The 57,671-nt window shown below is 66.7% G+C and carries 49 protein-coding genes (1 of these 49 running past the window's edge); 28 read left to right on the forward strand and 21 right to left on the reverse strand.

Annotation, left to right across the window (positions count from 1 at the left end; all coding sequences use genetic code 11):
- The coding region (locus AC1D1S_RS02380) for a YdeI/OmpD-associated family protein (protein WP_476993631.1) at nt 1–371 on the reverse strand (371 nt) is incomplete at its 3' end.
- 92 nt (nt 372–463) lie between these two features.
- Between AC1D1S_RS02380 and AC1D1S_RS02385 the strand changes: the two genes are divergently transcribed.
- The gene (locus AC1D1S_RS02385; protein WP_476993632.1) at nt 464–1,240 is read left to right on the forward strand and encodes a VOC family protein; all 777 of its coding nucleotides are present in this window, start codon (nt 464–466) and stop codon (nt 1,238–1,240) included.
- Between the two features lie 78 nt (nt 1,241–1,318).
- On the opposite strand, the gene AC1D1S_RS02390 is transcribed toward AC1D1S_RS02385, so the two are convergent.
- The 5 genes from AC1D1S_RS02390 to AC1D1S_RS02410 are packed head-to-tail and all read right to left on the reverse strand — an operon-like array spanning nt 1,319 to nt 8,770.
- Nucleotides 1,319–2,581 (reverse strand): M20 family metallo-hydrolase, encoded by a 1,263-nt coding sequence (locus AC1D1S_RS02390; protein WP_476993633.1) that lies wholly within the window; start codon nt 2,579–2,581, stop codon nt 1,319–1,321.
- Between the two features lie 9 nt (nt 2,582–2,590).
- Nucleotides 2,591–4,351, reverse strand: a complete 1,761-nt coding sequence (locus AC1D1S_RS02395; RefSeq protein ID WP_476943159.1) for an amidohydrolase — start codon at nt 4,349–4,351, stop codon at nt 2,591–2,593.
- Nucleotides 4,352–4,370: 19 nt separating this feature from the next.
- Nucleotides 4,371–5,798, reverse strand: a complete 1,428-nt coding sequence (locus tag AC1D1S_RS02400) for a gamma-aminobutyraldehyde dehydrogenase (protein ID WP_476993634.1) — start codon at nt 5,796–5,798, stop codon at nt 4,371–4,373.
- A 12-nt stretch (nt 5,799–5,810) separates the two neighbouring features.
- Nucleotides 5,811–7,436, reverse strand: coding sequence for a thiamine pyrophosphate-dependent enzyme (locus AC1D1S_RS02405; RefSeq protein WP_476993635.1), 1,626 nt, complete (start codon nt 7,434–7,436; stop codon nt 5,811–5,813).
- Nucleotides 7,433–8,770: an MFS transporter gene (locus tag AC1D1S_RS02410; protein ID WP_243181502.1), complete on the reverse strand. Its 1,338-nt coding sequence runs from the start codon at nt 8,768–8,770 to the stop codon at nt 7,433–7,435. The genes AC1D1S_RS02405 and AC1D1S_RS02410 overlap by 4 nt, the downstream gene beginning before the upstream one ends.
- A 153-nt stretch (nt 8,771–8,923) precedes the next feature.
- Here AC1D1S_RS02410 and AC1D1S_RS02415 point away from each other — a divergent pair, with 153 nt between their 5' ends.
- The 6 genes from AC1D1S_RS02415 (at nt 8,924) to AC1D1S_RS02440 (ending at nt 15,205) form a co-directional block, all read left to right on the forward strand.
- On the forward strand, nt 8,924–10,117 hold the full coding sequence (locus AC1D1S_RS02415; protein ID WP_243181501.1) for a PucR family transcriptional regulator: 1,194 nt from the start codon (nt 8,924–8,926) through the stop codon (nt 10,115–10,117).
- A 38-nt stretch (nt 10,118–10,155) separates the two neighbouring features.
- A complete protein-coding gene (locus AC1D1S_RS02420; RefSeq protein WP_079551800.1) occupies nt 10,156–10,695 on the forward strand; it encodes an NUDIX hydrolase family protein in 540 nt (179 codons plus the stop codon).
- A gap of 120 nt (nt 10,696–10,815) precedes the next feature.
- A complete protein-coding gene (locus AC1D1S_RS02425) occupies nt 10,816–11,898 on the forward strand; it encodes a DUF6707 family protein (RefSeq protein ID WP_243181500.1) in 1,083 nt (360 codons plus the stop codon).
- A 52-nt stretch (nt 11,899–11,950) separates the two neighbouring features.
- Nucleotides 11,951–12,676 (forward strand): SRPBCC family protein, encoded by a 726-nt coding sequence (locus AC1D1S_RS02430; protein ID WP_028278055.1) that lies wholly within the window; start codon nt 11,951–11,953, stop codon nt 12,674–12,676.
- A gap of 33 nt (nt 12,677–12,709) precedes the next feature.
- Nucleotides 12,710–14,008, forward strand: a complete 1,299-nt coding sequence (gene tgt / locus AC1D1S_RS02435; RefSeq protein ID WP_476993636.1) for a tRNA guanosine(34) transglycosylase Tgt — start codon at nt 12,710–12,712, stop codon at nt 14,006–14,008.
- A 258-nt stretch (nt 14,009–14,266) separates the two neighbouring features.
- Complete coding sequence (locus AC1D1S_RS02440) at nt 14,267–15,205, forward strand: type IV toxin-antitoxin system AbiEi family antitoxin domain-containing protein (RefSeq protein WP_476993637.1); 939 nt, start codon at nt 14,267–14,269, stop codon at nt 15,203–15,205.
- Between the two features lie 156 nt (nt 15,206–15,361).
- Here AC1D1S_RS02440 and AC1D1S_RS02445 read toward each other — a convergent pair whose 3' ends face one another.
- A complete protein-coding gene (locus AC1D1S_RS02445) occupies nt 15,362–16,057 on the reverse strand; it encodes a queuosine precursor transporter (RefSeq protein ID WP_476993638.1) in 696 nt (231 codons plus the stop codon).
- Nucleotides 16,058–16,415: 358 nt separating this feature from the next.
- On the opposite strand from AC1D1S_RS02445, the gene AC1D1S_RS02450 reads away from it, so the two are divergent.
- Both AC1D1S_RS02450 and AC1D1S_RS02455 read left to right on the forward strand, forming a co-directional pair.
- Nucleotides 16,416–17,240, forward strand: coding sequence for an ABC transporter ATP-binding protein (locus AC1D1S_RS02450; protein WP_476993639.1), 825 nt, complete (start codon nt 16,416–16,418; stop codon nt 17,238–17,240).
- Nucleotides 17,240–18,022: an ABC transporter permease gene (locus tag AC1D1S_RS02455; protein WP_476993640.1), complete on the forward strand. Its 783-nt coding sequence runs from the start codon at nt 17,240–17,242 to the stop codon at nt 18,020–18,022. Before AC1D1S_RS02450 ends, AC1D1S_RS02455 begins: the two co-directional genes overlap by 1 nt.
- A 138-nt stretch (nt 18,023–18,160) precedes the next feature.
- Here AC1D1S_RS02455 and AC1D1S_RS02460 read toward each other — a convergent pair whose 3' ends face one another.
- The gene (locus AC1D1S_RS02460) at nt 18,161–19,594 is read right to left on the reverse strand and encodes an MFS transporter (RefSeq protein WP_476993641.1); all 1,434 of its coding nucleotides are present in this window, start codon (nt 19,592–19,594) and stop codon (nt 18,161–18,163) included.
- Nucleotides 19,595–19,751: 157 nt separating this feature from the next.
- Here AC1D1S_RS02460 and AC1D1S_RS02465 point away from each other — a divergent pair, with 157 nt between their 5' ends.
- On the forward strand, nt 19,752–20,636 hold the full coding sequence (locus AC1D1S_RS02465; protein ID WP_476993642.1) for a hydroxymethylpyrimidine/phosphomethylpyrimidine kinase: 885 nt from the start codon (nt 19,752–19,754) through the stop codon (nt 20,634–20,636).
- 31 nt (nt 20,637–20,667) lie between these two features.
- On the forward strand, nt 20,668–21,030 hold the full coding sequence (locus AC1D1S_RS02470; protein ID WP_243181492.1) for an iron chaperone: 363 nt from the start codon (nt 20,668–20,670) through the stop codon (nt 21,028–21,030).
- Nucleotides 21,031–21,121: 91 nt separating this feature from the next.
- Here the strand turns inward: AC1D1S_RS02470 and AC1D1S_RS02475 are convergent, their stop codons facing one another.
- The 3 genes from AC1D1S_RS02475 to AC1D1S_RS02485 form a co-directional block, all read right to left on the reverse strand.
- A complete protein-coding gene (locus tag AC1D1S_RS02475) occupies nt 21,122–22,393 on the reverse strand; it encodes a serpin family protein (protein ID WP_476993643.1) in 1,272 nt (423 codons plus the stop codon).
- 103 nt (nt 22,394–22,496) lie between these two features.
- Nucleotides 22,497–24,245 (reverse strand): pyruvate dehydrogenase, encoded by a 1,749-nt coding sequence (locus AC1D1S_RS02480; protein ID WP_476993644.1) that lies wholly within the window; start codon nt 24,243–24,245, stop codon nt 22,497–22,499.
- 237 nt (nt 24,246–24,482) lie between these two features.
- On the reverse strand, nt 24,483–25,994 hold the full coding sequence (locus tag AC1D1S_RS02485) for a helix-turn-helix transcriptional regulator (protein WP_028278044.1): 1,512 nt from the start codon (nt 25,992–25,994) through the stop codon (nt 24,483–24,485).
- 142 nt (nt 25,995–26,136) lie between these two features.
- Between AC1D1S_RS02485 and aceA the strand changes: the two genes are divergently transcribed.
- Complete coding sequence (gene aceA, locus AC1D1S_RS02490) at nt 26,137–27,468, forward strand: isocitrate lyase (protein ID WP_476993645.1); 1,332 nt, start codon at nt 26,137–26,139, stop codon at nt 27,466–27,468.
- 199 nt (nt 27,469–27,667) lie between these two features.
- Nucleotides 27,668–29,332 (forward strand): malate synthase A, encoded by a 1,665-nt coding sequence (aceB, locus tag AC1D1S_RS02495; RefSeq protein ID WP_476993646.1) that lies wholly within the window; start codon nt 27,668–27,670, stop codon nt 29,330–29,332.
- Nucleotides 29,333–29,551: 219 nt separating this feature from the next.
- On the opposite strand, the gene AC1D1S_RS02500 is transcribed toward aceB, so the two are convergent.
- The 8 genes from AC1D1S_RS02500 to AC1D1S_RS02535 form a co-directional block, all read right to left on the reverse strand.
- A complete protein-coding gene (locus tag AC1D1S_RS02500; protein ID WP_243181487.1) occupies nt 29,552–30,736 on the reverse strand; it encodes an MFS transporter in 1,185 nt (394 codons plus the stop codon).
- 106 nt (nt 30,737–30,842) lie between these two features.
- Nucleotides 30,843–31,190 (reverse strand): cupin domain-containing protein, encoded by a 348-nt coding sequence (locus AC1D1S_RS02505; protein WP_476943172.1) that lies wholly within the window; start codon nt 31,188–31,190, stop codon nt 30,843–30,845.
- A 35-nt stretch (nt 31,191–31,225) separates the two neighbouring features.
- Complete coding sequence (locus tag AC1D1S_RS02510; protein WP_476993647.1) at nt 31,226–32,641, reverse strand: NAD(P)/FAD-dependent oxidoreductase; 1,416 nt, start codon at nt 32,639–32,641, stop codon at nt 31,226–31,228.
- A gap of 107 nt (nt 32,642–32,748) precedes the next feature.
- On the reverse strand, nt 32,749–34,353 hold the full coding sequence (locus AC1D1S_RS02515) for a dipeptide ABC transporter ATP-binding protein (protein ID WP_476946039.1): 1,605 nt from the start codon (nt 34,351–34,353) through the stop codon (nt 32,749–32,751).
- Nucleotides 34,350–35,207 (reverse strand): ABC transporter permease, encoded by an 858-nt coding sequence (locus tag AC1D1S_RS02520; protein ID WP_476993648.1) that lies wholly within the window; start codon nt 35,205–35,207, stop codon nt 34,350–34,352. The genes AC1D1S_RS02515 and AC1D1S_RS02520 overlap by 4 nt, the downstream gene beginning before the upstream one ends.
- Nucleotides 35,204–36,139, reverse strand: coding sequence for an ABC transporter permease (locus AC1D1S_RS02525; RefSeq protein ID WP_476993649.1), 936 nt, complete (start codon nt 36,137–36,139; stop codon nt 35,204–35,206). The genes AC1D1S_RS02520 and AC1D1S_RS02525 overlap by 4 nt, the downstream gene beginning before the upstream one ends.
- An 86-nt stretch (nt 36,140–36,225) precedes the next feature.
- Nucleotides 36,226–37,869, reverse strand: coding sequence for an ABC transporter substrate-binding protein (locus AC1D1S_RS02530; protein WP_476993650.1), 1,644 nt, complete (start codon nt 37,867–37,869; stop codon nt 36,226–36,228).
- Between the two features lie 37 nt (nt 37,870–37,906).
- Entirely contained in the window at nt 37,907–39,574 is a 1,668-nt protein-coding gene (locus AC1D1S_RS02535) for an amidohydrolase (protein ID WP_476993651.1), read from the reverse strand.
- Between the two features lie 171 nt (nt 39,575–39,745).
- Here AC1D1S_RS02535 and AC1D1S_RS02540 point away from each other — a divergent pair, with 171 nt between their 5' ends.
- Together AC1D1S_RS02540 and AC1D1S_RS02545 are read left to right on the forward strand one after the other, a co-directional pair.
- Nucleotides 39,746–40,438, forward strand: a complete 693-nt coding sequence (locus AC1D1S_RS02540; protein WP_243181480.1) for a TetR/AcrR family transcriptional regulator — start codon at nt 39,746–39,748, stop codon at nt 40,436–40,438.
- 94 nt (nt 40,439–40,532) lie between these two features.
- Nucleotides 40,533–42,011 carry a gamma-aminobutyraldehyde dehydrogenase gene (locus AC1D1S_RS02545; RefSeq protein WP_476993652.1) on the forward strand — a complete coding sequence of 493 codons (1,479 nt, stop codon included), beginning with the start codon at nt 40,533–40,535 and terminating at the stop codon, nt 42,009–42,011.
- A 26-nt stretch (nt 42,012–42,037) separates the two neighbouring features.
- On the opposite strand, the gene AC1D1S_RS02550 is transcribed toward AC1D1S_RS02545, so the two are convergent.
- On the reverse strand, nt 42,038–43,249 hold the full coding sequence (locus AC1D1S_RS02550; protein WP_476943180.1) for an ROK family transcriptional regulator: 1,212 nt from the start codon (nt 43,247–43,249) through the stop codon (nt 42,038–42,040).
- A gap of 256 nt (nt 43,250–43,505) precedes the next feature.
- On the opposite strand from AC1D1S_RS02550, the gene AC1D1S_RS02555 reads away from it, so the two are divergent.
- The 12 genes from AC1D1S_RS02555 to AC1D1S_RS02610 all read left to right on the forward strand — a co-directional run bounded on the left by AC1D1S_RS02555 (nt 43,506) and on the right by AC1D1S_RS02610 (nt 56,500).
- Nucleotides 43,506–44,261, forward strand: a complete 756-nt coding sequence (locus AC1D1S_RS02555) for a sugar phosphate isomerase/epimerase family protein (protein ID WP_243181477.1) — start codon at nt 43,506–43,508, stop codon at nt 44,259–44,261.
- Nucleotides 44,258–45,415 (forward strand): Gfo/Idh/MocA family protein, encoded by a 1,158-nt coding sequence (locus AC1D1S_RS02560; protein ID WP_476993653.1) that lies wholly within the window; start codon nt 44,258–44,260, stop codon nt 45,413–45,415. Before AC1D1S_RS02555 ends, AC1D1S_RS02560 begins: the two co-directional genes overlap by 4 nt.
- Before the next feature lie 9 nt (nt 45,416–45,424).
- Nucleotides 45,425–46,627 carry a Gfo/Idh/MocA family protein gene (locus AC1D1S_RS02565; RefSeq protein ID WP_476943182.1) on the forward strand — a complete coding sequence of 401 codons (1,203 nt, stop codon included), beginning with the start codon at nt 45,425–45,427 and terminating at the stop codon, nt 46,625–46,627.
- Between the two features lies 1 nt (nt 46,628).
- Nucleotides 46,629–47,624, forward strand: a complete 996-nt coding sequence (locus tag AC1D1S_RS02570) for a sugar phosphate isomerase/epimerase family protein (RefSeq protein ID WP_476993654.1) — start codon at nt 46,629–46,631, stop codon at nt 47,622–47,624.
- Nucleotides 47,625–47,718: 94 nt separating this feature from the next.
- The gene (locus AC1D1S_RS02575; protein WP_476993664.1) at nt 47,719–49,299 is read left to right on the forward strand and encodes a sugar ABC transporter ATP-binding protein; all 1,581 of its coding nucleotides are present in this window, start codon (nt 47,719–47,721) and stop codon (nt 49,297–49,299) included.
- Entirely contained in the window at nt 49,296–50,333 is a 1,038-nt protein-coding gene (locus AC1D1S_RS02580; RefSeq protein WP_476993655.1) for an ABC transporter permease, read from the forward strand. Before AC1D1S_RS02575 ends, AC1D1S_RS02580 begins: the two co-directional genes overlap by 4 nt.
- Nucleotides 50,330–51,439, forward strand: coding sequence for an ABC transporter permease (locus AC1D1S_RS02585; RefSeq protein ID WP_243181474.1), 1,110 nt, complete (start codon nt 50,330–50,332; stop codon nt 51,437–51,439). Before AC1D1S_RS02580 ends, AC1D1S_RS02585 begins: the two co-directional genes overlap by 4 nt.
- Complete coding sequence (locus AC1D1S_RS02590; protein WP_476993656.1) at nt 51,439–52,659, forward strand: substrate-binding domain-containing protein; 1,221 nt, start codon at nt 51,439–51,441, stop codon at nt 52,657–52,659. The genes AC1D1S_RS02585 and AC1D1S_RS02590 overlap by 1 nt, the downstream gene beginning before the upstream one ends.
- A 91-nt stretch (nt 52,660–52,750) precedes the next feature.
- Nucleotides 52,751–53,599 (forward strand): sugar phosphate isomerase/epimerase family protein, encoded by an 849-nt coding sequence (locus AC1D1S_RS02595; RefSeq protein WP_243181472.1) that lies wholly within the window; start codon nt 52,751–52,753, stop codon nt 53,597–53,599.
- A gap of 121 nt (nt 53,600–53,720) precedes the next feature.
- Nucleotides 53,721–54,257 (forward strand): GNAT family N-acetyltransferase, encoded by a 537-nt coding sequence (locus AC1D1S_RS02600; protein WP_243181471.1) that lies wholly within the window; start codon nt 53,721–53,723, stop codon nt 54,255–54,257.
- Between the two features lie 55 nt (nt 54,258–54,312).
- Nucleotides 54,313–55,047, forward strand: coding sequence for a DsbA family oxidoreductase (locus AC1D1S_RS02605; protein WP_476943184.1), 735 nt, complete (start codon nt 54,313–54,315; stop codon nt 55,045–55,047).
- A 130-nt stretch (nt 55,048–55,177) separates the two neighbouring features.
- On the forward strand, nt 55,178–56,500 hold the full coding sequence (locus tag AC1D1S_RS02610; protein WP_476993657.1) for a nicotinate phosphoribosyltransferase: 1,323 nt from the start codon (nt 55,178–55,180) through the stop codon (nt 56,498–56,500).
- A 53-nt stretch (nt 56,501–56,553) separates the two neighbouring features.
- Here AC1D1S_RS02610 and AC1D1S_RS02615 read toward each other — a convergent pair whose 3' ends face one another.
- Complete coding sequence (locus AC1D1S_RS02615) at nt 56,554–57,096, reverse strand: ArsR/SmtB family transcription factor (protein WP_476993658.1); 543 nt, start codon at nt 57,094–57,096, stop codon at nt 56,554–56,556.
- Nucleotides 57,097–57,170: 74 nt separating this feature from the next.
- On the opposite strand from AC1D1S_RS02615, the gene AC1D1S_RS02620 reads away from it, so the two are divergent.
- Nucleotides 57,171–57,671, forward strand: partial view of an MFS transporter gene (locus AC1D1S_RS02620; protein WP_476993659.1) — the 5' portion only. It continues 750 nt past the right edge of the window; only the first 501 of its 1,251 coding nucleotides appear in the window; its start codon is at nt 57,171–57,173; the stop codon falls past the right edge of the window.

Here is a 57,671-nt window from a genome sequence, read left to right on the forward strand (position 1 = left end):
CCCGAATAGGCGGCCTCCCAGCGCCCGTCCTCCTTGGCGGCGGCGACGGCCGCCTGCCCGGCGGGGGCCATCCGCCCCGCCGCCTCCAGGCGGTCAATTCGCTCCACGTTCCGGGCCGACCACACGCTCTTGGGTCCCCGCCGGGTCATCCGCTGGAATGAGCTTTCCTCGTCCCGGCGCCGCCCCTGCCCGTCGATCCAGCCGAAACACAGCGCCTCCTGCAGCGCGGCCTCGTAGTCCAGCTCCGTCACCGATCCGCCCTTTTTGTGCAGCACGAGCCACACGCCGGGACTCTGCGCGTGGTGCTGCTCCAGCCAGGCGCGCCACTCGGCGGCGTCCTTCACCAGCAGTTCCTCAAGTTCAGCAGCCATGGCCCCATTGTGCCCTGCTGTGCTGACCGGAGGGGTGCTTTGGTGGCACCATGTCAGGAGGAGCCAAAAACCGTCCCTCGCAAGGAGATCCCATGCTGCGCGTCCGCCCGATCCACTACACCYCCCGCATGGACCAGTGGGAGGGCCTGCTGTCCGCCCTCGGCATGGTGCGCACGGTCGACGACGGCGACTGGCAGGAGTTCGACGCCGGCTCGGGCCGCCTCGCGCTGCACCGGGTAGCGGCGGGTGCCGCCGGGGCTGATGCCGCTGCCGGTGCCGGTGCCGGAATGGTGCTGGATGGAAAGACTGACTTCGGCGTCGAGGTCGGGGATCTGGCGGAGTTCGCGCGCCGCACCAATCTGGCCGGCGCGGAGGACGGGACCACCCCGGCCGAGCTGGTCAGCGCCCGCCACGGCGATACCTGCCGGATCACGGGCGAGGACGGGTTCGGCTTCTTCGCGGACAAGGCCGCCCACGGCGCGCAGTGCGCGGACGCCGATCCTGCCCTCGCCGTCGTCGAAGTCTGGTTCACGCCCGACGCGGCCGCCGCCGCGCAAACCCTGCGGAACATGGGCGCCCGGCTGCGGCCGGCCCCGGACGACGACGAAACCGCGGATTTCACGGCGAAGAACGGCGGTGTGCTGATGGTCCGGCCCGTCAGCGGGGCCGCCCGGACCGGTCTGGGGTTTGAATACACCGGCGACCTCGCCGGCCTGCGGGACCGCCTCGCGGCCGCCGGCCACCGGGTCAGCCTGACGGAAGAGGCCTTCGGGCGGACCCTGCACGTGGCCAACCCGGACGCGGCTGACCTGCCTGAGAACCCCAACGGGGCGATGCTCTGGATCTCCCAGAAGACGGAAGGCGCCTGAGACGGCACTGGCCAGGCGCCTGGGGGGTTCCGCGGTGGCCGCGGAGGACCTGTGGACTTCAGCCCTTGGTGGCCGCGGTCAGTCTTCCAGCGCCCCGTTGCAGAGCCGGTTCACTACCTCGGTGAGCATCGCCAGACCAGCCACGATGTCCTCATCCGCGGTGTATTCGTGCTCGTTGTGGGAGATCCCGTCCACGCTGGGCACGAACAGCATCACCGTCGGGACAAGGTCCTTCATGTTGGTCGAATCGTGCCCGGCCAAGGTCATGACCGGCTTGTTCGCCAGGCCCAGGTCCGCCGCCACCTTGGCCGCGAGTTCCACGCCCTCTGGCTGGTAGGGGGTCACGGGCCACGTGTGGGAGTGGTTGCGCTCCACCGTGACGTTCGCCAGCTTCTCGATCCCGGCGATCCGCTTGTCCAGCAGGGCGTCCGCCTCGGCAAGGACAGCTTCGTCGGCGCTGCGCAGGTCCAGCAGCAGGCTCACCCGGGACGGCACCACCACGGGCGAGTTGGGGTAGACATTCAGCTGCCCGACGGACGTGTGCAGCACGCCGGGGTAGGTGTCGGCGAGTTCCCGGGCGGCGACCACCATCATGGACGCGCMCAGCAGCGCATCCTTCCGGTCGGCAATCACGGTGGAGCCGGTGTGGGCCTGCTCGCCGTGGACCACGAACTCGTATTTGTTGGCCGCCCAGTTGGAGTTCACCAGCCCGATGGTGATGCCTTCGCGTTCCATGCTCCGGCCCTGCTCAATGTGTATCTCGGCACAGTACGCGGCTTCGGGGCCCTCATAGCTGCCGCGGCAGCCGATCGCGTCCAGGGCCTCGCGGACCGAGACTCCGGCCGCGTCCGTGGTGGCCAGCGCGGTCTCGAGTTCGAGCTTTCCGGTGTAGACGGAGGAGCCCATCATGGACGGCTTGAAGCGGGAGCCCTCCTCGTTGAACCAGTTGACCACCGCGATGTTGAACCGGGGCTGCCCGGCTGCTCCGGCCGCGGCCCACTGCTCCACGAGCCGGAAGGCCGCGTGGGTTGCGGCGAGCACGCCGTACGCGCCGTCGTAGCGACCCGCCGTCGGCTGGGAATCCATGTGGGATCCCACCACCACGAAGGGGGCACCCGGCACGGCCTCATAGAGGCCCCACTGGTTGCCGACCCGGTCGAACCGTACGGTGAAGCCCTTGGCCTCCAGCAGGCCCGTAAGCCATTGCCGCTGCTGGCCGTCCGGCACGCTGGCGGCCTGGCGTTCCACACCGCCGTTCTCGGTAGCGCCGAATTCGCTCATGATGTGGAAGTCCCGCACGAACGCGGCGTCGCGGGTGCTGAAAGAGGTCTGAGTGGTCACGGTTTTCCCCTATGAACGATTGGTGGCTGTGCTGAAGAATGGACCGGTTGCGGCCGAATCGACCGCAACCGGGGACGTGAGGCCGGGGGTCCGGAACGTAAAGCTCCCCCCGACGGCGGTTGCCAGCACCTCGAGGTCGGCGATGCTGCCCGCGGTGAGCGGGGACCCGGACAGGACGGTGAAGTCGGCCAGCTTCCCGGTGGTCAGTGAGCCTTTGATGCCAGACGTGCCCGTGGCTGCGGCGGCTCCGGTGGTGTAGGCCGCCAGGGCCTGGAGCGGGCCCAGCCGCTCGTCCGGGTTCCCGAACACGGCCCCGGAGGCGGTGCGCCGGTCCACGAACGCCTGCATGCCGCGGAGCACGTTTCCGTCGGCCACGGGGCGGTCGGAGCTGCCGGCGAGTGTCACACCGGCGGACAGGAACGACGCCGCCCGATAGGCCCAACCGAGCCGTTCCGGGCCGAGGGACAGCGTCATGCCGTCCCCGCCGTCGGCGAAGAAGCTCGCCTGCGGGGTGACGGCGATGTCCGCGGCGGCCAGCCGTTGCAGCTGTTCCGGCCGGGTCATCGAGGCGTGTTCGATCCTGTTGGGCACGGTCCGGGGGCCGTATTTGGCGGCGCAGCCGGTGATGATGTCGATCGCGAGGTCAACGGCGCGGTCGCCGATGGCGTGCGCCGCGATCGACCAGCCGGCCGCGTAGGCGGCCTCGATCTTTGCCCGGAGCGCGTCCGGTTCGGCCTGGAAGTAGCCGGTGTTGCCGGTGTTGTCCGTCCCGCCGTGGCTGCAGTAGTCATGGCTGACCGCGGCCGTTTCGCCGAGCAGTGACCCGTCCAGGAAAACCTTCGCCGGGCCCAGGGACAGGAAGTCGCCGCCGAAGCCGCTGGCGATGCCCAGATCCAGTCCGGCCGGCGTGGTGCCCGGCGGGTGCTGCCCGCCGAGCGGGTGGAGGACATCCAGAACGGGCATCAGCTGCGCCCGGGCGTGGAGCCTGCCCGCGGAGGCCGCCCGCTGGTAGGCGGCCAGCTCCACAGGGCTGTGGCCGATCCAGCCGCCGCCGATCCCGGCCTCGGTGAAGCTCGTGATGCCCTCCGCGGCGTAGTAGCTGGTGGCCCGGTCCAGTGCGGCTTCGATCGCCTCGGACGAGTACGGCAGGATCAGCTGCTGGATCAGCTGCTGCGCGGTTTCCTGGACCAGCCCGGTGGGGCGGCCGTCGGCGTCGCGGACAATGACGCCGCCGTCGGGGTCCGGAAACGACGCCGGTTCGGCGCCGGCCAGCCGGAGCGCAGCCGTGTTGACTACGGCCATGTGCCCGGAGTTGTGCCGCATGAACAGCGGCCGGTTTCCCGTAATCCGGTCCAGGACGGTGATGTCCGGGAACTCGCCGCCGTGCTGCTGCTGGCTGAAGCCGGTGGCCAGCAGCCAGTCCGGTTCCGGCCCGGTCCCGGGCTCCGGCTCTGGCCCTGCCTCAGGCCGCGCGCTGTCTGCCGCCATGCCGGCCTCCAGCAGGGCGTAGAGCTGCGTCAGGCCGCGCGCGGCGGAGACGTCCAGTTCGCCCAGGCCGAGCCCGAACCAGGTGGTGTGGCAGTGGGCGTCGATGAAGCCGGGGGTCACGGTGGCGCCGCCGAGGTCCAGGACTTCGGCTGCGTCCAGGCCTGCCAAGTCGTCGTCGAGGCCCACAATCCGGCCCTGCCAGACTCCCAGCGAGGTGGCATGCGGGCGGCGCTCATCCATGGTGATGATGTCCGCGTTGCGCAGCAGCAGATCGAGTTTCAAGGGTTACCTACGCGGTTCTTTAGCGGTGGGAGGTGGTGACTGACTTGATGCGGGTGTAGTCCTCCAGGCCAAAGACGGAGAGGTCCTTGCCTGTCCCGGAGTGCTTGAAACCGCCGTGCGGTGCCTCGGCCGGGATCACCTGATGGCAGTTGATCCAGACGGCGCCGAAGTCCAGCTCATTGGAGACCCGGGTGACCACTCCGTGGTTGTTGGACCAGACGCTGGAGGCCAGCGCGTACTTGGTCCCGTTGGCCAGCTCCAAGGCTTCGGCCTCGTCCCGGAAGGGCTGGATGGTGACGACGGGTCCAAAGATTTCCTCGCAGACCACCTCGTCGGCCTGGAACACCCCGTCGATGACGGTGGGTTCGAAGTGGAAGCCGGCGCCCGTCCGCTTGCCTCCGGCCAGGACCCTGGCGTTCGCGGGCAACCGGGACATGAAGCCTTCTACCCGGTCAAGCTGGGCGGCGCTGTTCAGCGGGCCCAGGTCCGCGGCGTCGCCGCCCACCTGCAGCGCTGCGGCTGCCGCGGCGAGCGCGGCGCCGAACTCCTGGTGGATGGAGTCCTCGACGAGCACACGGGTCACTGCGGTGCAGTCCTGCCCGGCGTTGAAGAACGCACCGAGCGCGATCTCCCTGGCCGCCAGGTCAATGTCGGTGTCGGCGAAAACGATCGCCGGTGCCTTGCCGCCGAGTTCCAGGTGGACGTCCTTGAGGGTCTTCGACGCCGCGGACATCACCTGAGCCCCGGCCCGGGTGGAGCCGGTGATGGACACCATTTCCGGGATCTCGTGATCCACCATGGCGGCACCGGTCCCCCGGCCGCCGCAGATGACGTTGACGACGCCGGCGGGGTAGGCCTCCTGCGCCAGTTCGCCAAGCACCAGGGTGGACCAGGGCGTGGTGTCGGCCGGTTTCAGGACCAGCGTGTTGCCGGCGGCGAGCGCCGGTCCGATCTTCCAGATGGCCATCATGAACGGGTAGTTCCACGGGGTGATCTGGGCGACCACGCCGAGGGGTTCGCGCCGGACGCTGGAGGAAAAGCCGCGGACGTATTCGGTCTGGGCGGTCCCGGACACCACGCGGCAGGCGCCGGCGAAGAAGCGCAGCTGGTCGGCGCCGCGGAGGATCTCGATCTCGCGGGTGATCTGGCGCGGCTTGCCGGTGCAGGCTACCTCGGCGTCCAAGAGCCTGTCGACGTTGGCCTCGATGAGGTCGGCGAGTTTGAGCATCATGGCCTGGCGTTCGGCCGGGGTGGTCCGCTTGTAGCTCTGGAAGGCGGTGTGGGCGGCCTGGAAGGCGCGGTCTACGGTGGCGGCGTCGCTGTCCGGGGCGGTGCCGAGCTGGACTCCGGTGGCGGGGTCGAAGAACGGCAGGGTGGCCGCGTCCGAACCGTMGGCGGCACTGCCGGGGACGATCTCACCGTTGATGATGTTGTGCAGGGTGATCATGACAGGCTCCGGTCAGTTGCTGGCGGTCTTGGGCGAGCGGGTGGTGGGGTCCTGTGGGAGGTGCAGGACTGCCGGCAGCCCGGAGTCGACGGCACGGCGGAAAGCGGCGCCGAAGTCCTCTGCCTTCTCGACCCGTTCGCCGTAGCCGCCGTAGGACCGGGCCAGTGCGGCGAAGTCCGGGTTGGTCATGTGTGTGCCCGAGGGCCGGCCCGGGTAGTGGCCTTCCTGGTGCTCACGGATCGTGGCGAAGATGCCGTTGTCCACCACGAGGGCGATGAACTTCCCGCCGTGGCCCATGGCCGTGGCCATTTCCTGGCCGTTCATCATGAAGCAGCCGTCACCGGCCACGKAGATCACCTGGCGGCCGGGGTAGGCCAGGGAGGCAGCCACCGCCGCCGGGATCCCCATGCCCATGGCCCCGTTGCGGGGTGCGGCGAGTGAGTTCGCGGTGTTGTGCTTCAGGTAGCGGGCCGGCCACAGCGAGTGGTTCCCCGCCCCGTAGGTGATGACGGCGTCGTCGTCCATTTCCTGCTTGAGGATTTCCATGACGACGGCGAGGTCCACCCCCGTGCCTCCATCCGGCTGCGCCGAGGAGAATTTTTCGTAGTCGGCACGGGCCCCGGCCAGCCAGCCGGCCTCGGGATCCGCCGCGGAATCCGTGGCGGCGAGTGCGGTGGCGAAGGACGCGACGTGGGCCGGAATGTGCTGGTCCAGCCGGCCGAAGTGGCCCAGCAGATCGGCGCCGGGGTGGACGACGACGGTGACGGCATCCAGTCCGCGCTTGTAGCCGTCGGAGAGCACGTCGGCGCGGACGCAGCCGACGAAGACCAGCAGGTCGGCCTCGTCGAGGCGGCGGGCGTTGGCGTCGCTACGGGCGTAGCCGAGGTAGCCGGCGTAGGAGTCGCTGCCGTGCGGGACGGCGTCATAGGCGCGGAAATCCGCGAGCACCGGGATGCCGTGGCGGGCGGCCCAGCCGGCCAGCGCGTCGGAGGATGCCTGGTTCCAGCCTTCGCCGCCCACCACGATCAGGGGCTTCTTGGCCGCGGCCAGGCGCGTCTCGAGGCCGGCGAGATCGGCTGCTGCAGGTTCAGTCCGGGCGACGGTCCGGGGCTCCACCGTGGCCGATTCGATCGCGTGGACCAGCACGTCTTCGGGCAGGCCGATCACCACGGGTCCCGGCCGGCCGCTGAGTGCTGTGAAGATGGCGTCGTCCACCACGCGGGCGGCGGAGGCGGCGTCGTCGAGCGTCACGACTTTCTTGGCGGTGCTGCCGAACCAGGCGTTGATGTCGAATTCCTGGAACGACTCCCGGCCGCGGTCCGCGACCGGGATGAGGCCCACGAACAGGATCATCGGGGTGGCGTCCTGGTGCGCGGTGTGGATGGCGATGAAGGCGTTGGCTGCACCGGGACCACGGGTCACCATGGCCACGCCCGGAAGCTCCGTGAGCCGGCCTTCGGCTAGGGCCATGAACCCGGCGCCGCCTTCGTGGCGGGTCACCACGGTTTCAATGGAGGATCCGTGCAAGCCGTCCAGCACATCCAGGAAGCTCTCCCCGGGAACACCGTAGACGCGCTGGATACCGGCTCGTTCCAGCTGGGCAACAATCAGGTGCCCGGCGGTGGTTGTTGCACTCAATGCTTCATTCCCTTTTCTTCGATACTCAGTGCGGGGAGGAAAATGCCGGACAGCGCGGTCAATACGGACACCACCAGCAAGATGATGGCGCCGGGCCAGAATGAGTTGCCATTGGCGGCCACGAGGGCGGTGGCGATCAGCGGCACGAAGCCGGAGATGACGCCCGCGCTGTTGGAGGTGATGGCGACGCCGGTGTACCGGACCTTTGTGGCGAAGAGTGCGGTCAGGGCCGTTCCGGACACCGCGTAAGGGATGGACAGGGTGCACACGCCGATGATCATGGCGATGATGACCAGGGCGGGGTTGGCGGTGTCGATGGCCAGGAAGACCGGCACGGCGATGACGGCGGATGCGATGCCGCCCCAGAGGATGACCTTGCTGGCACCGTATTTCTCGCCCATGCGGCCAGCCCAGATCAGGGCGAAGATTTCGAAGACGGCAGCGAGGAGCGAGCCGAGAAGCAAGGTTTCGTAGGGCATCTTGAGCACCTTAGTGCCGTAGAAGACTACGAAGCTGGTGATGAGGTAGAAGCCGCCGATGCCCAGCAGCGCCGAGCACATGCCCACCAGGATCTGGCGCCAGCTCTTCGTCAGGACGCCGCGGATGGGGGCGTGCTCGGTCTCGCCAGACTCCATGAGGGCTTCGAATTCCGGGGACTCGCTGAGCTTGCTGCGGATCCACATCGAGATGGCCAGCAGCGGGATCGCCGCGATGAACGGGATGCGCCAGCCCCAGGCATCGAAGTTGGCTTGGCCCACCAGGTAGAGCATTCCGAAGAAGCCGCCGGAGGACAGGATGGTGCCGATAGGCGAGCCGAGCTGCGGGAGGGCAGCGTAGCGGGCGCGCTTGGCAACCGGGGCGTTTTCGACTGCGATGATCACCGCGCCGCTCCACTCGCCGCCGACGGCGAGGCCCTGCAGGATGCGCAGGGCAACCAGCAGGATGGGGGCCGCGACGCCGATCGTCATGTAGTTCGGGAGCAGGCCGATGAGCCCGGTCACGAGGCCGATGCCCACGATGGTGACCATCAGGATCTTCTTGCGCCCCACCTTGTCCCCCAGGGCCCCGAAGATGAAGCCGCCGATCGGGCGGGCCACGAAGCCCACGGCCAGGGTGGCAAAGGAGCTCATGGCCGAGACGAAGGGRTCCTGGGACACGAAGTACTGCGCGTTGAACACCAGCGCTGCGGCCGTCGTGAACAGGAAGAAGTCGTACCACTCCAGCGCCGTTCCGACGAGGGCCGCGAGGGCGACTTTCTTGGCCACGCTCTCATCGACAACCCGGGGCAACTGCGGACTGGCGGTGGTGGTGGCGTTGCTTGCGCTGCTTGCCATGATTACTCCAAATAATGCGGAAGGGATGGAACCGGCCGATAAGGCCGACGGGGTGTGACTGCGCTCACCCGGTTTCTCTTGTTCCATTCTGCCAGTACATTTCGTCCAAAAAACTAGCATTGCATCACGCATTTCCATGCCTAAAATGTGTGAATGCACAATTTTCATTCGCCGGGTGATTCCCTGCGCTGGGCCGAACTGGTGGAGCTGCTCCACGGGCGGCTGGACACGCTGGCCGAAACATTTACGGCGAGGGTCCGTGACATCCCCGAGTATGCCGAAAAACAGGTGGGCTCCGGCGATCTCGAAGTGACTGCGCGCGAAACATTCAGGCGCTTGGTGGACGGGCTGCGCGGACAGGAACTCCGGCAGCAGTCCACCCTTGGTCCGGCGATGGAGTCGCTCCTCGAATTTGCTGCCGATCTKGGCGCCAAACGCGCCCGGGCCGGCATCCCGCCGGAGGCGCTCATCTCGGCCGTCCGGCTGGACTTCAGCATCATCTGGGAAGGCCTGCTGCAGATCGCCGATGCCGAGGACGCCGCGCTGCTGGCATCCAGTGTGGACAGGGTCTGGCGCGTCGTGGACCAATTCGCCACGCGCACCCACACGAGCTATCTGACCGAACGCGTGCGGATGGCCCAGGAGGAGTCCAGCATCCGCCGCGAATTCATTGCCCGGCTCTTCAACCAGGCTAGCCCCACCGCGGAGACCGTCAGCCAGGTCGCCGCCGCCCTCGGCGTGGACTCGACCGCCCGCTTCGGACTCGTGGCGGCCAGTGGCGACGCAGCAGTGAGTCTCCGAACGGCCGCGACCAGCCTGGGCTCCGGGCAACAGACTCGCAGCCGGTTCTTCGTCCACGAATTCGGTGGGAACACCTACGCGTTCTGGCCGCTCCCGCCATACCGGGACGGCGCCCGGCACTCTGTTCCCGCCGCGTTGACCGACATCCCATGCGGTTATGTTCCGGGCGTCGCCGGGCTGCGGGCGCTGCCCGCGGCCGCCCGCACGGCCGGAAGCCTCGCCTCCCTGCTGCGGCCTTCCGATTCCGGGCCCCTGTCAGCGGAGGCCGCCTGGGCCCGGCTGGCCAAGCAGCAAATGCTCGACGTCGGCCTGGACCTGCTGGCCGACCTTGAGGCCGGCCTGTCCGGGTGCCGCGGCGGCGAACGGGAGCGGCTGAAAGAAACCGTCCAGCATTACTTGGAAACAGGGAGCATTACGGCGACAGCGCAGCAGCTCTTCTGCCACCGCAACACCATCCTCAACCGGATCAGCCGCTTTCAGGATCTGACAGGCGTGGACCTGGCGGTCCCGGCGCAGACGGCCCGGCTCGTCGTCGCTTGGGCGTGACGCCGGGGTTCGGGGACGGGATGGGGTAGAACTTAACCATGAATGTGCGCACCCCTGACCCGAATCCCGGCTGGCTCTCCGACGACGACCTGTTCGAAGCGCGGGGCAGGCTGCCGATGGTCTATGTCGAGGCCGTTCCGGTCCGGCTGGACCCCCTAGGGTTCGTGAACGAGGTCGGCACCCTCCTGCAGGCCGACGAGGACGGCACCATGGTCCGGTCCCTGGTGTCCGGCCGCGTTCTCTACCGCGAGACCATCCGCGCCGCCCTGCTCCGCCACATGGAGAAGGACCTGGGCCCGCTCGCCTTCCCGCAGCTTCCGGTCAGCCCGGTGCCGTTCACCGTGGCCGAGTACTTCCCGTCGCCGTCCCATACCGGCTTCACGGACGACCGCCAGCACGCCGTTGCCCTGGCGTACATCATTCCTGTGACCGGCGAATGCTCCCCACGGCAGGACGCCCTTGAGCTGACCTGGATGACCCCGCAGGAGGTCATGGGCACGGACGTGCAGCTCGAATTCAGCGGCGGCCGGGGGGCCCTGATCCGGCAGGCCCTGGCTTTCGCGGGAGTCGGCAACTAGCCGGTTCCCTTGGGCCCGGCGCCGGCCGGGGACTCTCGGGGGCTCCCCTGCGTCCCCGACTTCGTGCGGCCGATTTTGTAGACTGTTGGGCGGACCGCAAGAGAACTTTAAGGACTCCCGATGACCCACCCCCCAGCCTCCCGGAACTACAGTGAACAGCAGGCTGGATCTCTGCGGGCCGGTGACCACCTGATTCTGCCCGACGGAAACCGCTCCGCCGAGATCCATCGCGTGGATGTCGAAACCGACGACTTTGGGACTCCCGCCATGGTGTTGGCGACCCTCAGCGGTGGCGGTGTGCTGCGGATCGCGGCGGGATCACTGGTCCGCGTTACGGACGACGCCGGGGCCGGCACCCCGGCGTCCGACGGCGGCGCGACCGGCACGCCAGCTCCTTCCGATTTCGGCGCCCCCGCGCCGGACGAGGCTGAGCCGGTCGCACCTGGGCCCGACGCAGCTGAATCCGACACTGCTGGGTCCGACGCACCTGGCTCCGACGCTGCCGGGCCCGACAATACGGCGGCCGCCGCCGTCGTCGTTCCTCCCCAGCCTGTTGCGCCCCCCGCCGTGAGCGGACCCAGCGAAGCGGACCTGGCGCTCATCCCGGCACCCGACGGCACGCCGGAGTCGGTGGTGGAGGCCGCGGCCGAGGCCCATCCGGGCGCCGTCGGGGTGCTCCTGCTCAGTGAACGGCTCGCCAAGGGCATCAACACCAAGTCCGGGAGCTGCCTGAAGGATCTCAGCGACCTCGCGCACGAGCTCTTCGTCACCCTCAAGGACCCCGACAACGCCCTGGCGGTCGCGGACCTGCTCAACGTCCTGCCGTTCGACGGCAACCCCGACCGCTGGGCCTCCGTGGAGTCATCGCTGGCGCTCTCCAGCTACATCTGCCGCCAGCTGGGTCAGGACCAGCGCGCCGGGATCTACGAGAAACTGCTCCGCGCGCCGGAGGCCATGGAAACGGACCCGTTCAAGGCCAGGATCAACGCCAAGGTGCGCCAGCGCTCGCTCAACGAGCCCAACCTGTACGACAAGGAAATCTTCCGCTCGATCGACAACGCGAACCAGGATGCGGAACGCGACTGGCGCCTGCTGCGGCTCGAGGCGCTCCTGTTCCTGCGCGCGCACGGCGGCTCCGAAACGATCGGCACCGTTGAGCTGGAACGCCGGATCGCCAACGAGCTCGAATCGGTCCGCGCCTGAGGTCTAGCGTTGGGCCCTACCCGTGGCGGGCACGGAGTTGTAGATTCACCCCATGACGAACAATCTGAGCGTTGTGATCAATTCCGACGCGCAGCAAGTTTGGACCATGCTGCGCGAACCCGCCAAGATCGCCCAATGGCACGGCTGGGTGGCCGATGACCAAGAGGCCGAAATCAACGAAATCTACTTCGGCCCCAATGTGGTCGAAGGCGCCGACCACACCTCCCTGGTGGTCGACGGCGGCGACGTTTTCACCCTGAAACCTGTCCCCACGGGCACGGAGGTCAGCGTCACCCGGGCGGCAATCGACCACAATTCCGAGTGGGCGGCCTGGGACGAGGACATCACCCAGGGCTGGCTGACATTCCTCCACCAGTTGCGCTTCTCCCTGGAACGGCACCCGCACGGCAAGCGCCGGACCTTCTTCTTCTCCGTGCCCGGCTCCGGCGGTTCCGCGATAGAGAAACTGGGGCTCAATGATGTCCCGTCGCCGGGGGACCCGTATTCGCTCACCCTGCCCACGGGCGAGGAAATCTCCGGCAAAGTGTGGTTCCGCAGCAACCACCAGGTGGGCCTGACGGTCCACAACTATGCCGAGCACGGGGACGGCCTGCTGATCGTGGCGGACCAGCCCGCCATCGCCGACGTCCGGCCCGACGGCGGATCCCTCGCAATCGTCTCCACCTACGACCTCGGGGCCCACCAGCTGGAGGCGGTCCGCGACTACTGGGACAAGTGGCGGGCTGAGAACTACCCCACATCGGATCCCGTCCACTGAGTCCTGAGCTGCGTTAGCTGGCACACTTGAACCGTGCCAGCCAATCCTGACTTCGCGTCTTCGTCCCCCGCGCCCGCCCGGCAGTCCGAATTCTCCTTCCGCGTGGGCAAACGCCTGAGCGAGGCGTGCCCGCCGTCGGCCGGGCAGGTTGCCGCCAACGGCGGTGAGTTCCTGGGCCGGACCGGCACCATCGCCACCCCGCACGGGGAGATCCAGACCCCGGCGTTCATCGCCGTCGGCACCAAGGCCACGGTCAAGTCCGTGCTGCCGGAATCCATCGCCGAACTCGGCGCGCAGGCGGTGCTGGCCAACGCCTACCACCTGTACCTGCAGCCGGGCGCGGACATCCTGGACGAGGCCGGCGGCCTGGGCGCGTTCATGAACTGGCGCGGTCCCACGTTCACCGATTCCGGGGGTTTCCAGGTGATGAGCCTGGGCTCAGGGTTCAAGAAGGTCATCGACATGAAATCGGTGGACAATTCGGGCCCGGACGACGCCGTCGCCCCCGGAAAGGAACGCCTGGCCCACGTGGACGAGGAAGGCGTGTGGTTCAAGAGCCATCTCAACGGCGACCGGCACCGCTTCAGCCCCGAGATCTCCATGAACGTCCAGCACCGGATCGGCGCGGACATCATGTTCGCGTTCGACGAGCTCACCACGCTGCAGAACTCCCGCGGCTACCAGGAGGAGTCCCTGGAGCGGACCCGGCGCTGGGCCGAGCGGTGCATCACCGAGCACTTCCGGCTCACGGACGAGCGCGCCGGTAAGCCCTACCAGGCCCTGTTCGGGGTGATCCAGGGCGCCCAATACGAGGACCTGCGCCGCAAGGCCTGCCGCGACCTCGGCGCCATGAACTTCGACGGCTTCGGGATCGGCGGGGCGCTGGAGAAAGAGAACCTCGGCACGATCGTGCGCTGGTGCAACGAGGAGCTGCCGGAGAACAAGCCGCGGCACCTGCTGGGCATCTCCGAACCGGACGACATCTTCACGGCCATTGAAAACGGCGCGGACACCTTCGACTGCGTCTCCCCCACCCGGGTGGCCCGCAACTCGGCGTTCTACCACCCCACCGGCCGGTTCAACCTCTCCGGCGCGAAGTACAAGCGCGACTTCGGCCCGCTGCAGGAAGGCTGCGACTGCTACGCCTGCCTGAACTATTCGCGGGCCTACATCCATCATCTGTTCAAGGCCAAGGAGATGGTCTCGGCCACCCTGATCTCGATCCACAACGAACGCTTCGTGGTGAAGATGGTCGACGACGCCCGGCTCGCCATCGAGGCAGGCAAGTTCTTCGAGTTCAAGGCCGAGACCCTGGCGAACTACTACTCCTAGGGCGCCCCGGCGTCCAGCCGGACCTCATCGTCCGCKGCACCACCGCCCGCGTTCCCACCCGAAGCGGCCGGCCTCTCGAATTCGCGGGAAACCACCGACTTCGCCGTAACTTTGCGGCGCCCTCGCCACGTTCCGGCGAATTGGGCGGCGTCCAAAGCAGCCGTCCCCCCAAAGAAGCCAAGGTGCGGCGCTCTCGTGTTATCCACATAGCGACGGCGGGGCCTCCCGCCTGCTCCTGCAGCGGCCGAAGCTGGTGGCATGACGCATAACCCCGTGTTGGAGCTGCCGGCCGGTAACCTCTGGCGCACCGAACAGCTCCTGGATCTCGGCTTCAGCTCGCGCGCCGTCCGCTCGCTCCTCGATTCAGGCACTCTCGTCCGGCTCCGGCACGGCTGCTACATCCGCGCCAGCCTCTGGAACGCCCAGTCGCCTACTGTCCGGAGCCGGCAGCTCATCTACGCGCACGCCCACGGAACGCGTACGACGTCGACAGGAGCCTTCCACTACAGCCACACTTCCGCAGCGCGCCTCCGCCTTCTCCACCTGTGGGAAGTGGATGACGTGATCCATGTCCTCCAGAAGGTACGGCCTTCGAACGAGCGTCACGGCAGGGACGTCCGCTGTCACACGCGCCCCTTCGCCGACCACGACGTCGCCGTGGTGAACGGCCTCCGGACCACGTCCCTGGAGCGCACGACGGCCGACTGCGCCATGCTGCTGCCCTACAGGCCGGCGTTGATCCTCACCGACCACGCGCTTCGACTCGGCGCGGACCCGGGCGCCCTGCAGGCCATGGCAGATGATCTGGACGGCCGCCGGGGCATTCGGACTTTCCGCCGCGTCCTGGCCGCGGCCGATTCTCGCTCCGAATCTCCCGGTGAGACCCTGACCCGCGACCTGATCCTGCGGCTGCGGATCCGACCACCTGAGCCGCAGCTGGAGGTGTCGAGCCGCGCCGGGCGCCATCGCCTGGACTTTGCATGGAAGGAGGAAAAGGTCGCCCTCGAGTTCGACGGCAAAATCAAGTACTTCGACTACAGCCCCACGGCCGAGGTGCTCTTCGAGGAACGGCGCCGGGAGAAGGCCTTGGTTCAAGAGGGCTGGCGGTTCGTCCGCGTGGAGTGGAAGGACCTCTTTCGCGAGCAGGAATTCAAGCACCGTCTGCTTCGTGCGCTGGCCGGCCGCCGGTGCCCCTGAGCGTCGAATGCGTTGCGGCGCCCGGCACCCCGCACCCCGCAGACTCGAATTCGCCGGTAGCGCGCCACGTCGTCGGACACTTACGGCGACACCGCGGGTTTCCGGCGAATTGGGCGGCTGCTGGCTCCGAACCGGCCGGCGCACGGCGGCGGAGTCCTAGGCGCCGTAGCTCGGTTCGCGCTTCTTGACCCAGCCGATGGCGAGCGAGGTCAGCGGGACGAAGGCGAACTCCACGAGGGTCTTGTAGAGGAAGCCCACGAGGACGTAGTTCACGAACATCGCGGCGTCGGTAATTCCGATCACGGATGCGGCGATGCTGCAGAAGATCAGGGTGTCCACGAACTCACCCGCCACGGAGGAGCCCATGATGCGCGCCCACAGGGACCTTTCCCCGGTCCGTGACTTCATCTTCACCAGGATCCAGGAGTTGATGGTCTGGCCGGCGAGGAAGGCCAGCAGCGATGCCAGCACAATCTGCGGGACCGGCCCCAGTGCGCCTTCCAAGGCTGCCTGTTTGGAGGAACCGTATTCGTCGTCGAACCCCGGAAGGGCGATGATGACCCAGTAGCAGAGCGACGCGAAGACGGACAGCGCAAAGCTGGTGATGATGGCCTTGCGCGCCACTTTGAAGCCGTAGACCTCGCTGATGACATCGCCCAGGATGTACGCCAGCGGGAAGAGGAAGAAGCCGCCGTCGGTGATGACGGGGCCGATCGCCACGCCCTTGGACGCCCCGATATTGGACAGGATCAGCACCACGGCCATGACAGCGAGCATGATGCCGAAATGTGGGGAGCCGATCGAGGCGAACCTTGGTGTGGCTGACGCCGGGAAGGTCTTGGCGGAGGTCATGGGCATTCCGTTCGTAGTGGTTCGCTCGGCGGCCCACACCCGCAAAGGGAACACGCTGGGCGGCCGGCTGTATTAGCACTGGACGGCCCCGGTAACACAAGCAGCCGGAACCGCCTCCATTCTCGCACCCGACGGTTCGGGCACGGCGGTATGGGGGCGGCGGCATGGGAGTCTGGGCGGCGGCCAGGAGCCGCGAGTTCGCGGCAAGCCCTCGAGCTCGCGGTAAATGTACGGCGACCCGGCGCGCTTCCGGCGAATTCGAAGTCGCAGCGCTTCCGCACTGCCCATCCTATGAAGCTTGCCCACACCCTGCGAACGCTCCGGGCGTGGTGGCAGGATGGGGCCAAGGAGGAGCCCCATGCCTGACACCGCAGTTTCCACGCGCGCCCTCGTCAAGCGGTACCGCGACGTCACCGCCGTCGACTCGCTCAACCTCGACGTCCGCCGGGGCGAGATCTACGGGTTCCTCGGCAGGAACGGGGCGGGCAAAACGACAACCATCCGCATGATGCTCGGCCTGATCCGGCCGAGCAGCGGGGAGGTGAGCGTCCTAGGCCAGCGCATCATACCTGGCGAGACCGCCGTGTTCGCCCGCGTTGGCTTCCTCGTCGAGACCGCGACCGCCTACCCCAACCTCACCGTGCGCGAGAATCTGGACATCCAGCGCCGGCTCACCGGGTCGCCGCCGCGGTCGGTCGCCGAATCGATCACGCTGCTGCGCTTGGATCCTTATGCCGATCGGCGTGCCGGGCAACTCTCGCTCGGCAACAAACAGCGTCTCGCTCTCGCCCGCGCGCTGCTGCACTCCCCCGAACTGCTCGTGCTCGACGAGCCCGCTAACGGCCTTGATCCGGCCGGCATAGTCGAGATCCGCATGCTGCTCCGTTCGCTCGCCGACAAGCGCGGCGCCACCGTCTTCATGTCGAGCCACATCCTCGCCGAGATCGCTCACCTGGCCGACCGCATCGGTATCGTCCACGACGGCCGTCTCATCGAGGAGTCGTCGCGCGACGAACTCGCCGCGAAGGCGCGCGCGTTCGCGACTGACGCCTACACCCCGGAAGAGCGCGAGCAGGCGCTGCTCACACTGGATCTGGAGCGCTACTTCCTGGCGCGGACGGGCGATGCGCGCGGTGCCGATGGCCGGAGGAGCGGCGCTTCGTCCGAGGGCGGCGCGGTTTGATGTTCGGTCAGGTTCTTGGCACCGAGTTCGTGAAGCTCCACCGTGCCAAGGCGACGTGGGCCACGCTGGCGGTGCTCGCGATCATGCCGCTCGGTATTGCGCTTTTCATGTGGATCGTGCGCGAACCGGGGCGGGCGGCCCAGCTGGGGCTTCTGGGTACCAAAGCGAGCCTTGCCGGGCTTGAGGCGACGTGGCTCCAATACTTCTACATGCTCACGCTGGTCTTCGGTGTCGGCGGGATGCTGCTGCTGACGTTCATCGTCGCCTACCTGTTTGGCCGGGAGTACGGTGATGCCACCGCCAAGAACATGCTCGCGCTGCCCGTGGCCCGTCATTGGTTCGCCGCCGCGAAGCTGGCGGTCGCGGCCGTGTGGTGGATGGCGCTCATCGTCATAGTCCTCGTCGAGGCCATGGCGATCGGACTGGTGTTGGGGCTGCCGGGGTTCTCGGCAGAGTTGGCCGTGGCGGGAATCGCACACGTGCTCCTCGCTGCGACGATCTCGTTCCTGCTCGCGCCTGTGGTCGCCTGGATCGCTGTGTGGAGCCGAGGCGAAGTGGCCCCCATCGCTTTCTCGCTCGTTATGCTGGCCCTGGGCAATCTGTTCGGCAAGACCGGCTGGGCGGAGTGGTTCCCTTATTCGATCGTCCCGCTGCTGATCGGCATGGTGGCCGATCCTGTCGGCTCGCTTCAGCCAGGCAGCTATGTTGTGCTCGCGGGAACGTTCGTGGCGGGCACCGCCGCAACGATCCTGCAGCTGCGGTTCGCAGACAACGCCCAATAGCGTGGGCCCGGGCCGCCGTCGTTGTCGCCGTCCATTCGCGCCTTAGGCCGCGAGTTCGCCGGATACGCGCCAAGTCGCCGCGAACATACGGCGACCCGGCGCGCTTCCGGCGAATTCGAGGACGGCCTGCGGCCTGCCCTAGCGGCGCGAGGCGTCGATGAGGTCCTTGTCCTCGTCCCTGCCGCCGTCGCCCGGACCACCAGCAGCCGCCCCCGGGGCCGCGCCCGGACCAGCAGCCACCCAGGCGTGGCCCTGTTCATGATCCAGGTGCGTAGACTTCTTGTTCTTCAGGGCGAAGATGTAGACCAGCAGGGAGATGCCGATGGCCACGGTGACGTAGGTGAAGAACAGCTCTTCCTGTCCGGTCTTCTGCAGAGCAGCGCCGATGAGCGGGACGGTGCCGCCGAAGAGAGAGTTGGCGATCGCGTAGCCCAGGCCCACCCCGAGGGCACGGATGGACGCGGGGAAGAGCTCGGCCTTCACCAGGGCGTTGATGGACGTGTAGCCGCCTACGATCAGCAGGCCGCCCATCATGAGCAGGAACGCGGTGATCGGATCCTTGGTCCCGGCGAGAGCGGACAGGAGCGGCCAGGTGAACAGGACGCCGGTGATGCCGAACCACAGCAGCAGCGGTTTGCGGCCGACCTTGTCCGAGATGATGCCGTAGACCGGCTGGAGCAGCATGAAGATGAACAGTGCCCAGAAGTTGATGACCGACGTGTCCGTCTTGGCGATGCCGGAGGTATCGTTCATGAACTTCAGGATGAAGTTGGTGTACGTGTAGAACGCCACCGTGCCGCCAAGGGTGATTCCGATGCAGATCATGAGCGGCTTCCAGTAGCTGGTGAACAGCAGCTTCATGGTTCCGGGCTGCGCCTGGCCTCCCACGGCAGGGGCCTTTGCGGCCTCGAGCTGTTCGGCCGAGACGGTTTCCTCCATGGAGCGCCGCAGCCACAGGACCACCAGCGCGGCCACGCCGCCCACCGCGAACGGGATGCGCCAGCCCCACTCGGTCAGCTCGGCCTTGGGCATGGCGTTCTGCAGGACCACAAGGACCAGCAGTGCCAGCATCTGGCCGCCGACCAGGGTGACGTACTGGAAGCTGGAGAAGAAGCCGCGGCGCTTGGAGGTGGCAGCCTCGGACATGTACGTGGCGCTGGTGCCGTACTCACCGCCCACGGAGAAGCCCTGGATCACGCGGATGAGGACCAGCAGGATCAGGGCCCACAGGCCGATCACGTCCTGGGTGGGCAGCACCGCGATCGCGAAAGAGCCGGCGGACATCATGGTCACGCTCAGTGTCAGCGCGGCTTTGCGGCCCTTGCGGTCGGCGTAACGGCCAAAGAACCAGGCACCGATCGGGCGCATCAGGAAGGACGTCGAGAAGACGGCCATCGCCTCGAGGCCGGCCTGGAGCTCGTCCTTGGAGTTGAAGAAGTGCGCCTGGAAGTAGGCCGCGAACACGGTGTAGACGTAGAGGTCGTACCACTCGACAAGGTTGCCGGCCGAGCCTTTGAGGATGTTGCCGACGGCTTTCCGGGTCTGGGCCGCTTCGGTCAGTTGGGTGCTCATCAATGAACCTTCCTGGATCCGGCGCCGCCGGTAAGCAACACCGTCCGCCACCCTAGCCCGCGTGATCCGGAACACTCAGGTTTTGTTCATACTGTTCATGGAATGTTTGTTCATGAGCACAATGCTGGCGGATTTGGCGGGATGGCAGGATGGGACCATGACTTCTACCGCATTCGATTCCGCCGTCTTGACTGCTTCCGATACAGCTACCGGGCCCGCCTCCTCCCCCGCCGTCGCGCTGACCATCGCAGGCTCCGAAGCGACCGGCGGCGCCGGCGCGCAGGCTGACCTGAAGACGTTCCAGGAACTCGGCGTCTTCGGGATCGCGAACCTGACCTGCATCGTGTCCTTCGACCCCAAGGACAACTGGAACCACCGCTTTGTCCCGGTGGACCAGCAGGTCATCGCGGACCAGCTGGAAGCGACGACGGCGGCTTACGGTGCCGCGTCCGGCGCACCGGCCGTGCTGGACACCGTCAAGATCGGCATGCTGGGCAGCCCGGCGACGATTTCGACCGTGGCCGCGGCGCTGGCGGCCGGGCAGTTCGCCAACGTGGTGCTGGATCCGGTGCTGATCTGCAAGGGCCAGGAGCCGGGCCACGCCCTGGACACCGACCAGGCGCTCAAGTCCCACATCCTGCCGCTGGCCACCTTCGTCACCCCCAACCATTTCGAGGCCGAGTCGCTCTCCGGGCTGGAGATCACCGACGTCGAGTCCCTCAAGGCCGCCGCGGTCCGCATCCATGAGCTCAGCGGCGCCGCGGTGCTCGCCAAGGGCGGCGTGCGGCTCGAAGGCCCCGACGCCGTCGACGTCTACTATGACGGCGAAACCCTGGAAGTCCTGTCCGCCCCGAAGGTGGGCGAGGTGGCAGTCTCCGGCGCCGGGTGCTCATTGGCCGCGGCGGTGACGGCCGAGCTCGCCAAGGGCGCGACGCCGCTGGCCGCCGCCCGGACGGCGAAGGCGTTTGTGACCGCCGGCATCCGGAACCGCGTGGCCTCGGGCGCCCCGTTCGATGCCTTGTGGCAGGGCGGCCCGCGCTAACTCGTTGCTGGGATCATTGGAGGAAACGGCAATGGCACAGCACTTTGAGTCCGTGGAGGAATACATCGCCTCGTTTCCTGCTGACGTGCAGGAGGCGCTGCAGGAGATCCGGCGGCACTGCCATGCCGCGGTACCAGGATCAGGGGAGATGATCAGTTACGGCATCCCGACGATCACGCTCGGGGGCAAATACGTCGTCTATTTCGCGGGCTGGGCGCACCACATCTCCGTCTACCCCGTGCCCGACGGCGACGAATCGCTGAGCACGGAACTCGCCCCCTACCGCGCAGCGAAGGGCAGCCTGAAGTTCCCGTTGCGGAAGCCTGTCCCGTACGAGCTGATTGGAAAAGTGGCGGCGGCCTTGGCACAAGAGCGCCGGAGCGGGACGCCCTAAGCCGCCGAGTTCGCCGGAGTCCCTCCAGTTCGCCGGAAGTTTGTGGCGAACTGGAGGGCTTCCGGCGATGTGGGTGCCGGTAGGCCACCCGTCAGCGCGGGTCCGCGACCTTCCCCATGAAGACCGGGAGCCCGGTTTCGGTGTGCACGACCTCGTAGAGGAACGGCCGGTCGAAGTCGATGGTCTGGTCCGGGAGGGGACGCACACCGGTCACGGCGCCGTTGATCTGGGTCACGGCGGCGGCCACCGTTCCCTTCTCGGCAACGGTGATGTCGGCGGCCTGGGCGGCCTGCGTAAGCGTCAGCTTCGGCTGGATGGCGTCGAAATCTTCGGTGGTGACCAGGGTCCCGGCCAGTCCCAGCGCTTCAAATACCTTCCGCAGGTCGAAGGTGCTCTTGTGGTCCCACTTGGGCAGGGAGATCAGTGCGGAGACCTCCTGGGCCGTGTCCAGGGCCGCCGCAATTGCCGCCAGCTTGGCCGCCGTGAGGGTCTCCGGCCCAACGCCTGGACCGGGCAGCACCAGCCGCATGGCAAAACCTTCTGCGTATGGCAGCTCCACCGCCCGCCAGCCAGGGCCCTCCGCATAGGCCAGCTGCAGCGAGTTGTACATGGTCGGCACGCTGATTTCCTCGCCACCTGAGGTCGTGAAAGGTCCGTCCGAGGTGTCGTTCGGGTCGAAAGGAGACTGCCACGCCGCGGCGAAGTACAGGGCATTGAGGAGGCTGAACGTGTTGTCGCGATCGTACTCCGCGGGTGCTTTCTTGATCCGGCCGCCCGTGTTCCGGTCCACCCAGGCATCYAGGGCCGGCCTCGTGGCGGCCTCATCCCGGAAATCCACGGGGTACACCCCGGTGCCGTAGTGCCGGGCAAGGGTTTCCAGGTAGTTCCTCCCGGTTGGTACATCCTTGTCCACAAACAGACCGTTGGCCGCATGCATGACCGGCTTCCGGGGCGGATCCTTTTCGTCGACCGAGCCGGGATCACCGTCATACGCCGCCAGGGACTCGAGCAGGGCGTTCATGGCCTCATCCCGGTTGCCGTCCGGGAGCCCCAGCACCTGGTCCATTTCGACGGCGGTCTCCCCGGACGCCCCTGCCCGCAGCATGGCGAGCGCGATCAGCAGGCTGCCGGGGGACGACACCACGTTCCCTTCGGCCCCGTCACCGCCGTCGGCCAGCAGCGCGGCTCCCAACGTCAGGGCGGAAGCCCGGAATGCCTGGAATTCGGCAGCGTACGCGGCGCGGTCCACCGGAACCCGTTCGACGCCGTCGGCCTTCACAAGCCCTGGTACCGGGGGCGCACAAGCCGTGAGCACCGCGATGGTTCCCGCCGCCACAATTTTCGCCACGCGGTGATCTTTCATGGCCACACCTTTCGCCTCGATGGGTGCGCAGTTCGCCGGAATGTCTCCGGTTCGCCGGACATATCCGGCGAACCGGGCAGCTTCCGGCGAACTCGCCGGGCCCCTAGCGCCGCGGGACGTTCCGCAGGTTGCTCCGTGCCATACTGACGGCCTCGCCGGCACCCCGGTTCAGGACCACTTTGGACATGGCCGTGGCGAAGCCCAGGACCTGCGCGCCCTTGATCTTCGGCGGGAGGGACAGCGCCTTGGGGTCCGTGATGAGCTCCACCAGCGACGGGCCGGGGTGGGCGAAGGCTTCCCGGTACGCAGCCTCGATGCGGGACGGATCCGTGACGCGCTCGGCGTGGAAGCCCAGGGCCCGGGCAACGTCCGCGTAGTTGGCGTCCGGGACGTCGACGCCGAAGTCCGGGAGCCCGTCCACCAGCATCTCGAGTTTCACCATGCCCAGGGTGGAGTTGTTGAAGACCACCACGTTCACGGGCAGCCGGTGCGCGGCGACCGTGATGAGCTCGCCCAGCAGCATCGACAGGCCGCCGTCGCCGGAGACCGAAACCACCTGCCGGCCGGGGTAGGCCAGCTGGGCGCCGATCGCGTGCGGCAGCGCGTTGGCCATGGACCCGTGCAGGTACGAGCCGACCAGCCGGCGGGTGCCCAGCGGGTTGATGTACCGGGCGGTCCAGACATTGCACATGCCGGTGTCCGCCGTGAAAATCGCGTCCCTCGCCGCCACCTGGTCCAGCAGGGAGGCAGCATATTCCGGGTGGATCGGCTGTTTCGTCCCGACGTTGCGGGTGTACGCCCCCACGGCCTTGTTCATGAGCCGGTCGTGCTTCTTCAGCATCGCATCCAGGAAACGGCGACTCTTCTTGGCCGTGACCAACGGCATGAGGGCGGCAAGGGTGGGGAGGACGTCGCCGTGCACTGCGACGTCGACGTCRGTCCGCCGCCCCAGTTTGTGCGCGGCCCGGTCCACCTGCGCCGTCCGGGTTCCGGGGAGGAACTGGTCGTACGGGAAGTCCGTTCCCAGCAGGATCAGCAGGTCCGCGTCCTCGATGCCCTCGGCCGCGGCGCCGTAACCCAGCAGCCCGGTCATGCCGATGTCATAGGCGTTGTCGTACTGCATGAAGTCTTTGCCGCGGAGGCTGTGGCCGATCGGCGCCGCGATCATCCCGGCGAGCGCAATCACCTCGTCGTGCGCGCCCTCGACGCCGGCACCGGCAAAGATGGCCACCTTGCCGGCGGCGTTGATGGCGTCGGCCAGTTCCTGCACACTCGCGGGGTCCGGCATCAGCGCCGCCGGCCGGAAGGTCGCCGGGGCCGGCGTTTCGGCCGTCGCCTCCAGGCCGGCGATGTCACCGGGAAGGGTCACGACGGCGACGCCCCTTAGGCCGACGGCGTGCTGGATGGCGCTGTGCATGACGCGGGGCGCCTGCTCCGCGGTGCTGATCAGCTCGGAGTAGACCGAGCACTCGTTGAAGAGCCGGTCGGGGTGGGTTTCCTGGAAGAAACTGCTGCCGATCTGCTTGCTGGGGATGTGCGAGGCGATCGCCAGCACCGGCGCCCCGGAACGGTTGGCGTCATACAGGCCGTTGATCAGGTGCAGGTTGCCGGGCCCGCAGGAGCCGGCGCACACCGCGAGCCGGCCGGTCAGTTGGGCTTCCGCCGCCGCGGCGAATGCGGCCGCCTCCTCATGCCGGACATGGATCCAATCGATACCGCCCTGTTGCGAGCCGCCGGTCTTGCGGACGGCGTCGACAATCGGGTTGAGGCTGTCCCCCACAATCCCGTAGATCCGCTGCACGCCGGCAGCCTGGAGTTGTTCGATGAGCTGGGTGGCAAGTTCCTTGGCCATGGGCGCACGCTCCCGCGAGATAGATCGATGAGCTGACACAGGCCAATATAGTCTGCCCTGCGGTCAGCCACGCCCAAGGGGTCGCTCCCTCACCTTCTGCAGCAAACTCCCGGACGCTCCCTCACCTGATGTGCGGGAGCGACGCACCGAAAGCCGCAGGAAATGAGGGAGCGACGAGCAGTAACGGGCAGGATCTGAGGGAGGGTCCAGGAGGAACCCGCAGGAACTGAGGGAGGGTCAGCTCCCCGAGTGCGCCTGCAGGAAGGAGTAGACCTCGGTCTCGTCCACGCCTGGGAAGGCGCCCGGCGGCATGGCCGCCAGCAGGTGGGAGTGGGCCCGGGCCGAGGGCCAGGCGTTCCCGGCCCATTCGGCGGTCAGCGACGCCGGCGGGCGGCGGCAGCAGCTTTCGTCCGGGCAGGTGGACTTGGACCGCTCGGTGGTGTCGCGGCCGCGGAACCACTTCACGTGCGCATACGGGACACCCACGGACAGGGAGAACTCCCCGTTCGCGGAGCGTTCCGTCCGGGCCGTGCACCAGTACGTCCCGGCCGGGGTGTCAGTGTACTGGTTGTAGGCGCTGAACTTGTCCGGGACGTCGAACACCACCCGGGACGTCCAGTTCCGGCACGAGAACTGACCCTCGATGGCGCCGGTGTGGTCCTGCGGGAACGTCACGCCGTCGTTCTCGTAGGCCTTGTAGATGATGCCGCTCTTGTGCGTCTTCTGGAAGTGCGTGCGGATGCCCAGGTGCTGGGTGGCCAGGTTTGTGAAGCGGTGCGCGGCGGTCTCGTAGGACACCGCGAAGGCATCCCGGATGTCCTCGACCGCGATTTCCTTGGCCTGCTTGGCCTCCTGCAGGAATGCCACGGTAGCCTGCTCGGGCAGCAGCAGCGCGGCGGCGAAGTAGTTCGTGGCCACGCGCTGCATCAGGAAATCGCCGTAGTTGTTCGGCGTCTGGTGGCCCAGGACGTARTGGCCCAGSGCCTGCAGCAGCACCGAACGGGGGTCGTGATCGCTGCGGGCGTTCTGCGTGAGATAAATTCGGCGGTTCTTAAGATCAGTCACCGAACGCGTGGAATGAGGGAGATCACCCACATGGTGGAGGCTGAATCCGAGATGCCCGGCGATGTCCGAAATGACGTGGTGGGACAGCGGACCGCTGGTGTGGCCCACCGAGGCCAGGACCTTCTGCGCCTCGGCCTCATACTCGGGGAAATAGTTGTTCCTCTCGCGCATCATCGCGCGCAGTTCACCGTTCGCGCGGCGGGCCTCCTCCGGCGTCGCGACCTGCTCATTGAGCCGGCGTTCAAGCTCATGCTGCAGGCCCACCATGGACTCCAGCACATCCATCGGAAGCCGCGAACTGATGCGGATCTTGGGCAGATTCAGGGACTCATAGATGGGGCTGCGCTGGTACCGTTCCAGCTCGATCTCCAGCGCCGCACGCCGGTTGGGCGGCTCCGCGCCGAGCAGTTCGTCGATGCTCACCCCGAGTGCCGCAGCAAGCTGCTGGAGCAGACCCAGCTTGGGCTCGCGTTTGCCGTTTTCCATCAGACTCAGCTGGCTGGGGGCCGTCCCGACGGCGGCACTCAGGTCGTCGAGCGTGAGCCCTGCCGCCTTGCGCAGATGCCGGACGCGCCGGCCCAAGCTGATGACATCCACCTCCGGCGCTGCGGGCGCGGACGACGCAAGGGCTTGGCGGTTCCAGCTGGTTGAGTGCATTTCTTGAGAATACGCGAAGAAGTGCATTTCTTTCCATAGCTTTGGTCTAGAAACCCCTTGGAAAGTGCAGAAAAGTAGAACTCACGGAAAGATTCACTATCCGGGAACAACCAACCAGGCTCTGCAGAGACGCAGACTGACCGGCCCCGGACCCACCAAGGAGACAAAGATGACTGCAGCATTTGAGCCCACCCAGCAGACGCCCGAACAGCAGGCCGCCGCRCTGGAGCTCGAGTGGGCCGCCAACCCGCGCTGGGAAGGTGTGACCCGGGACTACAAGGCCTCCGACGTCATCCGCCTCCGCGGCCGCGTCTCCGAAGAACACACCCTCGCCCGGCGCGGCTCCGAAAAGCTGTGGAAGCAGCTCACCGAAGAGCACAAGACCGGCGGCTACACCAACGCCCTCGGCGCCCTGACCGGCAACCAGGCCGTGCAGCAGGTCAAGGCCGGCCTCCGCGCCATCTACCTCTCCGGCTGGCAGGTCGCCGCGGACGCCAACAACTCCGGCCACACCTACCCGGACCAGTCGCTCTACCCCGCCAATTCCGTTCCCACGGTGGTCCGGCGCATCAACAACGCCCTGCTCCGCGCGKACCAGATCGAGTTCTCCGAGGGCATCCAGACCGTCGAGGACTGGATGGTCCCGATCGTGGCCGACGCCGAGGCAGGCTTCGGCGGCCCGCTGAACGCCTACGAGCTCATGAAGTCCATGATCCAGGCCGGCGCCGCGGGCGTGCACTGGGAAGACCAGCTCGCCTCGGAAAAGAAGTGCGGCCACCTCGGCGGCAAGGTCCTGATCCCCACCCAGCAGCACGTCCGGACGCTGAACGCGGCCCGGCTCGCCGCCGACGTCGCCGGTACCCCGTCGGTCATCATCGCCCGCACCGACGCCGAGGCGGCCACCCTGATCACCTCCGACGTCGACGAGCGTGACCAGGAATTCATCCTCCGCGAAGGCGGCCAGCCGGTCCGCACCCCGGAGGGCTTCTACAAGGTCCGCAACGGGATCGAACCCTGCATCGCCCGCGCCAAGGCCTACGCCCCGTACTCCGACCTCATCTGGATGGAGACGGGTACCCCGGACCTGGAACTGGCCCGCAAGTTCGCCGAATCCGTCAAGGCCGAGTTCCCGGACCAGATGCTCTCCTACAACTGCTCGCCGTCGTTCAACTGGCGCAAGCACCTCGACGACGCCACGATCGCGAAGTTCCAGCGCGAACTCGGCGCCATGGGCTTCACCTTCCAGTTCATCACCCTGGCCGGCTTCCACGCCCTGAACTACTCGATGTTCGACCTCGCCCACGGCTACGCCCGGGAAGGCATGAGCGCGTACGTCGAGCTGCAGGAGAAGGAATTCGCCTCCGAGTCCCGCGGCTACACCGCCACCAAGCACCAGCGCGAAGTCGGCACCGGCTACTTCGACGACATCGCCACCGCGCTCAACCCGAACGCATCCACCCTGGCCCTGGTGGGATCCACCGAAGAAGGCCAGTTCCACTAGACACCCGACGGCGGCGCTTCCGCCATCGGACCGAATACTCCTCCGCGTGCTATTCCCCATTGCCGCCTTCGACACTACACACGTCGACTGGGCGGCAATGGGGCCCCTTTTACGCACGCTTCCGGAGCATCCGGCCCGCCGCCTCGTGCGCACGTCGCCAACCGCCGTCGAACTTGCTTCTTCTCTAAGGAGATTTGAAATGAACAGCTTCACTGACAACTTCACTATCAACGGGATCACGTTGACCGCGCAGCCGATTTGCCGGCAGGGCGAGGTCCTCACGCCGGACGCGCTGGCGTTTGTTGCCAAGCTGCACAAGGCCACGGCAGGGCGCCGTCGGGAGCTGCTGCAGGCACGGCAGGAACGCCGCCAGCAGATCTCCAATGGCCAGGACCCGCGGTTCCTGCGCGAGACCGAGTCCGTCCGCAACGACCCGAACTGGCGCGTCGCTCCCCCGGCCCCGGGCTTGGAGGACCGCCGCGTGGAAATCACCGGGCCGGTCGACAAGAAGATGACCATCAACGCGCTGAACTCCGGCGCCAAGGTGTGGCTCGCGGACATGGAGGACTCCTCCACGCCGTCCTGGCGCAACGTGATCCAGGGCCAGCTGAACCTCACGGACGCGCTGGAACGCCGGATCGACTTCACCTCGCCGGAGGGGAAAGAGTACAAGCTGCGCCCGGCCGGGGAACTGCCCACAGTCGTGGTCCGCCCCCGCGGCTGGCACCTGCCGGAAAAGCACATGCTCATCGATGGCACGCCCATTGCCGGCGGGATCGTGGACTTTGGCCTGTACTTCTTCCACAACGCCCGCCGCCTGATCGCCCAGGGCAAAGGCCCGTACTTCTACCTGCCGAAGATCGAGAACCACCTCGAGGCCCGGCTGTGGAACGACATCTTCATCATGGCGCAGGACCTGCTGGGCATCCCGCAGGGCACCATCCGCGCGACCGTGCTGATCGAGACGATCACCGCGGCGTTCGAAATGGAGGAGATCCTCTACGAACTCCGGGACCACGCCGCGGGCCTGAACGCCGGCCGCTGGGACTACATCTTCTCCCTGATCAAGAACTTCCGCACCCGCGGCCCGCGCTTCGTGCTCCCGGACCGCGGCCAGGTCACCATGACCCAGCCGTTCATGCGCGCCTACACAGAACAGCTCGTCCGGGCCTGCCACAAGCGCGGCGCCATGGCGATCGGCGGCATGGCCGCGGCTGTCCCCAACCGCAAGGACCAGGATGCCAACGCGATCGCCTTCGAGAAGGTCCGCGCGGACAAGACCCGCGAGGCCGGCGACGGCTTCGACGGCTCCTGGGTGGCGCACCCGGACCTGGTGCCGGTCTGCCGCGAGGTGTTCGACGCCGTCCTCGGCGAGCGTCCGAACCAGCTCGAGCGCCTCCGTGAGGACGTCACCCCGGACGACCGCGCGCTCCTGGACATCTCCACGACCACCGGAACCATCACCGAACAGGGCATCCGGAACAACATCGAAGTCGGCATCCGCTACATCGAGTCGTGGCTGCGCGGCAACGGCGCCGTGGCCATCCACAACCTGATGGAGGACGCCGCCACCGCGGAAATCTCCCGCTCGCAGCTGTGGCAGTGGATCTTCGCCCGCGCCATCACCGACCACGGCGACGTGATCACCCGGGAGTGGGTGGAGGACATGCTGGACGAGGAATTCGCCAAGCTGGAGCGCTTCGAAGGAGACCGTTTCGCCGACGCGCGGGACATCTTCGAGGAAGTCACCCTCAGCACCGAGTTCCCGGCCTTCCTGACACTGCCGGCCTACGACCGCTTCCTGCACGAAGCGCGCGACGGCGCCGGCGTCGCCAGCGGGGACCCCGCACTGCTTCCGGCGTAGGACTCCGCGTCCCGGGCAACCGGGTCCGCACAGATTTCCGTTGGCTGGGCTGCCAGGCCCTTCGCAACAGGCACCCCGAAATCCGGGTGGCAGTCCAGCAACGGAAAATCCCCCCGTACTCGACAACGGCGTCGAGACGACAGGTAAGGCCCATGTTCCCCGCGAACATGGGCCTTACCTGTCGTCTCGACTGAAATCACCCCGGCGCGCGACAGCGAATCAGTGGGGCTTCGGCACCCGCCGCAGTGACAGCGAGGTGCCCAGGATGAATGCGGCCACCGAGCACAGGATCATCAGCAGCGGGCCGGTCCAGGCGCCGGTGGTCCCGTGGACGTAGCCCAGCAGGGTCGGCGCCACTGCCCCGAAGGAGTATCCCGTCCCCTGGACGACGGCGGACATCCGGGCCGCCGAGGCCTGGTCCCGCGCCAGCCGGATAATGGCCAGGAAGATTAGCGTGATGCCGCCGCCCTGGGCCACACCGCCGAAGGAACACCACAGCCACCACAGCTCCGGTGCGAGCAGCAGGCCCACGGGTACGGTGAGCCACAGCAGCCCAAGGGCGAGGCCCACCGCCGTCGTACTGGCGAACCGGGCCGCCAGCGGCACGCCTAGTCCGCCCACAATGGCCAGGATCTGGAAGAGCGAGGACCCCGCCCCGGCGGCTGCCGGCGACATGCCGAGTTCGTCAGAGAGCAGGCTTGGCAGCCAGGCGGTCACTCCGTAGTACGAGAACGCCTGCCCGGCGAACCCGAAGGTCAGCGCTGCCGTGATCCACCGCGAGGTGAGCTTGCCGGGCCGCCGCGGGTCCGCCGCGGGGATGGCAGCAGGTATGAATGCCCGCCGGCCAACCGCAATCACCCACACGGCGGCAGCCGCCACCGCGAACAGGCCACTGGCGGCAATCGCGGGCCGCCAGCCCAGCAGGTCAGCCAGCGGCGCCGACACCATGGAGGTCAGGAACGAGCCGATGTTCAGTGCCGCGGTGTAGGTGCCCATTGCCGCGCCTTGCCGGGCGGGGGTGAAGTCACGGCGGATGATCAGCGGGACCACGATGTTGCCGATCGTGATGGCGACGCCGAGGATCACCGTTCCCAGCATGACCAGGGCACCACCGCCGGCCGAGCGGACCACGACGCCGAAGAGCACGCCGAGCAGGGTCAGGGTGATGGCGAACTCGGGCCCCAGCTTGCGTCCGGCCAGCGAGGCCAGGGGCGCGGCGAGGGCAAAGCACAGCACCGGAATGCCGGTCAGGAATCCCAATTCCACCGGGGTAAACCCGAGATCGTCCTCCAGTTGGGCGATCACCGGGGCAACCGCCACCAACGGGCCGCGCATGTTCAGCGCGATCAGCCCGATCGCGAGCATGAGGAGCCAGCCGCGCGGCGCCCGGGCCACGCCGCTCATGGGGTGGGCCGTTGCCCGGCGGCCGGGCAGAAATATGCTTTCATCAGTCCCATTGCTATCACGGGCCCCTGCCGCACCCGCGGAATGTGACGTTTCCGGGGCGGGGCTATTGGCCCGCGAAATAGATCTTGCGAAGCGTCTCGGTGACGGTCCACGACGTCCGTTGACCTTGGCGCAGCCGTACGACGTCGCCAGTTGCGACGTCCAAGGTGCTTCCGTCGTCGAGGAACACGAGGCGGGCCTTCCCGCTCAGGACGACAAAGACCTCCTCGGCCTCGGTATCAGTGGCAGTGCCCGGGGTCATTTCCCATATGCCGACGCCGCATCCCGCCAGGTCCTCAAGCTCGCGAACCGCTGTGCTGGGATTGCCCAGAACAACCTTGTCGGCGGAAAGCGGCTCGTGTTTCAGGTCAAGACCGAGTGCCGCTGTGTGCTCGGCCGCTGAGTCCGTCATTGCTGGGTCTCCTCTGGTGGGGTCAATGGGGGTGTCTAGGAGTCGAAACCCAGCCCCACGGCGTCGAGCGTCTTGAGGATAAGGTTCCGCTTGCCCGCATTGTGATCGGCCCGGTCCATCGACCAGCGGGTCAGGTTGATCCCAATCGAAGCGAAGGGCTCGGGCGGGAACGGGAGCGGGCGTTTGCGCACCATCTCAAGGCGCGTCCGCTCGGTTTCCTGCCCGCCCAGCAGGTCCAGCATGACATCGGCGGCAAAGCGGGTGGATGCGACACCCAGGCCCGTGAAGCCTGCGGCATAGGCCACCCGTCCCTTTCGGGCCGTACCGAAAAAGGTGCAGAACTGGGTGCTGGAGTCAATGGCGCCTCCCCACTTGTGGCTGAACCTCAATCCCTCAAGCTGCGGAAACGTCGTGAAGAAGTGGCTGGCCAGCTTCCTGAACGTCTCCTCCCGGTCCTCGTACGCCTCCTTCACCTGGCGCCCCGCGTAATAGATGGCGTCGTAGCCGCCGAAAAGAATGCGGTTGTCCTTGCTCAAGCGGTAGTAGTGGAATTGATTGGCCATGTCGCCGATGCCTTGGCGTTCCTTCCAGCCAATGGCGGCGAGCTGTTCGTCCGTGAGCGGCTCGGTCATGAGCGCGTAGTCGTAGACCGGCACGGTCATGAAGCTGTTCCGTTTCAGGAGGGAGGGGAAGACATTGGTGGCCAGGGCTACCTGCTTGGCCCGAACGCCGCCGGATCCCGTGTGCACGCGGACGCCGTCAGGCAACTCTTCCAGCCCGCTGACGCGGGACTCTTCGAAGATTTGCACGCCGAGCTCCGTCGCCGCCCGCGCCAGTCCCGCGGCAAGTTTGGCGGGATGGATCATGGCGGCCCCGTCCTTGTGCCAACGGCCGGCGAGATAGGTTGGCGAATTCACCGACGCGCGCATCGCATCCGTGTCAAGGAAAACCCCACCCCCGCCGTCGCTCTTAAGCCATTCAACATGGTGCGGTTCCACGGCCACGTTGAACTCGCCCGTGCGCTCGAAGTCGCAATCGATCTGATAACGCTCAACGGTCTCCTGGATCCCGTCCAGGTTTTCCATGCCCAGGCGCTCCAGCTGGTCCAGTTCCTTGGGCCAGCGGTTCTTGCCGTTCTCATAGCCATGCGTCAGGCTCGCAACGCAGAACCCGCCATTGCGGCCGGACGCGGCCCAGCCGACGCGTTGCGCCTCGACGACGATTACGTCAAGTTCCGGATTGCGTTCTTTGGCCCGCAGGGCCGTCCACAGGCCTGTGTAGCCCGCGCCCACTAGAACGAGATCGGCTTGAAGCTCACTCTCAAGCTGGGGGTACCGGACTACGGCATCGCCCAGATCGTCGATCCAGAATGGTCGGTGCACGGTGTCCGCCAAAGCCTGCTCAACAATTGCCGAGCCCGGGAAGCTCCGCTCAAAAACGGTCGTATGCACTGGAATCTCTCCTATTTGTGAGTGCTTTGTGAGCACTTTGCGAGTGCCCGAGGCACCTGGGTTGGTGGCACAGGTTGGTTGTACAGGCGCCGGGCATAGAGGTCGAACTAAGCGGGCTGCTCCTCCCAGAGGGCCCTCGGCCGTGAGTCGAGGAGCGTGCGGGTGTAGTCGCTGGTGGGAGCCGACAAGATCTTCGCCGTGGGCCCTTGCTCCACGATCTGGCCTTGCTGCAGCACAAGAAGCTCCGCGCACAGCCTGGAAACCACCGCGAGATCGTGGGTCACGAAGAGAATGGTCAGGCCCAGCTGCTCCCGCACTTCCTCCACGAGCTCCAGCACTTGCGCCTGGACCGAGACGTCCAGGGCACTGGTGGCCTCGTCCAGGACCAGCAGCTTGGGCCGCGCGGCGAGAGCCTTGGCAATCGCCACCCGCTGCCGCTGTCCGCCCGAAAGCGCCCGCGGTTTGGAGTCGAACCGCTCCGGGCCGATGCCCACGCGTTCGAGAAGCTCCCGGGCACTCTGCACGGCGTCCGCCCGCCCCTGTCCCTGGTGGAGCCGGAAAACATCTGCCACAGCCTTACCCACAGCGATCCTCGGATCCAGGGAAAGATAGGGATCCTGGAAGACAATCTGCACGTCTTTGGCCAGGAGCTTGCGTTCACCCGCCCGGAGCGGACGTGGCGCCCGGACCCGGCCGTTGATCGCGAGTTCGCCCTCATCGGCCGTCTCGAGCGCGACAATCATTCGCGCCAACGTGGACTTGCCCGAACCTGACTCGCCCACCACGCCCAGGGAGCCGCCAGGGGCAAGGGTGAACGTGGCGTCGTTCAGGGCGGTCAGCATTTCCCCGCCCGGCAACTCATAGCGCCTGCCAAGGCCCTTGACCGAGAGCAGCGGCATGGTGCCGTCGACGGCGGGGGATGCCGGGATCTTGTCTATCTCGATGCGGGGCGTGGCGCCGACCAGCTGGCGGGTGTAGTCCGCCTGCGGGCTCATGAACACTTCGCGAGCCGCGCCATGCTCCACAACTTCGCCCTTGCGCAACACGTAGACGCGGTCGCACAGGGAGGCGGCGAGGTTCAGGTCGTGCGTGATGAACAGCATGCCCATGCCCCGTGCCTGTTGCTGCTCGCGCAGCAATTCGAGAATCCCGGCCTGAGTGGTGACATCAAGGGCCGTGGTCGGCTCGTCGCACAACAGTAATTCGGGCGAATCGAGCAGCGCGGCCGCAATCATGACACGCTGCAGCATGCCGCCGGACAGCTGGTGCGGGTACTGCCGCATCATTTCTTTGGTCCGCCTCAGACCCACCTGTTCCAGCTGCGTGAGGGCCCGCGCGACGGATTCCTTCCGGCTCAGCCCGCGCCATCTCACCAGCGTCTCGGTGAGGAAATCCCCCACCGTGCGTACCGGGTTGATGCCTGCGCGCGGGTCCTGGAAGATCATGGACGCATGGTTGCGGCGCAGTTGCAGCAACTTGGCCGCGGGTGCACTCGTCGTGTCCAGACCCTGTACCTTCACGGAACCGGAGAGCCGGGAGGTGTCCGGGAAAAGGCCTAGCGCGGCCCTCGTGGTGAGCGACTTCCCGGAACCGGACTCGCCCACCAGGGCGACGGCCTCGCCGTCGTCCACGTGCAGCGTAACCTCGTTCAGGAGCGGGCCGCGGCCCGGGAAGTGCAGCGAGAACTGTTCAATTTCAAGGAGCTTGCTCATGAAAGCTTGCCTCCAATCCGGTCGGAGAGTTCCTCACCGATGACGTTGATCGACACGACAATAAGTACGACGACGAGCGCAGGCAGGAGGGCCGGCAGCACATGGCCGCCGAGCAGCGCGCCCCGGGCCTCCTCGATCATGGCGCCCCAGTCGGAGGTTGGCGGCTGGATGCCGAGGCCAATAAACGACAGTGCCGCGAGATCGGCGAGCACATAACCGAAATTGAGCGTGGACTGGGCGCCAACGGTGGGGACCAGGTTTGGCATGACCCGTCCCAGCACCACCCAGGGAGTCCGGAATCCCAGTACCCGGTAGGCCTGGACATACGGTCGGCCCCGTTCGGCGACCACCAACTGCTGCGTCAAACGCGCCAAGTACGGGATGTAGCTGATGGTCATTGCCAGTATCGGCGCCATGAGGCCCTTGCCGAAGATGGCAATGGCCAGCATGGCGAGCAGCAGTGCGGGGAAGGCGAAGAGCAGGTCGAAGACGCGGGTCAGGATCCTGCTGATCCAGCCGTCCGTCCATCCGGCTGCCAGGCCCAAGAGCAGGCCCAGGACCGTGGACGCTGCCACCACAATCAACGGGCCGACGAGCGAGGTACGCCCCCCGAACATGAGGCGGCTGAGCATGTCGCGGCCCAGGGCATCGGTGCCGAGCAAGTGGGCGCTGCTTGGCCCACCCAGCACGCTGGAAAGATCGACGAAGTCCGGATCGTACGGGGCCAGGACCGGGGCGAGCAGGGAGAGAAGCACAACGACGAGCGTTACCGTCACTGCCACCCAACCCGTGACCGACAGGAGGCTTCCGTAGCGGCGGGTCCTCAGGAGGGGAAGCGTTCCTGTGAGAGTCATCGGGACTCCGTTCCTGCGGCGATCCGCGGGTCAATGAGGGGTTGGATGAGATCGACTACCGTGTTGGCCAGGACGAATGCCGTGACAATGATCATGACGATCGCCTGAACCACCGCGAAGTCGAGCCGGTCGATCGACTGGACCAGAAGCTGGCCGATCCCGGTCAGGCCGAATGTCTGTTCCACGATGGCACTGGAGACCAGAAGGCCGGCGATCAGTACACCGCTCACTGTCAGGATGGGGCCCAGGGCGTTGCGGAGCACGTGCCGGAACACCACGGAACTGCGTGTGAGGCCGCGGCTGGTGGCCACCTCCACGTGTTCGCGGGTGAGTTGTTCGTTCATTGAGGAACGCGTCACCCGGGCCATGAAGGCAATGAAGGTCACGCCCAGCGCCAGGGCAGGGAGTGTCAGTTGCCAAAGCCGGCTCGGCCCTTCATCACCGCTGCCGAAGGAAGGAAACCACCCCAACTGGACCGCGAAGAGGGCGGTCAGGGCAATCGCCGCAACGAACGGGGGTATGGCACCGGCTGCCGTGACCGTGATGAGGATGAAGCGGTCCCAGCCGCCCTTGTTCAAGCTTGCGAGCATGCCGGCAATGAGGCCCAGGCCTGTGATGAAGACGGCGGCCAGGGCCACGAGTTCCAGCGTCACGGGCAGGCGGTTGAGCAGCACATCGCTCACGCTCTGGCGGTAGGTCAGCGAGCGGCCCCAGTCAYCGTGGAGGATGCCTCCGATCCACGTGAAATACTGCTCGATCGGAGGCTTGTCCAGGCCGAACTGCTTGGTGATCTCCGCGAGGGCCTCCGGTTTGGGGCTCCGGCCGCGCAGGAGGAAGCGCGCCGGGTCGCCCGGCAGGACAAAGCGTGAGAAGAACACGATCAGTGAGGCGAAGAACAGGGTGATCAGCAGCGTTCCTACCTTGCGGAGCACCAGGGCTAATGGTGCCGCCGTCGGGCTTTTCTTCGTTGCGGGGGTCGGTGGGGCGGGTGGTGCTGCCAGTTGGGTCACAGCCACGGCTACCGGCCTCCAATCGTTGCTGCCCAGGGGTAGTACATGTAGTTGATCGACGGCGTCACGCCTGTGATGCGCTTGCCGAGCCACAGTGCGGTGACGGTCTCATAGAGCGGGGACCAGACCACGTCCTGGCTGGCGATTTTCGCCGCCTGGGCCGTGAGCCGGTTTCGCTCGGCGTCGTCTTCGGTGCCGACCGCGCTGTTGATGAGTTGGTCGTACTCGGCGTTGGACCAGCCACCGTAATTGCTGAAATCGCCGGTACGGAGCACGGAGTACATTTCAAGGGGTTCGGCGCTGGAGAGGTACCAGGACGTCTCGAAGAGATCGACACCCTTGCGGGCCTCGGGGTCGGAGAACAGCGTCGTGTACTTGTCATTGGACATGGTCTGAATCTCCGGTGCCAGGCCGATTTCCCGGGCAGCGGAAGCAACGGCACGCGAGGTGATGTCGAAGGCCGCGGTGAGGGACGCCGTCGCGTAGACGAATTTCTTGCCTGTAGCGCCGGCTTCCTTGATGAGGCGCCTGGCCTCGTCAAGGTTGTAGTCCTGTTTGTCGGGCGATTCGAAGGCCGAATTGACCGTGGAAGGCTGGGCACCCACCCACACGTTCCTGGTGGTCAGCGCATCGGTCGTCTTGCCGTAGCCCTGCTCTGCCGCCTGAAGGAGCGACTCACGGTTGATGGACATCATGAGGGCCTTGCGGACCCGGACATCGCCGAAGACGCCGTTGAGATTTGATGTGACCAGGCTTTGCACCGAGGTGTCGTTGCCGAAGTAGACGTTTCCGGCGTCGGTGTTGGCCTTGAGGATGTCCAGTGCGTTGGAGGGAACCTGCCAGCTGCCATCGATCTCGCCGGTCTGCAAAGCGTTAACCCGGGCATTGGCGTCGGGGAGGATCTTAAAGGTCATCTGCTTCGCCTTGGCCCTGAGGCTTGGATCCCAGTAGTCGTCGAAGCGCTTGAGCGTGATGCCCTCCCCGGCCTCCCAGTGGTCAAATTCAAAGGGGCCCGTGCAGTTCACGCCTGTGGTGGCGTTGCCGTAGTCCGCGCCGTCCTTGGCGAGGGTCTTGGCGGATTCCACGACGCCGGGCGCCCCGACCAGCGCGGAGTTCAAGGCGTAATCCGGGACACTGGTGGTGATGGTGACCTCGTAGTCGCCGGTCTTCCGGATGTCGGCCACTCGTTCAAAGGAGGAAGCCCAGAAGGAACCGACCTTCTCATCGACATGCCGCTTGAGCGAGGCCACCACGTCCGCGGCCGTCAGGAGGCTGCCGTCGTGGAAGTGGACTCCCTGCCGGATGGTGTATACCCAGGTCAGGTCGTCAGGGTGCTCAAATTTGGTTGCCAGCCCCGGCGCAGAGGTCAGGTCGGGGTTCCAACGGAAGAGCGATTCGCACATGTTTGCCAAGACCTGGTTGTCCGGGTAGTCGAACGCGTAGGCGTAGTCGAGCGAAAACGGCTCGGCGTAGAGCGCCCAGCTGAACTGGTCAATTTCCTTGTTGGGTTTGGGCGTCGAATTGCTCAGGGTGAATTTGGCGGCGACGGTGCCGCCCGCAGTTGTGCCGCACCCGCTGAGCATGAGACCAATGGCCGAGCAACCGGCGACGACGGCGCCCAGCCGTCGACGCGATGTGCGTGTGGGAGCCATGCGCATCCTTCCTCTAATCATGAAAGGCGTCCCGGTTCTATGACGGATCCAGCCGGGCAAAGACGCGCTCGCCGGCAATCCAGGTTTCGTCAACTTGGGCGGTATGCAGTTCCTCCGCGGGAATGTCGAAGAGGTTCCGGTCAAGGATCGCCAGGTCGGCGAGGGCCCCGGGGCGGATGATGCCGGTGTCCGAGTCCATGTGGTTGATCCATGCGGTGCCCTGGGTGTAAGCATCAAGGATCTGCTTGAGGGAGAGTTTGTGGTGTTCCGGGCCGAGCGGTTGCTGCGAGCCACCTGGCTCCACTCTGTTCACGGCAACGTGGATGGCCAGGACGGGGTTGGGCGACGAGACTGCCCAATCACTTCCCGCGGCAAGATGTGCCCCTGCCGCCGCGAGTTCGCCGAAGGGGTAGTGCCTTTCCTCAGCATCGGCCTCCAGGAAAGGTAGCGTCAGTACGTCCAATTGTTCTTCGTGGCAGGCCCAGAGTGCTTGGAGGTTGGCTGCTGCCCCGAGGGCCGCGAAACGCGGCACGTCCGCCGTGCGGACCACCTGAAGGTGGGCGAGATGGTGGCGGTTAGTGCCGGGGCCATTGACAGTGCGTGCCTGCTCGACGGCGTCGAGCGCATTGGTGACGGCGCGGTCGCCCAGTGCGTGGAAGTGGACCTGGAACCCGTTGGCGTCGAGGTCTGTGACGAACTCCCGCAGCTGCGCAGGGTCAAAGAACTCGATGCCGTGGTTGTCCGTGTGGTGTCCGTGGCGATCGCGGTACGGCGTGTGCATGGCGGCTGTGAAGTTCTCCGCCACCCCATCCACCATGACCTTCACCGTTGCCGCGGACAACCGCAGCGGATCGCAGGCGTCGGCGACACGATCGCGGCGCGCCAGGATTTCGGCGAGCTGTCCCCGGCCGGCTGAGCGGTCCCACCACTGCGCTGCCCGGACGCGGACCCGGAGTTCATCGGCGTCGAGCGCCTTGAGGTAAGTCTCCAGGGTGTCCCCGAATGGGCTCTGGGAGGTACCCACCCAGGCATCCTGCCACGCCGTGATGCCATAGGAGAGCATGAGCTCCTGCGCCCAGAGCAACCCTTCGTAGGCCTGTTCCGGTGAGATGCCCGGGTGCACGTGGTCAAAGAGTCCCATCGCACCCTCATGGATGGTGCCTGCGGGGTAGCCGTCGGCCTCACGTTCGAGACGGCCGCCGTCGGGGTCCGGCGTCCCGGCGTCGATCCCCGCCAGTTCAAGGGCCTTTGTATTGGCCCAGGCCCCGTGGTGGTCCCGGTTCTGGACCAGCACCGGGCGGTCAGATACCACCGCGTCCAGCATCTGCCGGGTGGGCGTTCCACCAGCAAAGCAGTCCATCGACCAGCCCGCGCCGAGGATCCACGGCTCGTCGGGATGTGACTCGGCGTAGCCGCGCACCGCGGCCACTGCCTCCTCGGCACTGGTGGTCTGGGTGAGGTCGCACTGCAGGTGTTCGACGCCGGCCATGATCGGGTGGACGTGGGCATCTTGAAACCCGGGGATGAGGAGGCGTCCGCGCAGATCCACGCGGATTGTGGCGCTGGTGGCCAGCGAGGCTAATTCCGCGCCGTCCCCTACTGCCAGTACACGCCCGCCGGCAACAGCCAGGGCGGCGCGGACAGGGCGCTCGTCCTCGCCCGTGTATATCCAACCGTTCTCAAAAATCGTCTCAGCGCAGGCCATGGGTTCCCTTCCTCGCAAACTTCTGGTGTCCTGCGTCACACTATGTGGCCATCAACAGAATGTCAACGGCATTGACAACGGCAATGACAATACCTTTGACTAGGAGTGCCGGGACTCGTGTACCGTGGGGATCGCACGCAGGGAAAAGAACTTCAGGAGAGGCGGTGATACGTGGCCCAGCCCAGGCCCGGTCGAGTCGAGGAACAGCCCACGGACCGGCGAGTACGTCTCGATGCAGACATGATCGTCGACGCCGTGCTGGAACTTGCACGGGACGAACCCCAGTCCCGCTTCACGTTCAAAAGCCTCGGCGAGGCACTCGATGTGAACCCCACCGCCATGTACCGCCACTTCCGCAACCGGGACGCGATCCTGCGCGCGGCGCTGGACAGGCTCTTCTCCATGGCGCTTGAAGAAGCAAACGCTTCAGACGCGCCCCTGGACTGGCGGCCCCGCCTGGAGCGCTACCTCCACACCCTGATCGAAGTCTTCATCAAGTACCCGTCGATTGGCTGCGACGCCTTTGCCACCGACACCTTCGGCCAGGGCGAACTGCACTGCATCGAATTCGTCCTCGGTTGCCTGCGGGACGCCGGTCTATCCGGGGACCGGCTCGTGCACTACTACGGCGCGCTGGAGAGCTACACTCTGGGGCACGGATCCGGCATCGCCCAGGAAGTGCTGGCCAAACCGAGCTCTGACGGCCACGAGCCCTGGCTCCAGGCGGTTGCAGTCGCTTCGGTCAGCGGCTTCCCGCTGATCGAGGAACACCGCGATCGGCTCCTGGGGCTTGACAGCCTGAACGTCTTCGCCGCGGGCCTCAGCGCCATTCTCGATTCCGCCGAGCGCGAGGGCACCCGCTAGCCGGGAACCCTCCAACAGGGGGTCCGGTAGTAGGGAGCCGCGTCACGGGCGTCGCCCCGGCATCAACTACCCATCCATCCCCCGAGGGAGCATCATGTACCAATTCATCAACGGCCGCACCGAGCAGGGCACTTCCACCCACACGCACGACGTCGTGAACCCCGCCACCGGCGGGGTGGTGGCCACCGTGGACCTTGCCAGTGCGGCCGACGTTGACCGCGCTGTCGCGGCAGCCCGCGCGGCCTTCGCCACGTGGGCCCGCACGGCACCGGGCGAACGGTCCGCGATACTGCACCGTTTCGCGTCGATCCTGACGGAGCGAGCCGAGGAATTCGCCCGTGTGGAGAGCAGCCAGACCGGCAAACCCCTCCGGTTGACCAGGGGTTTTGACGTCCCGGGCACCATCGACAACATTGAGTTCTTCGCAGGCGCCGCGCGCCACCTAGAAGGCAAGGCAACGGCCGAGTATTCGCCAGATCACACCTCCAGCATTCGTCGCGAACCCATCGGCGTGGTGGGCTCAATTGCACCCTGGAACTATCCCCTCCAGATGGCGGCATGGAAAATTCTTCCCGCCATCGCCGCCGGCAACACCATCGTCCTCAAGCCGGCCGAGATCACACCCCTGACGTCAGTAATGTTCGCCCAAGTGCTCAGCGACGCCGGGCTGCCGCCAGGCGTCGTCAACGTCCTGGTGGGCACCGGCCCCGAAGTGGGCGCGGCACTGATGCGCCACGAAGGCGTAGACATGGTTTCCTTCACCGGCTCCACCGCGATCGGCCGCACCGTGCTGGAAGCCGCGGCCGTCAACACCAAGCGGGTTCATCTCGAGCTGGGCGGCAAGGCGCCGTTCGTGGTCTTCGAGGACGCCGACGTGGACGCCGCAGTGCACGGCGCGGTCGCCGGGAGCCTGATCAACTCGGGCCAGGACTGCACGGCGGCCACACGGGCCATTGTGCACCGTTCCATCTATCAGGAATTCGTGGACAAGCTCGCGACGCGTTTCCGGGACATCCGCCTGGGCTTGCAGGACGACGAGGGCGCGGACCTCGGTTCCTTGGTCTCAGTCAAGCACCGCGAGCACGTCGCGGGAATGGTTGAGCGTGCCCGCGGCTATGCGAAGGTGCTCACCGGCGGCGAAATCCCCAGCGAAGGCGTCCTGGCCCGTGGTGCCTTCTACCCGCCAACGCTCATCATTGACGCCGCCCTGGACAGCGAGATCGTCAAGGATGAAGTGTTCGGCCCGGTGCTGGTGGTATTGCCTTTCGACGACGATGACGAGGCCATCCGCCTGGCCAACGACACTGTCTACGGGCTGGCGGCCTCCGCTTGGACCAGCAATGTGCACCGGGCCATGCGCGCGACCCGGGAGATAAACGCGGGCTGCGTGTGGGTCAATGACCACATCCCGATCATCTCCGAGATGCCGCACGGCGGCTTCAAGCAGTCCGGCTTCGGCAAGGACATGTCCGCCTACTCCTTCGAGGAATACACCCAGGTCAAGCACGTGATGTTCGAGCTGAGCGGCAGCGCGGAAAAGGACTGGCACCGCACCATTTTCCAGCTGCGCTGAAAATTCCGGGCCGGGGCCGGCGGGCCCTAGCCCGTGGCCTGCAGGGTCGCCTCAATGACGGCGGGCGAGAGTACGTGCTGGGTGACCATCTGGCTGGCACCGAGGATCGCGGCCTGGTCCCCGGCCCGGGACACGCCGATCCGCAGGTGGGTCGTGGCCAGGGGCAGCGAGCGCCGGTAGACCACCTCGCGGACTCCGGCCATGAGGTGCTCCCCGGCCTGGCCGAGGCTTCCGCCGATGACAATCATTGAGGGATTCAGCAGGTTCACGACCGTGGAGAGGACGTCGCCGAGGTCCCTGCCGGCCTGCCGCAGCGCCTGGATGGCCCGCAGGTTGCCCTCGGCGACCAGGCGCAGCACATCACCGCCGTCGTGCGCCGGCAGGCCCTGCTGCGTCAGCGCCTTGGCGACGGCAGGCCCGGACGCCAGGGCTTCCAGGCAGCCGTAGTTCCCGCAGCGGCACAGCACGTCATCGCCGCGCGGAACCCGGACGTGACCAAGGTCGCCGGCCGTCCCGTTGGCCCCGCGCTGGAGCTGGCCGCTGCTGATGATGCCCGCCCCGATGCCGGTGGCCACCTTGATGAACAGGAAGTTTTCGTCGTCGGGCCAGTGCGCCGTGCGCTCCCCCAGCGCCATGATGTTCACGTCGTTGTCCACCAGGACCGGCACCGGGAGGGACCGCTGGACATGGCGGACGACGTCGAACCCGTCCCAGCCGGGCATGATCGGCGGCTTCACCGGCATGCCGGTGGCGTGCTCCACCGGCCCCGGGAGCCCGATCCCGGCGCCAGCCAGATCCGCGGCGCCCCGGCCGGCCCCGGCGAGCAGCCGCAGCCCTTCATCGACCACGCGGTCCAGGACAACCACCGGGCCGTCGGCGACATCCTGCGCCAGCCGGTGCTCGGCGAGTACCTTCCCGCTGAGATCCGTAACGGCGATGATCACGTGGGTGGCCCCGACATCCACGGCCAGGACGACGCGGGCGGCCGGGTTGAAGGCAAAGCGCGACGGCGGCCTGCCGCCGCTGGAGCTCGCCTCCCCCGCCGGGCCAACAAGGCCAGAGACCATCAGCGCGTCGACGCGGGAAGCGACAGTGGACCGGGCGAGCCCGGTGGTCAGGGCCAGCTCCGCGCGGGTCCGGGCCTTGCCGTCGCGCAGGAGCTGGAAGAGGTCTCCGGCGCGGGACAGGCTGCCGCCGGCCCCGGGGGCTGCGGGCTCGGTGCCGGTGGGCGTACTCATGAGTAAGTGATAGCACGGAGATCTTCTGCATGTCACGCTTCACAAAGATTGACACGTGGTTTCCACCTTTTGCTTGACGCCCGGCAAAAGCTTCCCTAGCTTAGAGCCATCGTGTTCCTCCGCTCCAGACAAATCATCTCGCTGCCCATGGGCGTGCAGTCCTTCCTCGCGCAGAATCAAACGGAGTGGACGCCCCCTTCCCGCTGTCAGGGCTGTCCCTCTCACCTTCGAAGCCGAACTCGTGCAAAGGAATCCCGTGTCTTACTCAATCCAGCTGTACACCCTCCGCAACGCCCTCCAGGAAGACCTGCCCGGCACCATCAAAAAGGTCGCCCAGCTCGGCTTCACCCAGGTTGAGCCCTACAACTTCGTGGCGACGGCCGCCGAGCTCGGCGCCGCCCTGAAGGAAAACGGCCTGACCGCCCCGTCCGGCCACGCCCCGCTGCTGAGCCAGGACCAGGACGAAATCTTCGCCGCGGCCAAGGAGTTGGGCATCAGCACGGTGATCGATCCCTACCTGCCAGCCGAGCACTGGCAGTCGGCCGAGGACATCCAGGCCACCGCAGCGAAGCTCAACGCCGCGGCCAAGAAGGGCGCCGGGTACGGCATCCGCGTCGGCTACCACAACCACGCCTGGGAGCTGGAGTCCAGCATCGAGGGCCAGACCGCGCTGGAGTACTTCGAGGGACTCCTCGACCCGGAACTCGTCCTGGAAGTGGACACCTATTGGGCGGCCGTCGGCGGCCAGGACCCGGTGCAGCTGCTGCAGCGCCTCGGCGACAGGGTCAGGTTCATCCACATCAAGGACGGCCCCGTCTCCACGGACACCAAGGCGCAGCAGCCGGCCGGGCAGGGCAAGATCGCCGTGCGGGACGTCATCGCCGCGGCGCAGTCCCTGGAAGTCGGCGTCGTGGAATTCGACGACTACTCCGGCGACATCTTCGACGGCATCGCCCAGAGCCTGGGCTACCTGCAAAGCGGTTCCGCCAACGCGCAGGGCGTGAATGCATGAGCGCCGCAGCGAACCGGGTAACGGTGAACCAGGTATCACCGAACCGTGCCACCGGCCGCGGCCCGGTGGGCGTCGCCGTCATCGGCGCCGGCAACATCAGCAAGCAGTACCTGGACAACCTGACCGTCTTCCCCGACCTTAAGGTCCACGTGATCGCCGATCTCTTCGAAGAGGCGGCCGAGGCGCGGGCCAAGGAATACGGCATCCCGGAGTGGGGCGGGGTGGACGCCGCCCTGAACCACCCCGACGTCGAAATCATCGTCAACCTGACCATCCCGGCCGCGCACGTGGAAGTGGCCACGGCCGCCGTCAATGCCGGCAAACACGTCTGGACGGAAAAGCCGTTCTCGCTCGACCGCGATTCCGGCCTGGGCCTGCTGAAATTGGCCGACGCCGCGGGGCTGCGGCTGGGCTGCGCCCCGGACACGTTCCTGGGCGCCGGGCTGCAGACTGCGCGGCGGCTGATCGAACGCGGCGACATCGGCACCCCGCTGACGGCCATGACCACGTTCCAGACGCCCGGGCCGGAATCGTGGCACCCCAACCCCGCATTCCTCTTCCAGCACGGCGCCGGTCCCCTGTTCGATATGGGCCCGTATTACCTCACGGCCCTGGTGCAGACGTTCGGCTCCGTGCGCCGCGTGGCCGCGACCGGTTCCAAGGCCAAGGAGGTCCGGGTCATCGGTTCCGGGCCCCAGGCCGGCGAGGAATTCACGGTCGAGGTCCCCACCCACGTCTCCGCCATGGCCCAGTTCGAGTCCGGCGCGTCCTCCCACAGCGTGTTCAGCTTCGAGTCCCCGCGGCTGCGGATGGGCTTCGTGGAGATCACCGGGACGGAGGCCACCATCTCGCTGCCGGATCCGAACTACTTCGACGGCGACATCAGGCTTTGGCGCGCCGGCGACGAGGAATGGACCGTTATTCCGGCCACCGGCCCCAGCCAGGGCCGCGGCATGGGCGTGCTGGACATGGCCCGCTCCATCCGCGCCGGCGTCCCGCACCGCGCCACCGGCAACCTCGCCTACCACGTCCTGGACACCATGGTCTCGATCTCCGAGTCGGTCGGTTCCGGCACGTTCATCGATGTGGAAAGCTCGGCCCCCACCTCCGCAGCCCTCCCCGAGGACTGGGACCCCGCCGCTTCCACACTCTAGGGACCAGCAATGAATTCCCACGAAACCACCCCCGGCCGCGCACCCGGTTCACGTTTGGGAGTGGCCATGATCGGGTACGCGTTCATGGGCAAGGCCCACTCGAACGCCTGGCGGAATGTTGCCAGCTACTTCGACGTCCCGGCGTTCGAACGGTGCGTCCTGGTCGGCCGCGACCGGGACGGCGTCGCCGAGGCGGCCGCAAAGTACGGCTGGGCCGAGTCCGCCACGGACTGGCGCGAGGTGATCGCCCGCGATGACATCCAGATCGTCGATATTTGCACGCCGGGGTTCATGCACGCGGAAATCGCCATCGCCGCGCTGGCCGCCGGCAAGCACGTCCTGGTCGAGAAGCCGCTGGCCAACACCCTCGCCGAGGCCGAGGCCATGGCGGAGGCGGCCCGGGCCGCGCAGGAGGAAGGCGTGCAGTCCATGATCGGCTTCAACTACCGCCGGGTCCCGGCCCTGGCGCTGGCCCGGGAGCTGATCGCGGAGGGCCGGCTCGGCGCCGTCCGGCACGTCCGCGCCGCCTACCTGCAGGACTGGCTCGTGGACCCGGACGTGCCCATGACCTGGCGGCTGAACAAGGACACCGCCGGCTCCGGCGCGCTGGGCGACATCGCCTCGCACGCGATCGACCAGGTGCTGTTCCTCCTAAGCGAGCCGGTCACCGAGGTCTCCGGCCGGCTGCACACCTTCACCCGGCAGCGCCCGGGCGCCGCCGGGCTCGAGGAGGTGACGGTCGACGACGCCGCCTGGGTCATGCTGACCCTCGCCTCCGGGGCCATCGCCTCCGTGGAGGTCTCCCGGGTGGCCACCGGACAGAAAAACTCGCTGAAGCTGGAGATCTATGGTGACAAGGGTGCCTTGCTGTTCGACTTGGAGGACCTAAACGAGCTCGGCTTCCTGGACGCCACACTGCCGGTCCGCGAGCAGGGCTTCCGCCGCATCCTGGTCAGCGAACCCGAGCACCCGTACCTTGAAGCATGGTGGCCGCAGGGCCACGTGATCGGCTGGGAACACACGTTCACGCACGAGATCCGCGACTTCCTCGTCGCGGTGGGCACCGGAACCCAGCCGTCGCCGTCGTTCGAGGACGGCCTGAGCGTCCAGCGGATCCTCGCGGCCGTGGAGGAAAGCGCCGCCGCCAAAGGTTCACTCATCCAGCTGACCCCGTCCGCACGGACCACCCAGACCACTACCGAAGGAGCCTGACATGCCCCGCCCGTACACCCTGTTTACCGGCCAGTGGGCCGACCTGCCCTTCGAGGAAGTCGCCCGCCTGGCCTCCGGCTGGGGCTACGATGGCCTGGAAATCGCCGTCTCCGGCGACCACCTGGACGCCTGGCGCTGGGACGAGCCCGGCTACGTCGAGTCCAAGCTGGCTGTGCTTCAGAAGTACAACCTCAAGGTCTGGGCCATCTCCAACCACCTCAAGGGCCAGGCCGTGTGCGATGACCCGATCGACTTCCGGCACGAGGCGATCGTCGGGGCCAGGGTCTGGGGCGACGGCGACCCCGAGGGCGTCCGGCAGCGCGCGGCTGAGGAAATGCAACACACCGCCCGGCTCGCCAAGGCCCTCGGCGTCGACACCGTGGTCGGGTTCACCGGATCCTCGATCTGGCAGTACGTCGCGATGTTCCCGCCCGTGCCGGAGAAAGTCATCGAGGCCGGCTACCAGGACTTCGCGGACCGCTGGAACCMCATCCTGGACGTCTTCGACGACTGCGGTGTCCGCTTCGCGCACGAGGTCCACCCCTCCGAGATCGCCTACGACTACTGGACCACCGTCAGGACCCTCGAGGCGATCAGGCACCGTGCGGCCTTCGGCCTGRACTGGGACCCGTCGCACTTCATGTGGCAGGGCATCGACCCGGTCTCCTTCATCTGGGACTTCAAGGACCGGATCTACCATGTGGACTGCAAGGACACCAAGCTGCGGCCCACCGGCCGGAACACCGTTCTGGGCTCGCACCTGCCCTGGGGGGACCCGCGCCGCGGCTGGGACTTCGTCTCCGCAGGCCGCGGGGACGTGCCCTGGGAATCCTCGTTCCGGGCACTCGCAGCGATCGGCTACGACGGCCCCATCTCGATCGAATGGGAGGACGCGGGCATGGACCGGCTCCACGGCGCCCCCGAAGCCCTCGCCGCGCTCAAGAAGTTCGACTTCCCGGCCTCGAACACCTCCTTCGACGCCGCCTTCAAGCAGTAAGAGACCGGCCGGAAAGCGGCAATAGTGAACGCTCGTTCACTTCTTGACGGATCAGAACCGGTGCTGTAACAGTTAGCTCGTGGAGGGCGCATCGATGGAGAACCACAACGAAACTGATGCCGTGAATGCTTCCGAGGCGCTCCATTCCGGCTCTCCGGCTCCCCCGCCAATCCTGGAAGTCCGCGGACTGACCAAGAGTTTTTTCGGCGTACCCGTACTGGAGGATGCCCATCTCAGCCTTCACCGGGGCCAGGTACACGGGCTCGTGGGGGAAAACGGCGCGGGCAAGTCCACCCTGATGAAGGTGCTGGCCGGGGTGTACCAACCCGACGCCGGAACCGTACTCCTGGACGGCCAGGAAGTGACTTTCAGCCATCCCACGAAGGCACACGAAGCGGGGCTGTCATCGGTGTTCCAGGAGTTCAACCTCCTCCCCGACCGGACGGTGGCCGAGAACATCTACCTTGGCCGGGAGCCGCGCCGCGGACTGCTCGTGAACAAGACCCTGATGAATTCGCAAACGGCGGAGTTGCTTGACTCCCTGGGGATCGCCGCCATCCGGCCCAGCACGCAGGTGCGGAGCCTGACGGTGGCTGAGCAGCAGGTAGTGGAGATCGCGAAGGCGGTAAGCTACGACGCCCGGATCATCTCCATGGACGAACCCACTGCGGCCCTGGCCGGCGCCGAGGTCGGACTTCTCTACGAGATAGTGGCACGCCTCCGTGAACGTGGCACGGCCATCCTCTACGTCTCCCACCGGCTCCGCGAAGTGTTCGACCTTTGTGACGTCATCACCGTCCTGAAAGACGGCAAGGTGGTCAGCACCCTACCCGCCTCCAAACTCGACGACGCCCAGCTGGTCCGGCTAATGGTGGGCCGGCCCATCTCGGCGTTCTTCCCGGACAAGTTACCCCGGGAGGATCTGACGCCAGACGGTCCCGAGGAGAAGCCGATCCTCGAGTTGCAAGGCGCCGGAAACGGCCAGCTGGACGGGATCAGCCTCAGTATCCAGCCCGGCGAGATTGTCGGCCTGGCAGGACTTCAAGGGTCCGGGCGCACGGAATTGCTTCATGCCATTTTTGGCGCAGCACCGTTCACCCGCGGAACGATGAAAATGGCCGGTGGGGAGCTGCTGCCCAAGTCGCCCCGCCAAGGCGTGCGGGCCCGGATGGCCCTGATCACAGAGGACCGCAAGGCTGAGGGCCTGAGCCTGAACCAGTCCATCCTGGACAACGCACTCAGTGTCATCAGGTCGGTCTTTCCGCGCCGCACGGGAGCCGTCAGGACAGAAATCCCGGGCGTATTCTCCTCCCTCGAGGTTATCGCCCGGGACCTGGACCAGGAGGTGCAGTACCTGTCGGGCGGCAACCAGCAAAAAGTGGTCCTCGCCAAGTGGCTGGCTATCCGCCCCCTGCTCGTCCTGCTGGATGAACCCACCCGTGGCATTGACGTGGGAGCCAAGGTGGCGGTGTACCGGCTGATGCGCCAGCTCGCGGCGGAGGGCAAGGCCATTTTGATGGCCTCCAGCGAGCTTCCGGAGGTTATCGGAATGTCGGACCGGATCCTTGTCATGCGTGATGGCCGGCTCGTCGGCGAACTGCCTGCCGGTACGTCGGAAGAAGCCATCCTCCAGCTGGGAACCGGCGCCAGGACAGCACCCGAAGGAGAGGCATGAAACAACGAGCAAGCTTCTTCCAGAGACTGTCCTCCACGCAGATCGTCTACCTGGTGGCGCTGGTGACACTCATCCTGGGAGTGTTGCTGGTGAACTCCATCGGGCGGAGTTTCTTCAGCCCGGGAAATATCTCGAGCATCCTGACAGGAACCAGTGTTCTGGGCTTCATCGCGATCGGCCAGACACTGGTCATCCTGGCAGGCAGCCTGGATCTGTCAGTTCCCTACGTCACCAGCCTGGCCAGCCTCACCGCTGCCGGGGTGATGGCCAACAATCCAAACAACGTCTTGTCCGGAGTCCTGCTGACGCTGGGCACCGCAGCGGTCATTGGACTCGCGAACGGGCTGATCGTCGCCCGCCTGAATGTGCATGGATTCATCGCCACGCTTGGTGTGGGCCTGATCATCAGTGGCTTCCTCGCCACCAATTTTAAGGGCAGCTTCGGCGAGACACCGCTTGCGTTCCGCCTCGTCGGAGCCACGGGGATCGGCCCGGTCCCGATCTCCACGATCATCATGCTGGCCTGCGCGGGCCTGGCCGGCCTGCTCCTGCACCGCACCCGCGTCGGCCACCACCTGTACGCTGTCGGCGGCGACATTGCCGTCGCCCGTACATCCGGAATCCGCGTTGACGTGCCGGTCATTACGGCGCATGTCATCTGTTCAGTACTGGCGGGAATGGCAGGGCTGCTCCTTGCCAGCAGGCTGGGCGTGGGCAGTCCCACTGTGGGTTCCCAGGGCGGCTACGACCTGCTCTCCATCGCAGCAGTTGTGCTCGGGGGCACGTTGCTCTCCGGCGGCAAGGGGACTATCACCGGCACCCTCGGCGGCGTGCTGATCTTTGCCATGTTGGACAACATCATGTCCGTCATGCAGGTCAACCCGTTCCTGAAGGATGTGGTCAGGGGCGTAGTCATCGTCGTCGCCGTCGCCGTCTATGCCCGTCGCCGGATCGTCAGCAGACCGGAACGGTTCCCCGCAAAAGGGTCCGTGGAAACGCCCGCGGCCCAGCCTGTGCCCGTGGAGGGGCCATGAGTACGGCTTTGAACTCCGAGCGCAGCGCCATTCTCAAGCAGAACCGTGCCAGCCGTTCCGAGCGGCTCCTGCGCGCCGTGCGCACCCCCGGCGGCGCCGTCTTCGTCCTGCTGACCGGCCTCCTGGCGACGATCATCGTCCTAAACCCGTCCTTCGGGGAGCCGGGTTCCTTCATCCGGTTCGTCGGCAGGACTGCCCCCATTGCCATTGCCGCCATCGGCCAGTACTTCGTCATTGTCGCCGGGGAATTCGACCTGTCGATGGGATCGGTCGTGACGATGCAGGTCATCGTTGCCGGCAACCTGATACGGCAGGACGATTCCAAGGTGATCCCCGTGCTGGTCCTGATGCTGGTGCTGGGCGCCTTCATCGGACTGGTGAACGGATTGATCACAACTTTGCTAAAAGTCCCGAGTTTCATTGTCACGCTGGGCATGATGCTGGCGCTTCTCGGGCTGGTCCTCTACTGGACCGGCGGCGCGGCCCAGGGGAACCCTGCGGACAGCTTCCGGCAGATCGGGCGCGGCGGCATCCAGGACGTTCCGGTTCTGGACATCATTCCGTACCCGGTCATTATCCTGACAGCGGCGGCGGTCGCGGGGTTCGTCCTGATGCGCCGCCCCTACGGCCGCATGCTTATCGCGGTCGGGGACAATCCTTCGGCGGCCGCACTCGCCGGCTCGCGCGTCTGGTGGGTGCGGACGCGGGCCTTCATGATGTCTTCGCTGTCGGCCACCGTGGCCGGCATCCTGCTCGTGGGTTACGCGGGCGTGCATCCGTCGGTTGGGCGCGGGTACGAGTTCACGGCGATTACCGCCGTCGTCCTCGGGGGCGTTGTGCTGGGCGGGGGGCGCGGCTGGGTCCTGTCCGCCGCGGCGGGGGCGTTCGCCCTCGAGTCCTTGTTTACCCTTCTGAACTTCATGGGTCTCCAGGCGACGTGGCGGGACACGGTCCAAGGAGCAATCATCATCATCGCCGTGGCCGCAGCATCCAGGTCGTGGCAGCGCAAGCGCAAGGGGGCCAGTTCCGCTGCCCATGACGAACAGCACCAATTGGCCGCAGCACCCACGCCCGCCGAGGGCACCGAACAAGGAGGAAGAGTCTGATGCGCAATAACTCTGTCCGCGCGATCGCCCTTGCCGCAGCATTGCCGCTGGTGGCCCTGACCGGATGTACCACCGAACCATCCGCCACCCAAACGACAGGGACTGGCACCGGCTCTGCGGCGGCATCCAGTCCGGCAAGCAAAGACTGGTTTGACCAGTCGCTCTACGACACACAGAACCAGCAGCGGTCGGCAACCTTTGAAGGGAACCCGGAGCAGCCCTATCTGCAGTACATCGCGGGCCCGATGAGGGACACGTCCAAGTTCAAGGCCCCGGGAGCGCACAAGGTCTGCTTCGCCAACGCCTCCATCTCCAACCCCTGGCKGCAAACCGGGTGGATCACCATGAACCAGCAGCTCAAGGCACTCCAGGGCACCGGCGTCATTTCTGAAATGGAGACCCGGGACGCCAAGGACAATGACAACACCCAAATTGCCGACATTGACTATTTCATCGCCGAGGGCAAATGCGATGCGTTCGTCATTTCACCTAATTCCACGGCCGCCCTCACCCAAGCCGTTGAACGTGCCTGCGAGACAGGCAAACCCGTGGTGGTGTTTGACCGCGGTGTAGAGACTGACTGCGCCACCACGTTCATCCACCCGATCGGTGGGTTCGCCTGGGGCATCGACACCGCCACTTTCCTGAGTGAAAGGCTTCAGTCCGGGGACAAGGTGGTTGCCCTTCGCATCCTCCCGGGTGTGGATGTCCTGGAGCACCGCTGGGCGGCGGCCAAGAAGATCTTCGAGGAAAAGGGAATTCAGGCCAAGGACTACTTCACCGGCGCCGACCCCACGAAGATCAAGAACATCATCTCCGATGAATTGGCCACAGGTGACGTCAAGGGCGTGTGGATGGACGCCGGAGACGGTGCGGTGGCTGCCCTCGAGGCCTTTGAGGATGCCGGCAAGAAGCTGCCCGTGATGACCGGCGAAGATGAGATGAGCTTCCTGACCAAGTGGAAGCAAACCGGGATCGACGCCATGGCCCCGGTCTATTCCAACTTCCAATGGCGGACCCCGCTGCTGGCCTTGGAAAAGGTCTTCAAGGGCGAGCCGATTCCGGCCGAATGGGTCCTGCCGCAGAAGCCCATCCTCAAGGACGAACTGGACCAGTGGCTACAGCGTAACCAGGGCATGCCCAGCGGGCACTACGCCAAGTTCGGCGGCGAGGACCTGGCCGGCTACCCGGAGGTCTGGCAGAAACGGCAGATTCCCTGACGCAGCCCCCGCGGTCCCGCGATATACCCCCTCCCCGCGGGACCGCCGCGTCTGGAACAGTCGGCAGGACAAACAGATGGAAGGAGACAGCTTGGAGCGTCTGACCGGAATCAGCACCTGGGTCTGGGAATCCCCCTTGACCGACTCCAACCTTCCCGGGCTGTTGGCGAAAATCGCCACCATAGGGTTTGACGCCGTCGAACTGCCGCTGGAAAACGAGGGCGATTTCACGTCCGCAGCAGTGGTGGAATCCCTCGAGAGAAACGGGCTGAAACCGTTCGTGGTGGGGGCCATGGCACCGGGGCGAGACCTGGTGGCGGCGGATCAGGCTGCCGTGGAAAGGACCCAGGCCTACCTGTCAGCCTGCATCACCATGGCCAGCAGCATCGGTTCGCCTACTGTCTGTGGGCCGTTCTACTCCCGAACTGGCCGGGTCTGGCGAATGTCGCGGGAGCAGCGACGGGACGCCTACGCGGAGCTGCGCCGAAACCTCCAGCCGGTCGCGGCCCGGGCTCAGGAGGCGGGCGTGGTGCTTGGCATCGAACCCTTGAACAGGTATGAAACATCGCTGATTAACACGGTGGACCAGGCACTTGAGGCCCTTGGACCGCTGCTCGGGAACGGAGTCGGCCTCGCGTTGGACAGCTACCACCTTCACATCGAGGAGCGTTCGGTGGCCGCGGCGGTCCGGACCGCCGGAGAGCATCTGGTGCACGTGCAAGTCTGCGGCAACGACCGCGGCGCGCCCGGTGGGGACCAGACCGATTGGAAAGGCTTCCTGCAGGTCCTGAATGAAGTGGGCTACACGGGGCCCCTCAACATTGAAAGTTTCACGGTCGACAATGCCGCCATTGCCGTCGCGGCGTCGATCTGGCGTCCCCTGGCTCCAAGCCAGGACGAGTTGGCTGAAAGTGGCCTGGCTTTCCTGCGCAGCCTGTGAGTGCGCTGCAGGGCATGGCGACCACCACCGCTAGAGTCTTCTAGGGACAGCCAACGCCGCTGGATGCGCCGTTTGACGGCGTTGGCCGGAGAGAAATTCACCATCTGCCGGGAGATCCCCCATGACCCACATACTCCGAACAGCCACCGCGGACGACGCCGGGAGGCTGGCAGCGCTTGCGGCCGTCACCTTCCCGCTGGCGTGCCCGCCGGAATCCCGGCCGGAGGACATCGCGGCGCACCTCGCCAATACCCTGAGCGAGGCCAACTTCCGGGCTTATCTGGCAGATCCGGCGGTCACGGTGCTGGTGATCGACGCCGACGGCGACCTCCGCGGCTACAGCCTGCTGGTGGCCCGCCCCGCCCGGGACCCGGAGGTGGCCGCGGTCCTGAGTGAACTGCCGTGCACCGAGCTCAGCAAGTGCTACGTCCACCCGGAGCACCACGGGCTCGGCGCCGCGGCCGAACTGATGCATGCAAGCATCGGCGCGGCCGCGGCGGCCGGCGCCCGCGGGCTCTGGCTCGGCGTCAACAGCCAGAATGCCCGGGCCATCCGGTTCTACGAAAAGTCCGGCTTCCGCAAGGTCGGCACCAAGTCCTTCCAACTGGGCACCACCGTGGAACACGACTTCGTGATGGAGCGCCCGGTTGCGTCGTGACGAAGCCGACAGGCCGCCGGGGAATGGACCCGGCGGCGGCGCGGTTGTTGCGGGCATGAAGATTGAGATCTGGTCCGACGTCGCCTGCCCCTGGTGCTACATCGGCAAACGCCGTTTCGAAACCGCCCTCGCGGCCTTCCCGCACCGTGATTCCGTGGAGGTGCAGTGGCGCAGCTACCAGCTGGACCCCACGCTCCCGGAGCACTACGACGGAACCGAACTGGACTATCTCAGCACGCGCAAGGGCATGGCTCCGGCGCAGGTATCGCAGATGTTCGAGCACGTTGCGGCCCAGGCCAAGGGCGAAGGGCTGAACTACCGGTTCGACGCCGTCGTGGTCGCCAACAGCTTCACGGCCCACCGGCTGATCCACCTCGCGGCCGCCCATGGCAAGCAGGACGCTGCGAAGGAACGCCTGCTCAGCGACCACTTCGAGCACGGCAAAGACATCGGCAGCCAGGAGTACCTGACCGCTCTGGGCCTTGACCTCGGACTCGACGCCGGCGACCTGGCCGAACTGTTCAGCACGGACACCTACGCCGACGCCGTCCGCAACGACATCGCCGAGGCCCGCGCCCTGGGCATCAGCGGCGTCCCGTTCTTCGTGATCGACCGGAAGTTCGGACTCTCCGGCGCCCAGCCCGCCGAAACCTTCACCGCCGCCCTCGAGCAGGCGTGGCAGGACAGCCACCCGCTGGTCATGGTGGGCGCCGGCGCGGAAGCTGCGGATGCCACCACCGATTCCCACGCGGAATCCGGCGCCTGCGGCCCGGACGGCTGCCCCGTCTGAGCCCGGCATCGTCGAAGTCGCCGGAGACTCCCGGACTMGCCGGAAGTTTCCGGCGACTCGGGGCGTTTCCGGCGAACTCCCGGCACTGGCGGCATCCTGCGGCTTCGGGCGGCCCGGCCTAGAGTTGATCATGGACACTTCGGCCGGACCGGACGGACCCCGGACCTCCCTTTTTACCGACCACTATGAGCTGACCATGTTCCAGGCGGCCCTCCACTCCGGGGCCGCGCACCGCCGGTCCGTCTTCCAGGCCTTCGCCCGGGGACTGCCGGCCGGGCGCCGGTACGGCATCGTGGCCGGCACCGGCCGGCTCCTCGAGGGGATCGCGAACTTCCGCTTCGACGAGGACGACCTCGCCTTCCTGGCCGCCACCGGCGTGGTCCACGAGGACACCCTGGAGCACCTGGCCGCCTTCCGGTTCTCCGGCGACATCTGGGGTTATCCGGAGGGCGAGGCCTACTTCCCGCACTCCCCCGTCCTGATCGTCGAATCGACGTTCGCCGAGGCCTGCGTCCTGGAGACCTACGTCCTGTCAGTGCTGAACCATGACAGCGCTATCGCCTCGGCCGCATCCCGGATGACCAGCGCCGCCGGCGGCAGGCCCTGCATTGAGATGGGCTCCCGCCGCACGCACGAGGAAGCGGCCGCCGCGGCGGCCCGCGCGGCTGTCATCGCGGGCTTTTCCGGCACGTCCAACCTGGCCGCCGGACGGCGTTACGGCCTGCGGACCATCGGCACCGCGGCCCACTCCTTCACCCTGCTCCACGACTCCGAGCGCGACGCCTTCGCGGCGCAGCTTGCCTCGCTCGGGTCCGGCACCACGCTGCTCGTGGACACGTACGACGTCGAAGCGGCCGTCCGCACCGCCGTCGACCTCGCCGGAGACAAACTTGGGGCCATCCGGCTGGACTCCGGAGACCTCGTGGCCCAGGCACGGTGGGTCCGCGAACTCCTGGACAGCCTCGGCAACGTGCACACCAGGATCGTGGTGACCTCGGACCTGGACGAATTCGCCGTCGCCGCGCTCCGCTCCGCCCCGGCCGATTCCTATGGCATCGGCACGTCCCTGGTAACCGGATCCGGGGCGCCAACGGCCGGGATGGTCTACAAGCTGGTGAGCCGGGCTGGTGACTCCGGTGAGCTGGCTGCTGTGGCGAAGACCTCGAAGGACAAGATCAACATGGGCGGGCGCAAATTCGCCGTGCGCCGCCTCGACGACCGCGGCACCGCCACCCACGAGGTCCTCGGCGTGGACCACCCACCGGCCGCCGGAAGAAACGGACGCCCCCTCCTGCAGCAGTTCATGAAAGACGGCGAAATCGTGCCCGGCTGGATCGGCCCGGACGCGGTGGGGCGGGCGCGGGACCGGCACACAGCCTCCATGGCGGAGCTGCCCCGGGTGGTGGACAGGCTGCAGCCCGGCGAGCCGGCCATCCCCACCATCTACGAATAAAGCCCGCTAAGGCGACAAAAGAGACCCAAATCCCGTTCCGGAAGGACCGCGACCTAGTCTGACGTCCGGTGCAGGGCAAAGATGCCGCCGTAGGCGGGCTGGTCCAAGCGCTGCCGGTCACTGTCGGTGTATTCACTCAGCACAGCGTGGATGCGCGTGGTGAGGTCCTCAGCATCTTCTTCGGAGAGATGCAGAACGAAGCGTGAGAGGCTGGCGAGCGCGTCCGGTCCTGCTTCCGTCAGCTCTTCCCGGAACGCCTCAAGCGGGGCCAGCGGACCGGCGGGACCGGCTTCACTCAGTGCGGTGTCCAGCTTCCAGGACCGCCCCGTGGAACGATACGGCTTCTCCAGCGCGCCACTCTCGCCCGTGCGGACCCCGGCGGGTTCAAGGAACCCCGTTGAGAGCAACTGCCGCACGTGATAGAGCACCGTTCCCGGGTCCTGGCCCAGCCGGTCGGCGAGTTGTTTGTTGGTCAGTTCGTGGAGCCCGCACAGGCGCAGGATCCTCAGGCGCAGCGGATGGGCCAATGCCTTAATTTCCCGGGCGCTCGCGACGGGTCTTTTTTGGTCCGCGCTCGGCTGCTCTGCGTCCGTCATGCCCCAATCCTACAATCCGATGTACTGGATTCAATCACCTTGAATTTTCTCAATCACTGTGGAATGGTCCACCTATGACTAGTCACGCTGCGCAGGTGAAGGAACGGCATCGTGCGCCGCTGGGTGCGTCCTACTGGAAGCTGTGGACCTCGTCCGGGCTCTCGAACCTCGCGGACGGCGTCTTCAAGATCGCGCTGCCGCTGCTGGCCATTCAGTTCACCCAGTCACCCACCCTGGTTGCCGGGCTGAGCGTCGCAGCGACGCTTCCCTGGCTCCTCTTCGCCCTCACTGCCGGCGCGCTGGCCGACCGGCTGGACCGGCGCAAGCTCATGTTGTGGGCCAACCTCAGCCGGGCGGTGCTGCCGGCCCTGCTGGCCGCCGTCGTGTTGCTGGATGTGGGCTCCATTTGGGCTCTGTACGTTGCCGCACTGATGGTGGGTGTGGCTGAGACGCTTTACGACACCTCCGCGCAGTCGATCATGCCGCAGCTGGTGCACAGGGATCAGCTCTCGCGCGCCAACGGCCGGCTCTACGCCGTCGAGCTCACTACCAACCAGTTCATTGGTCCCCCGCTG

The sequence above is a fragment of the Arthrobacter sp. P1_A5 genome (genome assembly GCF_056406825.1).

Bases quoted from the DNA above. Each gene is read 5' to 3' on its own strand.
- AC1D1S_RS02460 (WP_476993641.1), bottom strand. From the start codon at position 19,594: ATGAGCACCCAACTGACCGAAGCGGCCCAGACCCGGAAAGCCGTCGGC.
- AC1D1S_RS02545 (WP_476993652.1), top strand. From the start codon at position 40,533: ATGTACCAATTCATCAACGGCCGCACCGAGCAGGGCACTTCCACCCAC.
- AC1D1S_RS02450 (WP_476993639.1), top strand. From the start codon at position 16,416: ATGCCTGACACCGCAGTTTCCACGCGCGCCCTCGTCAAGCGGTACCGC.
- AC1D1S_RS02535 (WP_476993651.1), bottom strand. From the start codon at position 39,574: ATGGCCTGCGCTGAGACGATTTTTGAGAACGGTTGGATATACACGGGC.
- AC1D1S_RS02445 (WP_476993638.1), bottom strand. From the start codon at position 16,057: ATGACCTCCGCCAAGACCTTCCCGGCGTCAGCCACACCAAGGTTCGCC.
- AC1D1S_RS02575 (WP_476993664.1), top strand. From the start codon at position 47,719: ATGGAGAACCACAACGAAACTGATGCCGTGAATGCTTCCGAGGCGCTC.
- AC1D1S_RS02440 (WP_476993637.1), top strand. From the start codon at position 14,267: ATGACGCATAACCCCGTGTTGGAGCTGCCGGCCGGTAACCTCTGGCGC.
- AC1D1S_RS02615 (WP_476993658.1), bottom strand. From the start codon at position 57,096: ATGACGGACGCAGAGCAGCCGAGCGCGGACCAAAAAAGACCCGTCGCG.
- AC1D1S_RS02430 (WP_028278055.1), top strand. From the start codon at position 11,951: ATGACGAACAATCTGAGCGTTGTGATCAATTCCGACGCGCAGCAAGTT.
- aceB (WP_476993646.1), top strand. From the start codon at position 27,668: ATGAACAGCTTCACTGACAACTTCACTATCAACGGGATCACGTTGACC.
- AC1D1S_RS02610 (WP_476993657.1), top strand. From the start codon at position 55,178: ATGGACACTTCGGCCGGACCGGACGGACCCCGGACCTCCCTTTTTACC.
- AC1D1S_RS02550 (WP_476943180.1), bottom strand. From the start codon at position 43,249: ATGAGTACGCCCACCGGCACCGAGCCCGCAGCCCCCGGGGCCGGCGGC.
- AC1D1S_RS02565 (WP_476943182.1), top strand. From the start codon at position 45,425: ATGAATTCCCACGAAACCACCCCCGGCCGCGCACCCGGTTCACGTTTG.
- AC1D1S_RS02600 (WP_243181471.1), top strand. From the start codon at position 53,721: ATGACCCACATACTCCGAACAGCCACCGCGGACGACGCCGGGAGGCTG.
- AC1D1S_RS02580 (WP_476993655.1), top strand. From the start codon at position 49,296: ATGAAACAACGAGCAAGCTTCTTCCAGAGACTGTCCTCCACGCAGATC.
- AC1D1S_RS02560 (WP_476993653.1), top strand. From the start codon at position 44,258: ATGAGCGCCGCAGCGAACCGGGTAACGGTGAACCAGGTATCACCGAAC.
- AC1D1S_RS02420 (WP_079551800.1), top strand. From the start codon at position 10,156: ATGAATGTGCGCACCCCTGACCCGAATCCCGGCTGGCTCTCCGACGAC.
- AC1D1S_RS02465 (WP_476993642.1), top strand. From the start codon at position 19,752: ATGACTTCTACCGCATTCGATTCCGCCGTCTTGACTGCTTCCGATACA.
- AC1D1S_RS02425 (WP_243181500.1), top strand. From the start codon at position 10,816: ATGACCCACCCCCCAGCCTCCCGGAACTACAGTGAACAGCAGGCTGGA.
- AC1D1S_RS02505 (WP_476943172.1), bottom strand. From the start codon at position 31,190: ATGACGGACTCAGCGGCCGAGCACACAGCGGCACTCGGTCTTGACCTG.
- AC1D1S_RS02585 (WP_243181474.1), top strand. From the start codon at position 50,330: ATGAGTACGGCTTTGAACTCCGAGCGCAGCGCCATTCTCAAGCAGAAC.
- AC1D1S_RS02605 (WP_476943184.1), top strand. From the start codon at position 54,313: ATGAAGATTGAGATCTGGTCCGACGTCGCCTGCCCCTGGTGCTACATC.
- AC1D1S_RS02470 (WP_243181492.1), top strand. From the start codon at position 20,668: ATGGCACAGCACTTTGAGTCCGTGGAGGAATACATCGCCTCGTTTCCT.
- AC1D1S_RS02455 (WP_476993640.1), top strand. From the start codon at position 17,240: ATGTTCGGTCAGGTTCTTGGCACCGAGTTCGTGAAGCTCCACCGTGCC.
- AC1D1S_RS02515 (WP_476946039.1), bottom strand. From the start codon at position 34,353: ATGAGCAAGCTCCTTGAAATTGAACAGTTCTCGCTGCACTTCCCGGGC.
- AC1D1S_RS02500 (WP_243181487.1), bottom strand. From the start codon at position 30,736: ATGAGCGGCGTGGCCCGGGCGCCGCGCGGCTGGCTCCTCATGCTCGCG.
- AC1D1S_RS02530 (WP_476993650.1), bottom strand. From the start codon at position 37,869: ATGGCTCCCACACGCACATCGCGTCGACGGCTGGGCGCCGTCGTCGCC.
- AC1D1S_RS02520 (WP_476993648.1), bottom strand. From the start codon at position 35,207: ATGACTCTCACAGGAACGCTTCCCCTCCTGAGGACCCGCCGCTACGGA.